Origin of the sequence: uncultured Lactobacillus sp., from assembly GCF_947367085.1 — a bacterium.
Lineage (GTDB): Bacteria > Bacillota > Bacilli > Lactobacillales > Lactobacillaceae > Lactobacillus.
This window is the reverse complement of the sequence record NZ_CANBCP010000004.1, coordinates 1-57,671: the sequence shown is the minus strand read 5'-3', so window position 1 is coordinate 57,671 and position 57,671 is coordinate 1. Positions and strand designations below refer to the sequence as shown.

Below are 57,671 nucleotides of genomic sequence, written 5' to 3'. Positions count from 1 at the left end.
AGTTGATCAAATTTTAAACTCACACCCTGAGGATCGACGCGGTATTTTTGAAGAAGCAGCTGGGGTTTTACATTTTAAACAGCAAAAAGAGATCGCCCTTCGTCAGCTGGATAAGACTAACGAAAATTTAATTCGAATTAACGACTTAGTAAAAGAATTAGAAGATCGCGTTGAACCACTTCATGAGCAAAGCTCATTAGCTAAAGAATATAAATTTGAAAAAGCTCAGCTTGATGAAAAGTTAAAAAAATTATTAGCCCTTCAAATTCAAGATCTTGATAGTAAAAAGCGCGAAGTTAAACAAAAAGCTGATCAAAATAAGGCTATTTTAAATAAGTTAGACCGTGAAGTTCAAAGTTCCCAAACTGATTTAGAAGCTAAAAAAGCAGCTTCACAAGCATTACATACTCAAAAAGATAACCAGCAAAAATCCTTGCTTTCATTTACTCAAAAATTAGCAAGTTTAAATACTGATTTACAAATGAGTCAGCAATCAAAAGAGTATGACCAAGCTACTCGAAAAGAATACTTGGCTCAAAAATCTGAACTCGAAGCTCAAAAGTCTGAGTTAAATGGTGAACTAGCAGAAATTCAAGCAAAGATTGATGAACAAAAGGCGATTTTAAAACAGCTTAGTGAAAAAAAGGATCAAATTTCTTCCAGCCTTAAGCAAGATCCGGCTTCATTAAACAAGCAACTTGAGCAAACTAGAAGCAAATATATTGATTTACTTCAGAGCCAAACGAGCACAAACAATCAGATTGTTTATCTAGAAAACGAAATTAAGCGTCTAAACGCACCAAAATCTGAGGATGCTCATTTGAATCAAGAATTAAGTGAAGCCAAGAGCTTACTTGATCAGTATAAAGAGCAAGGTGAAAAGTTAGTTAGTCAGCGCAAAGAATTAAAATCACAAATAGAAGCTTTAACTAACAAAGTTACTCAACAAAGCAAGCGTTTAGACGATTTAAATACTTTAATCCAGCAAACTCAAGCTAATATCGCCCGTCAAAACGCTCAATTAGATGGATTAAAACGTCTGCAAGACCGTCATGAAGGTTATTACTACGGCGTAAAATACGTCTTAAATCACTTGTCTGAATTTAATGGTATTGTTGGAGTAATTGGTGAACTTCTTTCATTTCCTGCAGATTTAGAAGCTGCCTTAACGACTGCATTAGGAGCTGGCGTTCAGAATTTGGTGGCAAGAGATCGCGAAAGTGCTAAGAATGCAATCAGTTTACTAAAACGCAGTCATGCTGGACGAGCAACCTTTTTACCATTAGATAGTCTTCGTTTGCATACAATTGCTCAATCAACTCTGACTACACTTGAGTCGATTGAAGGATTTATTGGAGTAGCTTCAAGATTAGTCTCTACTAAAGGTAATGTTGATATTACTAATGCAATTAATTATTTATTAGGAAATGTATTAGTTGCTAAAGATATGAATACTGCCTTGCGAATTCAAAATAGAACAGGTCATTACTATCGAATCGTAACTTTAGATGGGGATATCATCAGCCCAGGCGGAAGTATGACGGGGGGAGCTCGCAGCCAGCGTTCTAATTCACCACTGCAAATGAATGCTGAATTAGAGTCTTTAGGACAAAGTATTAGCAAGCAAAGAAAACAACTTGCTGATTATGAAAGACAACTAGCTGAATTTCAAAAAGATTCTGATAATGAAGCATTAAATGACAAAAAAGCTCAGCTTCAAGAGCTTAACCAAAAGATTGCTGAGCAAGCGATTCGTTTTCAAAATCAAGAAAAAGAAGTTAATCGCTATCAGCGTTTAGCTGATTTACAAAAACAGGCTAAAAAACAGCAAGCTGATGAATTGAATAAGTTGATAGATCAGCTAAAAGAGCAAAAAAACAAAAAGCTAACTATTAATAATCAAGCTAATGACCAAAAAGCTAAGATGGATGAACTTAAGCAAACATTAGCAGATGTAGATCAAGCTTATGCTAAATTACAAAATGACCTTGCTGAAATTAATTCACAAATTGCTGTGGCTAAAAATAAACAGGCAAATTTAAAAGAGCGATTTGATCAGGTTCAAAAGCAAATTAAAAATAATTCTAACCAATTGAATGATTTGGAAAACAAGTTAAGAGGACTGGATCAAGCTAATAGTTCTAATCAAAGCCAAGAAGATATTACTGAACAAATTGATAATCTGACCAAAGAAAAAGAGCTATTAACTCAAAAATTAGCTGAAACTAACCAAAACTTAGGTAAACTTGATGCTCAAATCAATCATTTAGAGTCTGTCGCTTCAAGAAACTATGACTTAAGAAAAGACGCTGCCGAAGATCAAGAAGCGTTATCAGTGGAACTATCACAATTTACGAGTCAGATTAATCAAAAGTTGCGTCATTTATCACAAGACTACTCTTTAACTTATGAAGCAGCAATTTCTTTAACTGATGGAAAAAATGATCTTGAAGTTCGACAGCAGCTTGAAAAAGAAGTTAAACTTCACAAGATGTCGATAGAAGATATTGGACCTGTTAACTTGCAGTCAATTGAAGAATATGAAGATGTTAAAACACGCTATGATTTCTTAAATGGACAACAAAATGATTTACTGAAAGCTCGCAGTGATATTCAAGAGTCAATGAGCAAGCTAGATAATGAGGTTAAAGATCGTTTTGGTAAGACATTTAATGAGGTTGAAAAGAGATTCGAAAAGATTTTCCCAGTAATGTTTGGTGGTGGACACGCCAAATTAGTTTTAACTCAGCCAGATGATTTATTGATGACTGGGGTTGAGATAATTGCTCAGCCACCTGGTAAAAAGCTCCAAAAATTGAGTCTGCTTTCTGGTGGAGAAAGAGCATTGACTGCGATCACCTTGTTATTTGCGATGCTAGAAGTTAATCCAGTACCGTTTTGTATTTTGGATGAGGTTGAAGCAGCACTTGATGAAGCCAATGTTGATCGTTTCGCGAAGTTTTTAAATCACTATGATCTACATACACAATTTATCGTAATCACTCATAGACGCGGAACAATGCAAAAAGCTGATAACTTATATGGAGTGGTAATGCAAGAATCTGGTGTTTCTCAAGTATTATCAGTATCATTGAAAGATATAAAGCAAGAGGTGAACTAAAATGGGCTTATTTGATAAAATCAAAAAATCGCTTTTTGGAAAAAAAGAAGATGAACAAGAAAAAGAAAATGATCAACAAGAAGTTGAAACTAAACAAGCTCCTGAAAATGAGCATCTTGAAGATGCAGCTTCTGAAGTTGAATTAGAAAATTCCGATCACAATCTTGAAAAAGAAACTAAGCAAACTGAACCAAATGATCGTGTCTGGGCAGATGCTGGTTCTAATTTAGAACAAAAAAATCTTGATCAAGAAAAAGAACACGAAGTTCAACATGATGATTCGGATAATGATGTAGACAATAGAAACTGGACAGATGCAGGATCTTTGCTTGAAAAGCAAAATCAGGTTCGTGAAGAAGAAAAGCAAGAAGCAAAAGAAAAAAATGAAGCTGAGGATTTGGAACAAGCACAAGAAACTGAAGAATCCGAAAGTGTTGAGCAAGAATTTGCTGATTCTCAAGATCAAGAAATAGCTCAAGAAGATCAAGAAAGTGATCAAGATCGTTATGATCGTGGCTTAGAAAAGACTAACCATTCTTTTGGGGCCAAGTTAAATGCTTTTTTTGCCAAGTTTAGATCGGTTGATGAAGACTTTTTTGATGATTTGGAAGATTTATTAATCGAATCGGATGTAGGTTTTGAAACAGCAGAACAATTGACTGATTCATTACGCGACGAAGCAAAATTAAAGAATGCGAAAAGTCATGATGAATTAAAACAGGTTGTTGTTGAAAAATTAGTCGATATTTATGACAAAGGTGGGCAAGGAAAAGATTCTTCCCTAGCTTATGATGAAAATGCTAAGCCAAATGTTTACCTGTTTGTTGGTGTTAATGGCGCTGGCAAAACAACGACTATTGGTAAATTAGCTAAAAGATTAAAAGACTCAGGCAAAAGCGTGATGATGGTTGCAGCTGATACATTTAGAGCTGGTGCGGTCGAACAATTAGTTGAATGGGGTCGACGTGACGGTGTAGAAGTTGTTACAGGAAAATCAAAAGCTGATCCTGCTTCTGTTGTTTTTGAAGGAGTTAGTCAAGCTAAGGAAAAGGGAATTGATTACCTATTGGTAGATACTGCCGGTCGTCTTCAAAATAAAGTTAATCTGATGAATGAGCTTGATAAGATTAAGCGGACTATTCAAAAGATCTTGCCTGATCAACCTAATGAAATTTTATTGGTTCTTGATGGCTCGACTGGTCAGAATGCTCTACTTCAAGCTAAGGACTTTGATAAAACTACAAAGTTAACTGGTCTTGTTTTAACCAAGCTTGATGGCTCTTCTAAAGGTGGAGTTGTATTAGCTATTAGAAATGAAATGGATTTGCCAGTTAAATTAGTTGGATTAGGTGAAAAAGTTGATGATTTAGCTGATTTTGATGCAGAAAAGTTTGCAATTGGACTTTTCCAAGGATTGATTTAAGATAAAGGTGAAGGTATTCAAAGCTACTTTTTAAAAGGAGATATCTATGAAGAAATTAAGCGCATGTACTAGTATTTTAGTAGGAAAAAATGCATCAATTGATGGTTCAGTGATGATTTCTCGTAACGACGATACTGCTAAGCCTATTTCACCTCACAGATTTATTATTGAACCTGCTCGTCATGGTCAAAAGGCTCATATTAAGTCTTGGCTTAACAAATTTGAGATGGATTTACCTGAAGATGCTCAAAGAGTTCCAGCCGTTCCAAATGTTGACTATAAAAAAGAAGGTTATTATGACGAAAGTGGTATTAACCAAAAGAATGTTGCAATGTCAGCTACTGAATCAACTTATGGTAATGAAAGAACTTTAGCATTTGACCCACTAGTTAAAGATGGTTTAGATGAAGATTGTATGCAAACAGTTGTCTTGCCATACATTGACTCAGCTCGTGATGGTGTTAAGCGTTTGGGTAAATTGATTGCCAAATATGGTAGTCCAGCCGGTAATTCTGTATTATTTGGTGACAAAGATGAAGCTTGGTATATGGAAATTGTCACCGGTCACCACTGGGTTGCTCAAAGAATTCCAGATGACTGTTATGCAGCAACTGGAAACCGTGTAGCAATTCAACAAGTTAATTTCGATGATCCAGATAACTTTATGTGGAGTGAAGGAATTAGAGAATTTGTTGAAAAGCACCACTTAAATCCTGACCATGAAGGTTGGAACTTCCGTCATATCTTCGGTACTTATACCGAACAAGATCGTCACTACAACACTAGTCGTCAGTGGTACATTCAAAAATTATTTAACCCAGAAATTGAGCAAGATCCACAAGATCCTGATATGCCATTTATTCGTAAGCCAGCTAAGAAGTTAGCTAAAGAAGATATTGAATTTGCTTTAGGTTCTCACTATCAAGATACTCCTTATGATCCATATGGTAAGGGTACAGAAGAGCAAAAGCATATGTATCGTCCAATTGGTTTGAATAGAACGCAAAATTCACATATTTTACAAATTAGAAGTGATGTACCAGATGAAATGGCTGGTATTATGTGGTTATGTATTGGTGGTCCAACATTTAGTCCATATATTCCATTCTTTGCAAATATGAATGAAACTGATCCTTCATTTAACAACACTTCTTTAACTTATAATAAAGAAGATGCTTGGTGGTATTACAAATCATTATCAGCAATGGTTGAAAGTCACTACCCACAATTTGTTCAATTAGATACTAAATACTTAGAAGAATTGAACCGTTACTATAGAGGTCGTGTTGAAGAAATTATCGAAAACGCCAAAGGATTGACTGGTGATGATTTGACCGACTATTTGACTAAGGCAAATCAAGAAACTGTTGCTCATACTAAGAAGAACAGTGAAGATTTGATGGGACAAATGTTTGTTGAATCCATTAAGATGTCGAAGTTAACATTTAACATGGACCCTAACTTATAATAATTACGCATACAAAAAGACGCTCAAGTATTAAACTTGAACGTCTTTTGTTGTAGTTGGTTATTTTGCTGTTTTAGTTTTTTTGGTAAAACCAAAGATGAATTGTAAAACAGTTAAAATAATAAAGAATAAGAATAAGTAAACAATGTTACCGATGTTAGCTTGTTTTGATGCAAACCAGAACCATTGGTAGTTAAGGGATGAGTAAATCCAATAGATTACTCCTAAAGCAATTGAACTTAAAGCATTAATAATTGCAAAGAACCATAAGTTTCCATTCTCTTTTTTTGCAAGATAGATGATAGACCAAACAAGTGACCAAGCACCCCAGCATAGGGCAGCTACTGTTACGATCCAATAAAATACTGTCGCAAACATGTTTTATAAACCTCCTCGTAATAGGTACAAATATATTTTAACATTAATGTGAAACTTTGAACGATATAAAAAGTCAGAATGTTAAATTGCCGTTATTTTTGCTATACTGGTTCAAGGTGAGACATATGAATGAACTTGAAAAAAATGAAAAATTAGGCGATTTGTATGCCTACTATGGTCCTTTGCTAACGAAGGGACAACAAAGCTATTTCGAAGATTATTATTATAATGATTTATCATTAGGTGAAATAGCTGATAATCATCATGTCTCTAGGCAAGCTGTTTATGATAATTTAAAAAGAAGCAGTAAAGCTTTGGAAAATTATGAAAAAAAACTGCATATGAGACGTGATTATAAAAATATCTCAGACAAGGTCTGGGAAATTGCGTGGGCTGTTGACCATCACAAACTAGATGAGGCTCATGATGAAATTGGTAAATTATTACAAGAATTAGGAGAGATGTAATCCATGGCTTTCGAAAATTTAAGTGAGAGATTACAAAAGGCGTTAAAAAATCTTACTGGTAAGGGTAAGATTAGTGAAGCAGATATTAATGAAGCTTCTAGAGAAATTAGATTAGCATTACTTGAAGCAGATGTTAACTTTAAGGTTGTTAAAGACTTCATCAAAAAGATTAAAAAGGAAGCTCTTGGTAAAGAAGTCCAAGAAAGCTTAAATCCTGGTCAACAAATCATTAAGATTGTTGATGAAGAATTGACTAAGATGATGGGTGAACAAGCAGTTAGTCTAAATAAGGCTCCTCATATTCCGACGATTATTATGATGGTTGGTCTTCAAGGTACTGGTAAGACGACAACTGTTGGAAAGTTAGCTAACTATTTAATCAAAAATCAAAAAGCTCGGCCATTACTTATCGCTGGCGATATCTACCGTCCAGCAGCTATTGATCAGTTGCGTCAAATTGGTCAACAACTAGATGTTCCGGTTTATAGCGAAGACAATAAAGATGTTGCTCAAATAGTGGAACATGGTTTAAATCAAGCAAAAGAAGATAAAAATGATTATGTTCTTATCGATACGGCTGGCCGTCTAGAAATCGACGAAGCTTTGATGGATGAATTAAAACGCATCACTCAAGTCGCTCATCCTGATAATACTTTGTTAGTAGTTGATGCTATGACTGGTCAAGCGGCTACTCAAGTTGCTGAAGGTTTTAATAAAGATCTTGATTTAACAGGTATTGTCTTAACTAAGCTTGATGGTGATACTCGTGGTGGTGCTGCATTATCAGTGCGTGCAGTTACTGGCTTGCCAATTATCTTTACTGGTCAAGGCGAAAAACTCGATGCCTTAGAGAGTTTTCATCCAGATCGAATGGCTTCAAGAATTCTAGGTATGGGTGATATGTTGACCTTAATTGAAAAGGCTCAACAAGATTACGATGCCAAAGAAGCTGAAAAAATGGCACAAAAGATGCGGGAAAATACATTTGATTTCAATGATTTTATTGATCAAATGGATCAAGTGCAAAAAATGGGGCCACTTGATCAAATCATCAAGATGATACCTGGCATGGCTAATAACCCAGCTTTAAAGAATATTCAAATACCCGAAAAGCAAATTGCGCATATGAAGGCCATTGTTTATTCAATGACGCCAGCTGAAAGACAAGATCCAGATTTGCTTAATCCTTCACGCAGACGCAGAATTGCGGCTGGTTCTGGCGTGGGCGTTGTTGAAGTTAACCGGATGATTAAGCAATTTAAGCAATCTAAAAAAATGATGCAAAAGATGACTAGCGGTAATATGAAGGGACTTGAGAACTTACCTGGTATGAATTCGCCAATGGGTAAGATGGCGATGCGTTCAATGTCTAAACGATTTAAGAAGAATAAACGCAAGCGTATGAAGAAGATCAAGAGATTTCATTCCTAAAAAATAAAGGTGTTAAGGAAAAACACTTTACACCTTTAAAAGTATGTGCTATATTATTTAAGTCAAGAAATTTAGGAGGAAAATTTAATGTCTGTTAAAATTCGTATGCGCCGCATGGGCTCAAAGAGAAAACCTTTTTACCGTATCGTTGTAGCTGACTCACGTATGCCACGTGATGGTCGTTTCATCGAGGAAGTTGGTTACTACAACCCACTTACTAACCCAGATGAAGTTAAGCTTGAAGAAGACAAGATCTTTGACTGGTTACAAAAGGGTGCTCAACCTTCAGATACTGTAAGAAGCTTACTTTCAAAAGCTGGTTTAATGAAGAGATACCACGACGCAAAGTACGGTAAGTAATTTACTATTGCAATTAAAAAGTTTGGGAAGTATTGCCCAAGCTTTTTTCTTTTATGAAGGATTTTTAAAATGACTGAATATTTTGAAGTGGGTAAAATTTTAACTACTCATGGACTTAAGGGCGAAGTTAAGGTTAATCCAATCACTGATTTTATTGATGAACGTTTTGAAGCTGGCAGTCGTCTTTTTATTGGCGCAGATAATGAAGATATTGAACGACAAGTTACTGTTGCCAGTGCTAGAATGCAAAAACAATTCGTTTTGGTTTATTTTGAAGAGATAACTGATATTGATCAGGCACAAAAGATTTTGAAAAAGAATCTCTTTGTAGCAGATAGTGATCGCGATGAATTGCCTGAAGGATCTTATTATTTTAAAGATATTTTGGACTTACCAGTTTATGATAATGAATCTGGTGAAAAAATTGGTACTTTAATTAATATTGAAACCCCTGGTGCAAATGATATTTGGGAGATTAAACCCGAGCAAGGGAAAAACTTTTGGATTCCAAATATTGCCTCAGTTGTAAAAAAAGTAGATTTGGAAAACAAACGTATTGAAGTAACTTTACTTGAAGGATTACGCAATGAAAATTAATGTCTTAACTCTTTTTCCTGATATGTTTACCCCGCTGCAAGTGTCAATGCTTGGACGCGGTTTAGAAGATGGTAAGTGGGACTTGAATTTAGTTAATTTCAGAGATTTCACTAGCGATATTCATCACCATGTTGACGATACGCCTTATGGTGGAGGTGCTGGCATGGTATTACAAATTATGCCAATCAAAAAGGCGTTAGATTCTTTAGAAAATAAGGGTAAGGTTATTATTACAGCGCCACAAGGAAAAACATTTAATGAGAAAATAGCTCAAGAATGGTCAAAAGAGGATAATTTAACCTTTATTTGTGGTCATTATGAAGGCTTTGATCAGCGAGTATATGATTTGGCTGATGAAACTGTTTCGATTGGCGATTACGTTTTAACTGGTGGAGAATTACCAACTATGAGTATGATTGATGCAACAGTCAGACTGCTGCCAGGGATTTTGGGTAATGAAGCCTCACCTGTAGAAGAGAGTTTTTCTCATGGTTTGCTCGAGTATCCACAATATACACGTCCGGCTGATTTTGAAGGACAAAAAGTACCGGAAGTACTGACTTCTGGTAACCATCAAAAAATCGCTCAGTGGAGACATTATCAAGCTTTAAAAACAACTTATCTCAATCGTCCTGATATGTTAGAAAATCGTAAGTTGACATCAGAAGAAAAGAAAATGTTAGCTGATATAAAGTCAGAATTAAATCAATAATATTATTTACAAGTCATACTATATTTGTTAGACTAGTTTTTGTGGCATAAGCCACTGATTTATGGGTATTCCGCTGGCGAATAACGTTGATGAATGCCGTAGAAGGAGAGAATTTAGATAATGAATCCATTAATTCAAGAACTTACTAAGGATCAAATCCGTACCGATTTACCAGACTTCCGTGCTGGTGATACTGTTCGTGTTCACGTACGTGTTGTTGAAGGTAGCCACGAACGTATCCAGATCTTCGAAGGTGTTGTAATTAAGAAGAAGGGTGCTGGCATCAGCGCTACTTACACTGTTCGTAAGATGTCATCTGGTATCGGTGTTGAACGTACTTTCCCAGTAAACGACCCACGTGTTGCTAAGGTTGAAGTTAAGCGTCAAGGTCGTGTACGTCGTGCTAAGCTTTACTACTTACGTGAACGTCACGGTAAGTCAGCAAGAATTGCTGAAAAGCGTCGCGGATAATAAGATATTTAATAATCCTGTCTCTTTTGAGGCAGGATTATTTTTTTGTCTATTTTCTTGAAAAATGACCACTTGGTCTAGTTTTTTGACTTCTTAGAAAAATCAGTTTGATAAATAAAATCGGGGGGGTATAATAAAAACAAATTAAACTTAATTAAATAAATATTAATTATGTTAAAATGTGTTTGGAGATGAATAAGAATGTCGCTTAAAGAGTTATTTAAAAATAATTACTGGCGAGGAAGTTTAATAATCTTGCTCTACGTCATTTATGCGATTTGTGGGACTTTTCGGGAATATTTATTCAAGTATGCTATTGACGATATTACTAAAGGTAACTTTAATGGCTTTGTTTTTTGGCAACTAATTACAACTATTTTGGCTATCTTAGCTGTAGTATTGCTGCCAATTGCAACAATTTCCTTTACCAGGCAAACTCAGAATTATATTCATGAAATCAGAAATGAGATTATGCATCATTATTATAATGGAAGTGATAAAAAAGTTTCTGAGATGCAAAATGACTTGACGGGAAACTTAAAGATGCTCGCAGATAATTACGCTACTCCTTGGGTTCAAATTTTAAGCGGTCTACTTCAAATAGTTTTATCAATCACAGTACTGCTTAGCTTGAACTGGATGTTGATTGTTGTGACTGCTGTTTTAGCAGCAATTACCTTGCTTTTACCAAAGATTATGGAGAAAAAGACCGCTAAAGCTACTGATCATGTCAACAAGATGAATGAAAAACTTCTTAATGCTGTTGAACATTGGTTGGGCGGTTTGCAGGAGCTACGAAGATATAGTGCATATTCACGCTTACAAAGAAAGTTGAATGAAGCAAGTGGCAATCTTGTGCAAGCAAGTAAGAAGAGTTTTGCTTATCGAGGAATTGCCTATCTTTTTAATGGTTTTGGTAATGCAATCGCTCAAATCGGAATGTCATTTGTAGCGGGAGTTTTATTTTTTAATCATTTAATCACTTTTGGAGATTTTACCATTGTAGGTAGTTTTGCCTTCTCTATCTTTTCTGCAATTTGGCAAATTACGATGTCAATTACGCAAGTTAAATCAACTAAAGAATTACGTAAGCAAACTTTTGCGCTCAGAGAAAATATTCCAGTTACAGATAAAAAAGCTGCTTACAGTCTTGAAGTTAAAGATTTAGTTGCGAGTTATAAAGAAGGGGAAACGATTTCTTACCCAGATTTCACCATTAAGAAGGGACAAAAAGTATTACTATCTGGTGATTCTGGCACTGGAAAGTCAACTTTGTTTAAGATCTTATTAGGAAAGCTAAATCCTGAGCAGGGACAAGTGATTTTCTATGATGAAAATGGGAATCAAATTGAATCTGGCAAAGCTAAGATCGGTTTTGTACCACAAGATCTAGTTGTTTTCCCAGTTTCAATAAAAGAGAATATCTTGATGTTTAACCAAAAATTGGCTGATAAATTAAATCTGGTTACAAATAAAGTTGAACTAGCTGCTGACTTAGACAAAATGCCAGCAGGAGCAAATACCCTAGTTGATTTTAAAAATGAAAACCTATCTGGTGGTCAGCGTCAAAAGGTAGTACTTGCACGTAGTGAGATTCATGACCAGCCTTTAGTATTAATGGACGAGGTAACAAGTGCGATTGATAGGCAAGCTACCGAGAAGATAATCGATAATTTGCTGCAGACAGATCAGACAATCTTGATGATAGCTCACAATTATAGTGATCAATTAAAAGCAAAATTTGATCAAGAGATTAAGTTGAAGTCAAAAGGTAAGGAGGAATAGGCATGAATTATAAGAATTTTATAAAAGTTAACCCAATTAGATTTTTCTTCTTTGTATTACTAGCTGTTTTTCAACCTATTCTTTCAGTTGTTGGAACCTATCTAGTCCAGCAAGAAACTAATAGTGCCTTATCTCGCAATTGGCAGCAATTTTTGGTAATTAACATTCTATCTCTTGTAGTCCTTGGCTTAAATTACACTTTTTCTAGTATTGCCCAGTATCTAGATGAAATACAACAGCAAGATTTAAATCAAGAAGTTCGTGCCAAAATTATTAAGCATTACTATTTTGATCAAAAAGATCATCCCGTTTCTGATGTTCAAAATAGACTAACCAATGATCTTACTTTAGTTGATGACGGATACTTTCTTGGACTCTTCGGGCTTATCTATGGGATTATTTTAATTATTGGTATATTGGTCTACTTAGTTGCACTTAACTGGGCACTATTGCTCGCTAATGTCTTACTAGTAGCTGTTTCATTAGCTTTACCTAAATTAATTGAAAAGCCAATCAGTCGGGCAACCAATCTTATTTCTGAAAAGAATGAGAAGTACATCGATACTTTAAATGAATGGCTTAGTGGTTTAGATCAGCTTCGTCAGTTTATGGCGGGTGCAAAACTGTTTTCAGTAACTCAAGATGCATCCAAAAAATTAGAAGATGCGACGGTTAAACAAACTACTTATCAAAAATTATTGAATGCGATCAGTGGAATTGTAACGCAAGTATTCTTATTAATCGTTTATTTATTAACTGGATATTTGATTAAAAATGGTATTGTAACAATTGGTGTTTTGCTAATTGTTGGTAACTTCAGTTTTTACTTAAGTAATGGGATTGAAAACATCACTGGTAGTCTTACAGCCATGAAGGCAGCTAAGAAGGTTAAGGATAAAGTTAATAGTGATCTTACTCCCGTTTCTGACAACTTTAAACATAATGGTGAAATTCCAGCTGCGATTGCTACTCATAATTTAAGTCTGCAATTTCCAAATGGGGAAAAACTCACTTATCCTGATTTGACAATTAAACAAGGTGAGAAGATTTTACTGACAGGTGATTCAGGTGCAGGAAAATCGACCCTCTTTAAGATGATTTTAGGTCAAATCAAGCCATCTACAGGTGAGATTAGTTTTAAAGACAAAAATGGTAACACGATCAAGCCGGATATGTCACATATTGGATATATTCCTCAAGATCCGGTTGTTTTTCCAGCCAGCATTGAGGATAATATTACAATGTTTAATGATAAATTAAACAAAGGTGTCGAAAATGTTGTTAACGAAGTAAACTTAGAGGCGGACATCTCAAAATTTAAAGAGGGTATCAACAAAGAAATTGATTTAGATAAACTCAATATCTCAGGTGGACAGCGGCAAAAGATTGTGTTAGCTAGGGCTAAGATCCACAATAGTGAAGTTATTTTAATTGATGAAGGAACTAGTGCTATTGATCAAAAAGGAACTTTGGATATATTAGCTAACTTGGTTAAGACTAAGGCGACGATTGTTTTTATTGCTCATAACTTTAATGACGATATGCGGGCACTATTCGACCGTGAAATTCATCTAGCTAAATAAACTTGCATCCCAAAATTTTGGGATGCTTTTTGTTTGGGAGTGATTTATTTAATTAAGTACTCTAAAAGGGTAAAATTGAAGTAAAGCATTGAGAAGAAAGGGTGATTGGATGATTGAAATAACTGGTAAAGTTGAATTTTTATACGAGCTAAATAATTTGCATCATGTAGTTGTCCAAGCTTCTTTTGTGACACAAAATCAAGTCTTGGCACTGCAGCTGCTCAATAAACAGACTAATACAGCTGTCTTTCGAGCTCCAAAACAAGCAAGTGAAGTATATTTTGATGAAGATCAGCCTGCTCTTTTTCTTAGAGGAGCACTTAAACCACTTTTAGCTGGCGGTCATACCCAGACTTTGCTCTTTTCAGGTAAAGCTGATCAATACTTTATCGGCACTAAACCCAAAAAATATGGTTCAATATTTTGGGATACACAGATTGCACGAGTGACGATTCCACAATCAGGAAGAGCTACCTATGATTCGAATACACAAATGGTTCGACTTTCTTATATGAATCGTGCCGGTAGTGGTGCAAATTCCAATGTTCCTTATCCTGGTAAAGATTTAGAAAGACTTGAAGCAGCCATATCGCCAAACTATCAGTATTTTTTAGTAGCCAGCATTGATTTTAATCATGTGGGACATTTTGCTTTGTATAATTTAGCAGATATTAATCAAGCCCTTGATAAGGCGCAAGAAGATACTAGCGATGTTAATATTCAAAATATCAATTGTCTAGCTGCTTTCAATATACCTAACTTCAACACAAATCCACTGCAATCGATTCAAGGTTATGCAATTGATAATCAAAAGAATATTTATATTTCAAGTCAGCCAAGTCCAAGTAAGGACTGGTTCGGATTATCCAGACAAGGTAAGAATCGGGAGATTGTGAAAATTCCCTGGGGTGAGACTAACCCGGACAATTGGCTAGTTCTTGGCTTGGATCAGAATCGAACTTTAGATTGTATCGGCTATTTGACTGAATTTGAAGGAATCCAAATTTTGGGAGAAAATGATTTATATTTGACAGTAGCATATCATCGAGATAGTGACCTGACTACTTTAAAAAATAGAATTTATCATGTTAAGTTACAGGCTTAATTCAAAGTAGGTAAAAATTTGAAAAAGAGTGTATTTTTAGAATTATTAGAAACACAGAATGCCATTTCGCCAATTGCCAGAGAAGAACTTAGTCAAGATTTAACGTTGCATCCTGAACATGCTCAGTATTATTTTAATCAAGCCAAAAAGGTTGGTAATAGTAAGGAGTATAGTTTAGAAAATGTTGAATTTAGTCAGAACATATTGACTGATAAGACTGCCTTATTTTTAGGTAGCAATACTACATTTGGTCTAAGTAGCTTAGGAGAAAGCTTTGTCGATTATTTATGGCAAAAAGATGGTCTTATTGGCCTTAAGGATGTCGAAGTTGATACTTTTTTGACTCATCAAGATAGTTTTCAAAAAGATGATTCTTATATCAGCCGCTTTCAAAACGATCTAAAACTTTATCAACCGGATGCATTAGTTATCGAACTTCCTGAGCTAGATTTAAATAAAAATGTTAAAATAGGCGATTTGGCAGATAAGCACTATGATACGAAAACAATTATTGGAGCAGTCGAATATATGATTTCACAAACTAGCTTGCTTTGGGGATGTCCAATAATTTTATTCATGAATTACAAAAATGATTATAAAAAATATGTCTACTTGTTTGAAAAAGTCTTACAATTAAAACAAAAGTGGCAAATCGAATTGATTGATTTATCTACCGATAAAGAAATTGATATCCAGCCAACACGACAGCAATATCGAGATGTTTGGCTGCCGATTTTTGAAGATAAGTTGAGGCAAGTGCTTTAAAATGGGGAAAGAATATTCGGCTGGGGCTATTATTTACCGCCAGCAAAATAATAAACGTGAATTTTTAATTGTCCAAAGTATTGTTAATAATAATTGGGGATTTTCAAAAGGACACATTGAAGCTGGCGAATCCAGTCAGCAAGCTGCTCAAAGAGAAGTCTTTGAAGAAGTCCATTTGAAGCCAAAATTTGATTTTGATTTTTCTACAACAACACACTATTTCATCCCTAACGGCAACGAAAAAGAAGTGACTCTGTATTTGGCATTCAATAGCAATGGACAGGTAAAAATTCAAAAAGAAGAAATCAAGGCTTTCAAGTGGGTTGATTTTAACCAGGCAAAAAAATATTTACTTGGTCATGGCAAAATGAGAATGCTCAAACAGGCAAATGATTATATTGATAAACTATGAAATATCCAAAAATATTAATTGATAAAGTAAATCAACGCTCCAAAGGCTTTAATTTGGAAGGAATCAATGAAGGGGCTGGTCCTAATGAGCCAGCTTTGATGATCGTAGGTGAAGCTCCTGGGCGAGAAGAAATTGAATCACATATTCCTTTTCATGGTGCTAGTGGAAAAGAATTGATGAAGTCTTTAGCTTCAATCGGTTTGAAGAGAGAAGAAGTCTATATAACCTCTGCTGTTAGAAGTCGGCCTTTTGGTGTTAAGAAAGTTTTTTCTAAAAGAGAAAATAAAGAGGTAACAAAGTATCCTAATCGAAAACCTACACAAAAAGAAGTCTTGGCACATGCTCCATTTTTAGATTATGAAATAAAAAATGTTAAACCCAAAGTTATAGTTGCTGTCGGCACTACTGCTTTGAGGCGCTTATTAGGAAAAGACTATTCTATTTCTGAGTATCATGGAAAGGCAATCAAAAACACACCTATTTTGCAATTAAATGAGAAAGAAAATGGTTTTGTCTGGTCAAAACAAAAATACACAGTAATTGCGATGTATCATCCAGCTGCAGTTTTTTATAATCGTAAGTTAAGTAAAATAATCGAAAATGATTGGCTAAATGTTAAGGCTTACATAAAAAAGCCTAAATAATATTGAACTCACCAAAATTATGATAATCTAGTGTTAGATAAATATGATGGAGGTAGAATCATGAAAAAGAAATATAGTGTGGCTGCGCTAGCTATTGCAACTGCTTTATTTACGGTTGCTTGTCAAAATAACGCTAGTTCAAATACTTCTACAAGCTCTCAAAGTAGTAAAAGAAGCCAAGTTAAAAAGAACAAAGTGGCTACTAAGTCTACTGAAAAGACCAACAATGAGTCTGAGTCAAATCACAGTCAAAGTCAGGCTCCTCAAACCAGCCGTTTATTACAAATGAACCGTCAACTGAAAAAAGTTTTTCCAGAGATGATTCTGCCACAATCTGATGGTCTAACATCCGGTTCAGATAAATTGAATGTTCGCTATACAAAAGCAAATGGTGAAAATGATATTTATTATAGTGTCGGTAAGACTGCTTTAAAATTTAATAATCCAGCAATAAAGAAAGAGCGTCCGTTTGCTGTTTTATCTGAAGAAAACAATTTGAATGATAGTCAAACAGCTGATGTAATTAACTTTCAAGCTGATGATAAGAGCTTGCCACAAGTCAAGGTTACTGACGACGTTGTAGCAACTCAGCAAAGCGGAGCTGGTCAAACTTATTTAAGTTGGACTCAAGGAAAATGGTCATTTAGCATTCATGCCTCGACTGTTGCTGACCAAGAGCCGCTTACAACAGCTAAAAAAGTTGCGGCTTTGGCTAAGAAATACAAGTTACCTGAACCACAGACACATGGTTCAATGAGAATTCAAGTTGCTGAATCTTATGGATCATTAGGGAATGTAATATCTTGGAAGCAAAATAATCGGGTTTACCAAATTAGAGCTCACAGTTTAGATACTGCATTTAAGATGATCGCAAGTATGAAATAAATCTCGGCTCAAACAAAAAAGTGGATCAAACGATCCACTTTTTTTAATCAATATTATTTCGATAAAGCCCAACAACTTTTCCTAAAATTTGTACTTCATTTAAAATAATTGGAGCCATAGTATCATTTTCAGGTTGCAAGCGATAATGATCTTTTTCTTTGTAAAATCTTTTAACTGTGGCTTCATTTTCTTCAGTCATTGCGACAACAATCTCACCGTTGTTGGCACTTGATTGCTTACGAACGATTACATTGTCCCCATCTAAAATTCCGGCATTAATCATTGAGGTTCCGTGAACCTTTAACATGAATAAGTCACCAGCATCACTTTCAAGGTCTGGTGGAAGTGGGAAATAATCTTCGATATCTTCAACTGCTAAAATTGGTTGTCCCGCTGTAACGACACCAACGACCGGAATATCAGTTGGCTTAATGTCAAGTGCGTCTAAGCCGGCATGAGTTACTTCGATTGCGCGAGGTTTAGTAGCATCTTTTACAATATAGCCTTTACGTTCAAGACGGGATAAATGTCCATGAACAGTTGAAGTAGAGGATAAATTAACAGCAGTACATATCTCTCGTACTGTAGGTGGAAATCCCCGATCTTCAACAGTATCATAAATATATCTTAAAATTTCTAATTGCTTGCTCTCATGTGTTTCAGTCATAATTTATCTCCATTAATTTCTTATTCTTATTTTAGCAAATTTATTTGCAATTAACAAACAAACGTTCTAAGAAATTTTAAAACTTTGCGCTTTTTTTCTTTAAATAACTAGGGTAGACTAGGTGTTGAATAGTGAGGTGTTTAATTATGGATAAAAAAGAAGAAGAAAAGGTTATCAAGAGAATCAATGAACTTTATCACACTAGTCAAGAAAGAGAACTTACTCCTGAAGAACTAGAAGAAAGAAAAAAGCTTAGAGCAGCATTTTTGGAAAACTTTAGAGCCGGATTCAGACAGCAGCTTGAAGATACTGTCGTGATTGATAAAGATGGTAAAGAAGTGACTTCTGAGAAGGCTAAAGAAGCTCAACGAAGAAAAGGTTTAAGAAAAGATTAGAAATAGTCTTTAAAAAGAAGTGGTTTTTTAGTAGAATTTACTTGATACGAAATTGGAGGTTTTTACATAATGAACTTAGGATTAGCAATATTTTTGATTGTCATCGCACTACTTATTGGTCTTATTGGAGGCTTTTATGGTGCACGTGCTTATATGAAGAAGTATTTCAAAGACAATCCTCCAATTAGTGAAGATATGATTGCTGCTATGATGTCACAAATGGGACAAAAACCATCTGCTAAGAAGTTGAATCAAGTAATGAACATGATGAAGCACCAACAAAATAAGTAAGTTCTATCTGATCACTAATTTTGAGATAAAGGAGGGCAAGGATTATCACTGCCTTCCTTTCTTTTGTTTTTAAGCTTAGAGGTAATACATGGGAATATTTAAAAAGTTAGGTTGGTTTTTCAAGAAGGAGAAAAAACGCTATATCATTGGAATCACTTTTTTAGCTTTAACTTCTTTTGCCAACTTAGTACCACCTAGGGTTTTAGGTTTGATGGCTGATCAACTTGATAAAGGTCATATCAGCTGGGGCCAATATGGGATGCTAATTTTAGCTGTTATTGCGACAGCGGTTGTTTTGTATATTTTACGATTTTTTTGGCGAAAACAGATTTGGGGTGGAGCAGCTCAATTGGAACGCCAGATGAGATCAAAATTATACAATCACTTTATGGATATGGACCGCACTTTTTATCAACGTCATCGAACAGGTGATTTGATGGCTCATGCTACAAATGATGTTTCGGCTATCCAAAATGTTGCAGGTGATGGTGTTTTGACATTAGTGGATTCATTGGTAATGGGTTTATCAACGATGATTGCGATGATTGTCTTTGTAGATTTTCGTTTAACAATCATTGCATTGTTACCACTTCCTTTTTTAGCATGGGGAGCAAAAAATCTAGGTGATCGTTTACACGATGCTTTTGATAAATCGCAAGCGGCTTTTTCTAGATTGAATAATAAAACTCAAGAATCAGTTTCTGGGATCAAAGTTTTAAAAACTTTTGGTCAGGGTCAACAAGATACAGCTTCTTTTGATAAGATGGTTGATCAAACAATCAAAATTAACAAGCGCGTCTTTGTGTGGAATTGTTTGTTTGATCCTTTAGGTACTGTCATTATCGGTTTAACTTATACAATAACTATTATCTATGGAAGTTTACTTGTCACTAATAAAGTCTTATCAGTTGGCCAGTTAGTTTCTTTTGTCGCTTATATTGGTAATATGGTTTGGCCAATGTTTGCAATTGGTTATTTATTTAATATTCTAGAACGCGGAAGTGCTAGTTATGATCGTGTCGAAAAAATATTAAATGAAAAATCATTAATCACTGATGAACACGCTGACGATTCATTGACTGCTCAGGATCTTCAAGGAGATCTAAATTTTGATATTCAGCGATTTGCTTATCCTGACGAAAAAAATGTAACGGTTTTAAAGAATGTTCATTTTTTGTTAAAGCCTGGTCAAACGTTAGGCTTAGTTGGACGAGTAGGCTCAGGTAAAACTACCATCATCCAGTTGTTATTGCGTGAATTTGATGACTACGATGGTGAAATTTCATTAAATGGTCACGATATTAGAAATATTCCGTTGAATTTACTTTTAAGACAAATTTCTTATGTACCTCAAAATAATTATCTATTTTCTACAAGTATTCAGAGAAATATTTCTTTTTCTAATGCCGATGCTGAAAGCAATCAGATTATTGATGTTGCTAAAAAAAGTGATTTGCATAATGATATTTTGCAGATGCCAAGATCTTACAACACTTTAGTTGGAGAAAATGGGGTTTCGCTTTCTGGAGGACAAAGGCAACGTATTTCAATTGCTCGCGCTTTGCTTAAACAAAGTCAGATTTTAATTTTAGATGATGCATTGTCAGCCGTGGACGCAAAAACTGAATCGGAAATATTGTCTTCTCTTCGTGAGGAACGAAAAGACAAAACTACTATTATTGCTACTCACCGACTAACTTCTGTTAAAAATGCTGATATCATCTTAGTATTGAAAAATGGACAGGTAATCGAACGGGGAACTCATCAAGAATTACTTGATGAAAATGGATGGTACGCAGATATGTGGCAGCGGCAAGAATTAGAAGATAAGGTAGGTGAAAACGATAATGGATAATGAAGAAAAAAGCCAATCAGTGTGGTCACAAGCAATTCCGATTAAAGAGCAAGTTCAAATTTTTAAACGATTGCTAACTTTTTTCATGTCCTATAAGTATCAAATTTTAGTTGCAATTTTAGGGGCATTCTTGGTTAGTGTGATCAATATGCTTTTGCCATATGGTCTTCAATACTTTTTAGATCATTTTTTATTAAAGCAAAGTATTACTGTTCAAATTATCCTCTATGCAGGACTTTTATATGCAGTCGGATCATTATTGAAGGCAATCTTACAATTTGTTTATGAATACTTTTTTGCAGTGGGTGCAGAAAACACTTTAGAAGAGGTGAGAAAAACTCTCTATCGTAAACTACACAAATTAGGGATGCGTTATTTTGATCAAACACCAGCTGGATCGATTGTTTCAAGAGTTACTAATGATACGATGACTTTGAGTAATTTTTTAACAGTCTTAAATAGTACGATTATGGCGATCTTTTCGGTGCTTTCAGCTACAGTAGCAATGTTTGTTACTAATTCTACTGCTGGGTGGTTGATGTTGATCTTTATACCGATTATGTTTGTGATTATGGCAGTTTACTCAAGAATGAGTTCAAAGTTATATCGTAATTATCGTGAACAACTCAGTAGAATTAATACTAACTTGAATGAATCAATTGAAGGTGTTTCAGTCATCCAACAATTTAGCCAGCAAGATCGTATGACTGACCGTTTTGAAGGTGAAAATGGTGGTTTAATGCAGACGCGTTTTAATATGATTAAAATGAACTCATTGCTGCTTTCACCTTTGACCAGTATGTTGTATTCACTTGCTTTAGCAGTTGCATTGATGTATTTTGGCTTTCCACTACAAGAAACATTTGTCCCAGCTGGAGTTGTTTATGCATTTTCACAATACATTTCTCAATTATTTAATCCAATAGCGACTTTAATGGATCAGATGACATTGTTTCAGGATGGAATAGTAGCGGGTAAAAGAATTTTCGCAATTTTAGATAATACTGAATATGAGCCTAAGCAAGACGCCGAAGCTGGTTTAACAATTTCTAAAGGTAAGATTGAATTTAAGCATGTTAGCTTTTCTTACGATGGAAAGCATGAGATTTTACATGATATAAGCTTTACAGTAAATCCTGGAGAAACTTTAGGGATTGTTGGACATACTGGATCTGGTAAAAGTTCGATTATCAACGTCATGATGCGTTTTTATGAATTTCATAAGGGACAAATCTTAATAGACGGTGTTGATATTAAAAAGTATCCTAAAGAGCAGCTGCGTAAAAAATTAGGTTTGGTCTTACAAGAGCCATTCATGTTTTATGGTGACATTGCATCTAATATCAGACTATATAATGATAAAATTTCTGATCAACAAATTAAGCAAGCTGCTAAGGCCGTTCAAGCTGATGAGTTTATTGAAAAAATGCCTGGTAAATACCATGCTAAGGTTATCGAAGGCGGTAGTGAGTTAAGTCAAGGGGAGCGACAATTAATATCTTTTGCTCGAACTTTAGTTACTGATCCTAAAATATTAGTTTTGGATGAAGCCACAGCCAATGTTGATACTGAAACCGAAACTTTAATTCAGGACGGTCTAAAAAAGCTAAGACAGGGGAGAACAACTTTGGCTATCGCTCACCGTCTTTCAACAATTGTTGATGCAGATCAAATTATTGTCTTAGATAAGGGTCGCATAATTGAAAAGGGAACGCACAATGAGTTATTAGCTAAAAAAGGTTATTACTATAATCTTTATACCCTGCAAAATCATAAATCAGAATAGACAAAAGTATATGAGAATGACAGAAATGTCATTCTTTTTTTGAACTTCTTTGACAGCGCTTACATATATAGGATAAACTAATTATGTATAGAAAAATGATTAAAGAATGAGGTACTATTATGCATTACCATAAAATTAATTCTAATGATTTACAAAATCTGAGTTCTTTTATCACTGATAAAGAACGTTTTATAACTAATCCAACTAGTCATTGGGATCATGATCAGTTTAAAACTGTTAAAGCGATGCCTGATTTAGTTATACAACCGATTACTAATGAAGAGGTTCAAAAAGTTGTTAAGTACGCAAGTGATAATCATATTCCACTTGTAGCGCGTGGTAATTCGACAGGTCTTATGGGAGCTAATTTAACTGTCAAAGGTGGCATTAGCTTAGATATGATTAAGATGAATAAGGTGATTGAATATGAACCAGAAAGTTTAACAATGACGGTTCAAGCCGGAATTCGTCTAAAAGATATTGAGGAATTTTTAGCTGATAAGCCATTTACTTATATGCCGGCTCCTGCTATGCACTGGGCAGCTATTGGTGGGAACGTTGATACTAATGCTGGTGGATTAAAAGCAATTAAATATGGCGTTACAAGAGAGCATATTAGAAAGTTATCTGTAGTTTTAACTGATGGGAGATTATACAAGTTTGGTACTAAGGCAGTTAAATCTGCCTCGGGATACTCATTAAAAGATTTAATTATTGGCTCTGAAGGAACTTTGGGTGTAGTCACTGAAGTAACTTTAAGACTTTATCCACGCCCAAAGAAATCAATCAATGCAATAATTCCGTTTCCAAATTTAGATAGTGCTATTAAATCCGTCCCTGCAATTTTAGCTTCTGGAGTTGTACCTACGACAGTTGAGTTTATGGGACGCAAAGTAATAAACCTTTGGGAAAAGTATTATAATGAAAAATTCCCTATTGAAACTGGTAATGGCTTTATCATATTAGGCCTTGACGCATTTACAGATGACGAGCTAAAGGCCGAATTACAGCAAGCTTTAGCAGTAACAAAGCCATTTAATGCTGAAAAAGCAGTTATTTTAGATGCTGACTCTGCAAAAGCTAAGAAGATTTGGGAATGTCGTGAAGCACTCTTATTAGCAATTCAAAAATCAACACCAAAAATGGATGAAATAGATATTTGCGTACCAATTAACAAAATTCCTGAAGTATTACATCGTGTAGATGAGCTTGAAGAAGATACTGGCATGCGAATTCCTAATTTTGGTCATGCAGGAGATGGTAATTTACATATCTATCTGTGTTCAGATAATTTGTCTGATGAAGAATATAAAGAAAAAAGTAAGTATATAATTAGTGAATTGTATAAGACAGCTAAAGCTTTAGACGGTAATATGTCTGGTGAACATGGAATAGGTTACGCTAGAAAAGACTGGTTTGAAGATTATTATGGTCAAGACTATACAGATTTATTGAGAAAGTTAAAAAAGGTCTTTGATCCAAATAGTGTTATTAATCCCGATAAAATTTTCCCACTTGAATAGAAACAAAAAACTGCGGAACACAATCCGCAGTTTTTGTTTGTCATTATTTGTCATTTAACATGTATTGACGAGTCATAGGTAGGTTTTTGCCTGATGGACCCTTAGTTAATAGATATTGAATAACATCAATATTTCCTGATTGGAAACTTGCCGCACATGCTTGCAGGTACATATCCCACATTCTAGCAAATCTTTCTCCCATCATACCTTCAACTTTTGGACGAGCTTCATTAAAGTTCTTATCCCAAAGTTCGAGAGTTCTTTGGTAGTGACGACGAAGCATTTCCATATCAGTAATTTGTAAGTTAGCTTCTTCAATTCGAGAAACAATCTCAACTAAACCAGGGATGTAGCCGCCTGGGAAAATGTATTTGTTAATCCAGGCATTAGTTGCACCACCTTGCTGGCGAGTAATTCCGTGAATTAAAGCAACTCCGTCAATTTTAAGATATTTAGCAACATCTTTGAAATATTCACCTAAGTTTTCGCTTCCAACGTGTTCAAACATCCCGACTGAGGTTACATAATCAAATTGACGATCACCTAACTCGCGATAATCCTCAAGTAAGACCTCAGCTTGGTCTTGTAGACCCATATCTTTAATTTTCTTAGTTACTAATTCATATTGTTCTCTACTTAAAGTAACTCCAGTAACCTTTAAATTGTATTCTTTAGCAGCTGTTAACATTAAAGTTCCCCAGCCACAGCCGATATCAAGTAAAGTTTTGCCTTTTTCAGGATTTAACTTTTGCAAGATGTGATGAACTTTGGCAATTTGTGCGGCTTCTAGGTCGTCGTTATTTCCATTGGTAAAATAGGCACAGGAATAAGTCATGGTTGGATCTAACCATAAACGATAAAAGTCATTACCAATATCGTAGTGGCTTTGAACGTCTTCTTGACTTTGCTTTTCAGTATGTTTTTGTTTAGGTAAAAACTTTCTGAATTTTGAGGCTCTCATGAAAGAGCCCGCGTTTTCGTAAGCCGATTCAATTAACTTTTGAATACTTCCTCTGATTTCAAGATCTTTATTCATATAAGCTTCCCCTAAAGCAAGAGAAGCGTTATTAGTGATGTCTGAGAAAGGAATCTTTTTGTTAAAAATAACCTCGACTTCTGGTGTCCCATTGCCGTAAACTTCAGATTTACCATCCCAATAGGTAACTTTTACGGGGATATTGAATGAATGGCTCAGCATCATTTTGTATAAAGGTTTTTCTAACATTATTTTCTACTCCTTAAATATGTTTTGACACTTAATTTTAACACTATTAATTCAAATAACTAAAAAAGATTGTTTGAAAATAAACAATCTTTTATCTAGGAATGTATTTAAATGTCGGATCTTGTTCTTTGTCGATTTTGTCCCATGCTTTTTCTAATTCCTTGTAAAGACCTGCTACAGTATCTTTGTCAACTTTAGTTGATCGAGCAATAGTGATTGGGTCACCGAAACAGACATTTAAAGGTTTTCTTTTTAATAGCCCTTTAAAGGTTAAGGGGCCTTGATAAACAACTGGGACTAATGGCTTATTTGCCATTTTTGCGATTACAAAGGCGCCGCTTTTTAATTCTTCAGAATGTCTTGTTCCAGAAGGAAAGATAATTAATGATAAATCTGTTTTTCTTAATCCTTTGACTGGAATTTTGATAGCTGAAGGACCAGGATTATCACGATCTACTGCAAAAGCATGCGCATGATTTAAAATAAAACGTAAAATTGGATTTTTAAAAAGCTCTTTTTTGGCCATGAACATAAATTCCATTGGACTAGCTGCTAGTGCAAATAAAATAGGTTCCCACCAAGTTCTGTGAGGAGCTACTAAAACGTAATTCCCCTTAGGTAAACGATCTTTATGGTGGACATGCAGGTGTCCATTTAAAACCCAGACAACAAAACGAGCAATCGGACGTATTATTTTATAAAACATAAAATTCCTCCACTAATAATGTACAATATTATACAGCATTAAAAATATAAAGGGGAGCTGTTTTTAAATGGCAGTCTTAAAAGATAACGAACGAATTGACTACATTTATAGTAATGATCGGCAAATAATCCAGGCTAAAGATTCTTTTAGTGTGACTTTGGACAGTATATTTTTAGCTTATTTTGCTCAAAAAAAGGCACATGATAATTATAAAATAGTGGATCTATGTAGTGGTAATGGGGCAGTGAGTTTATATATGTCTTATTTTAATCGTGCCCATTATGATTGTGTTGAAATTCAAAAAGATATTGCACATCAAGCGATTCGCAGTGTGGAATTGAATCATTTAGAAAACCGTATTGACGTGCATAATTTTAATGCTTTAAAAGCTCCTCAAAAATTAGGTAAAGATAAATATGATATGGTAGTTGTCAATCCACCTTATTTTAAAGTGCCAGAAGGGCATGTGATTAATCCAGACGAGAAAAAAGCAATCGCCCGTCATGAAATCGCAATTAATTTGGAACAAATAATTGATGTCTCCAGTCAAATGCTAAAAATGAAAGGCAAGATGTTTATGATCCACCGCCCGCAAAGGCTAGCAGAAATCATTTATTATTGTCAAAAACATGAACTAAGCCCCAAATTTATTCAACCCTTTATTTCTAAAAAAGGGCAAGATGCTAATCTGGTTCTCATTGAAGCAGTTAAAAATACTGGAAGTGATGGGTTAGTTTTAGCAAATGATATTGTGGTTCATAATGTAGATGGCAGTTTTAAAAAAAATATTAGTGAGATCATCAAAGAAACTCCTGAAAATCGAGAAAAACATTTGAATGAGGGGAAATATTATTTTTATTGTTTGAAATGTGCAGATGGTAGTTTTTATGGAGGTTTTACAAATGATCTAAAACACCGTTTGCAAATGCATAATGCTGGCAAAGGAGCTAAATACACTAAGACTCGTCGTCCGGTGAAAATGATTTATCATGAAGAATTTGATGATAAAAGATTAGCCTTAAAAAGAGAGTATTGGTTCAAACATCATAATCGTGCGTGGAAAGAGAAATTTTTAAAAGAACATAATGTGAAGTTTTGATTGCATAAAGAAATAAATATTGCTACAATATCAAAGTGTGCGTTTTGCACATATAATATAAATCACATCAAGAGCGATTAAAGTTTCGGTGCCTACATGGTCTAACTTTAATTTGACCTCTTGAGAGGAATTAACCATTAGGAGGAATTTATTTATGTCAGTTGTTACTATGAAGCAATTGCTTGAAGCAGGTGTCCACTTCGGTCACCAAACTAGAAGATGGGATCCAAAGATGGCTCCTTACATCTTTACTCAAAGAAACGGAATCTACATCATTGATTTACAAAAGACTATCAAGATGTTAGATGATGCTTACAACTACACTAAGGCAGTTGCTGCTGACGGTGGCGTATTCTTGTTTGTTGGTACTAAGAAACAAGCTCAAGACGCTATTAAAGAAGAAGCTACACGTGCAGGCCAATACTTCGTTAACGAACGTTGGTTGGGTGGTACTCTTACTAACTGGAGCACTATTCAAAGTCGTGTTAAAAGATTAAAGCAATTAAAGCAAATGTCAGAAGATGGTACTTTTGACGTATTGCCAAAGAAAGAAGTTGCAGTCTTAACTAAGGAAATGGACAAACTTGAAAGATTCTTAGGTGGTATTGAAGATATGCCAAGAATCCCAGATGTTATGTTTGTTGTTGATCCTAAGAAGGAAAAGATTGCTGTTCACGAAGCAAACATTTTAGGTATTCCAGTTGTCGCAATGGTTGACACTAATACTGATCCAGATCCTATTGATGTTATTATCCCTTCAAATGATGATGCTATCCGTGCTATCCGCTTGATCGCAGGTGCCATGGCTGACGCTATCATCGAAGGTAAGCAAGGTCAAGACGATGAAAAGTCAGTAGAAAAGGAAATGGCTGATAAGGCTGCTGAAAATGAAGATGGCGAAAAGTCAATGGAAGAAGTAGCTGAAGAAGCAGAAGATCAAGACTAATTTGTTAAAAACTGGTAGTTCTGTAGGAGGACATATTAATGGCACAAATTACTGCTAAATTAGTTAAGGAATTACGTGAACGCACTGGTGCTGGCGTTATGGACGCTAAAAAGGCATTGGTAGAAGTTGACGGTGATATGGACAAGGCAGTTCAATTCCTTCGCGATAAAGGTATGGCAAAGGCAGCTAAGAAAGCTGACCGTGTTGCAGCCGAAGGTTTAACTGGTGTTTATGTTGATGGCAATACCGCTGCTATTACTGAAGTTAACTCAGAAACTGACTTCGTTTCTTCAAACGAAAAGTTTGTTAACTTAGTAAAGAAAGCTACTGAAACTATTGCAGAAGGTAAGCCAGCTGACATGGAAGCAGCTGAAGCATTAAAGACTGATGACGGTTCAACTTTAGGCCAAGAATTTGTTGATGCAACTGCTACTATCGGTGAAAAGATCGTTTTACGTCGTTTCGCTTTAGAAGAAAAGACTGATGATCAAGAATTTGGTGCTTACCAACATAATGGTGGTCAAATCGGTGTTATCACTGTTTTAGAAGGTGCAGATGCAGCTACTGCTAAGCACTTAGCTATGCATATCGCTGCAATGGCACCAAAAGTAATCTCACCAGACGAATTAGATGACGAATTCATTACTGAACAATTAGCTGTAATGAATCATAAGATTGATCAAGATAACGAAAGTCGTGCATTGGTTAACAAGAAGCCTTTACCACATCTTGTTTATGGTTCTGCAAAGCAATTAACTGATGATATTTTGGCTAAAGCTGAAGAAGATATCAAGGCAGAACTTAAAGAAGAAGGTAAGCCTGAAAAGATTTGGGACAAGATCATCCCAGGTAAGATGCAACGCTTTATTGATGATAACACTCAAGTTGATAAGAACTTTGCAGTTTTATCACAAAACTACATCATGGACGACAGCAAGACTGTTGGCGAATTTTTAAAGGAAAACGGTGCAAAGCTTGTTGCCTTTAAACGTTACGAAGTCGGCGAAGGAATCGAAAAGAAAGAAGAAGATTTCGCAGCTGAAGTTCGTGAACAAATGAAATAATCTTTTAAAGATTTAGAAAAGGAGGAGTATTTTTTTAATGCTACTCCTTTTCTTTTTCCCTTATTTACTATTGTTTATGGTAAAATGATAAAAGCTATAGAGGAGGACAATCATGAGTCAAGTTAAGTACAAACGCATAATTTTAAAAGTATCCGGCGAAGCACTTGCCGGCTCACAAGGAACTGGTATTGATCCTAAAGTTATTAGCCATTTAGCTGCCGAAATCAAGAGTGTCCATGATATGGGCGTTGAGATTGGTATCGTCTGTGGTGGTGGTAACATGTGGCGCGGTGAAACTGGTGCCAAATTAGGTATGGAAAGAGCACAAGCAGACTATATGGGGATGCTTGCTACAATTATGAATGGTTTAGCTCTTCAAGATGGATTAGAAAACTTAGGTGTACCAACCAGAGTTCAAACATCTATCGAAATGAGACAAATTGCTGAACCTTATATCCGTCGTAAGGCTATGCGTCACCTTGAAAAAGGTCGTGTGGTTATTTTCGGCGGAGGAACTGGTAATCCTTACTTTTCAACTGATACCACTGCTGCATTAAGAGCTGCTGAAATTGGCGCAGATGTGATCTTAATGGCTAAAAATGGAGTAGATGGTGTATATTCAGCTGACCCTAAAGTTGATCCAGAAGCAACTAAATTCTCCGAATTAACTCAATTAGACTTAATCGCTAAAAACCTCAAAGTTATGGATCGAACTGCTAGTTCACTTTCTATGGACAATAACATTCCTTTGGTTGTCTTTAATGTTAATAAGCCTGGCAACATCAAGAAGGTTGTTGAAGGTGAAAATATTGGTACTGTGATAAAGGGTGGTAAATAATGGCTAACGAAGTTATTGATAAAGCAAAAAGCAACATGGATAAATCTATCGCTGTTTTTCAAAAAGATTTAGGCGGTATTCGTGCAGGTGTTGCAAATGCTAGTTTATTAGATGGTATTAATGTGAATTATTATGGAGCGCCAACTCCATTGAATCAAATGGCAAGTATTTCAATTCCAGAAGCAAGAGTATTAATGATTACTCCTTACGACAAATCTAGTTTGGATGATATTGAGCATGCAATCTTAGCTTCAGACTTGGGAATTACTCCTGCAAATGATGGTACAGTTGTCAGAATTGTAATTCCACAATTGACTGGTGAACGTCGTCAAGAAATTGCTAAACAAGTTGGAAAATTAGCTGAACAAGCTAAAATTGCTATCAGAAATGTTCGTCGTGATGCAATGGATACTTTAAAGCGTCAAGAAAAAGACGGCGATATTACTGAAGATGAACAAAGAAGCTTGGAAAAGCAAGTTCAAAAAGTAACTGATGATTCTACAAAGAAAGTAGATCAATTAGCTGACGAAAAGAGCAAAGAAATTACTCAAGGCTAGGGAAGATAGAAATGGGTAATGATAATAAGCCTTTAAATCATCTAGCAATAATTATGGACGGTAATGGTCGATGGGCTAAAAAACGACATTTGCCACGTTTTATGGGACATCGACAGGGTATGGACAACATCAGAAAAATAGCTTTGGAAGCTAATCGATTAGGCATCAAGGTTTTAACTTTGTATGCCTTTTCAACTGAAAATTGGGCTCGTCCAAGTGATGAGGTTAATTATCTTATGAGACTTCCAATAGATTTTTTTGATAAATTTATGCCCGAATTACAAGAAAACAACGTCCGAGTTAACATCATGGGCTTTAGTGATAACTTGCCGGAAAAAACTTATGAAGTCACTCAAAAAGCAATAAAACAAACTGCTTCAAACACAGGTATGGTTCTTAATTTTGCTTTTAACTATGGATCTAGAGCTGAAATTGTCAATGCTGTTCAAAAGATAGCAAAAAAAGTTCAAGATGGTGAAATTAATGCAAGTCAAATTGATGAACAAATGGTTTCAGATAATTTATTAACTGAAAATTTGAAGCCATATACTGATCCTGACTTATTAATTAGAACCTCTGGAGAAGAACGCCTTTCCAATTTTATGTTATGGCAATTAGCTTATAGTGAATTCGAGTTTACAGACAAATTCTGGCCTGATTTTACTGTAGATGATTTAGATAAAATGATAGCAGATTATCAAAAACGTGAAAGACGTTTTGGTAAAGTTTAGTTTAGATTTATAAAAAGAATTTATTTGATAATTATATGAAACAACGTGTTATAACTGCGATAGTAGCATTAATTTTATTCATTCCTATTGTTTTAGCAGGCGGAATTTGGATTGACCTTCTTACATGTTTATTTACAGCAGTAGGTATTAGCGAAATTTTTATTATGAAGAAGCAGATAATCGTTTCTTGGGACTTTATTTTTACGCTCTTGGCAGCATTAACAATTACAGTTCCAAATGCTTTCTTCAATTTCTTACCTAAATTTTTGAATAGGTATGATATATTCTACATTTTTGTAATGTTACTACTTGTGAGAACGGTTTTATCCAAAAATAGAGTTACATTTGATGATGCAGGTGTTTACACTATAGCCGCTTTATATATTGGAACTGGTTTTCACTATATGTCAGCGATCAGAAATGTCCATGATGGCTACGGATTAGCAATCTTGTGCTATGTATTTGTAGTTGTTTGGGCAACTGATATTGGAGCTTATATGATTGGTAGAAAAATTGGTAAACATAAATTATGGCCTGTAATTAGTCCCAATAAGACATGGGAAGGTTCAATCGGTGCAGTAATTTGTGCTTTAGTATTTTCTGCGATTTATGTTTTCTTAGTTCCAACTGGAAGAAACAATGGAATGATGATTTTACTTGCCTTCTTCTTGTCAATTGTTGGTCAAATGGGAGACTTAGTAGAGTCAGCTTATAAGCGTTTCTACGGAGTAAAAGATTCTGGTAAAATTTTGCCAGGTCATGGCGGGATCTTAGATCGCTTTGATAGTATGCTCTTAGTCTTACCAGTAGTAGCATTTATGGGAATTTTATAGGGAGCCAGTAGATGAAAGGAATCTTAATTTTTCTTGTCGTCTTTGGAATTTTAGTATTTGTCCATGAATTTGGACACTTTATTGTCGCTAAAAAAAGTGGAATTCTTGTTAGAGAATTCTCCATTGGTATGGGGCCTAAACTTTTTCAGACAATGAGAAAGCAGACGACTTATACTATTCGTTGGCTGCCTTTAGGTGGTTATGTTCGTTTGGCTGGGCCTGATGATAGTGCCGTTATCGAGCCAGGTACAACAGTTGTTGTACAATTAGATGATCAAGATAAAGTTAAACGAATTGATGCATCAGGTTCTCAGATGCCAATTGAAGGTATCCCTGTTCAAGTAAGTAAAAGTGATTTAGTCGATGATTTAATCATTGAAGGTTTTAAAAATGGGGAAGAAGATCAGCCGGTTACTTATCATGTAGAGCATGATGCAACAATTATTGAAAAAAATGGTACTGAACTGCTAATTGCTCCACGTGATACGCAATTTCAAGAAGCCAGCGTTGGTAAAAAGTTAGCTACTAACTTTGCTGGACCTTTTATGAATATTTTACTTGGTTTTGTAGTCTTCTTTATCTGGTCTTTAGCAAGTGTTGGACCTGCTACAACTACAGTAGGATCAACCATTCATAATGATCCAGCTCAAGTTGCGGGTATCAAAGCCGGTGATAAGATTGTCGCGATTGATAATCACAAGATTACCAATTTTGAACAAATCGCAAGTGAATTAGCTCAATCAAAAGGTAGAGAAGTTAAAGTTACTGTTGAAAGAGATCACCATGAAAAGAACTTTTTGATAAAACCCAAAACAAGAAAAATAGAAGGACAAAAAGTATACCAACTTGGTTTTTATGGCAAACCCGATAATTCCATTGGAGTCAAACTTTCTCGCGGCTGGAATACTAGTGTTCAAACTACTGGTATGATCTTTACTGCAGTAGGTAATTTATTTAGACATTTTAGTTTGAATAAACTTTCTGGGCCAGTTGGAATTTATTCACAAACTGTACAAGTTTCTAACATGGGCTTTACTTATCTTTTAGCCTTCTTAGCAATGATTTCAATCAACTTGGGTATTGTTAACTTGATTCCAATTCCCGGTTTAGATGGTGGTAAATTGTTATTGAATCTGATCCAACTAATCATTGGAAGACCAATTCCAGAAGATAAAGAAGCTATGGTAGATGTTGCAGGATTTGTAATTTTGTTACTTCTAATTATTGCAGTTACTGGAAATGATATTTATAGATATTTTATTAAATAGTTAATATTAATTTGGAGGAAAAATGCGTCAATCAAAATTTTTTATGCCAACCTTGAAAGAAGCACCTGCAGATGCAGTTGCTGAAAGTCATAAGTTGATGATTCGTGGAGGATATATTCGTCAGGTTACGGCTGGTGTTTATGCATATTTACCGTTAGGTTATCGTGTTTTACGAAAAGCCGAAAACATTATTGAACAAGAAATGGAAAACATTAATGTTCCTGAAATGATTATGCCTCACTTATTGCCTGCAACTTTATGGCAAGAGTCTGGTCGTTATAAGAAATATGGCGCTGAAATGTTCAAATTAAACGATCGTCATGGACGTGAAAGTTTACTTGGACCAACTCATGAAGAAACCTTTACCGAAATCGTAGCCAAGAACCTCAAGAGTTACAAGCAAATGCCGCTTGCTTTGTATCAAATTCAGACTAAGTTCCGTGATGAAAACCGTCCTCGCTTCGGACTTCTACGTGGTCGTGAATTTGTAATGCTTGATGGTTACAGTTTTGCTGCAACGCGTGAACAATTAGACCAACAATTCGATGATCAAAAGAGTGCATACTTCAAGATTTTTAGTCGAGCAGGTGTGACTGTTCACCCAGTTATCGCTGATTCAGGTACAATGGGTGGGAAAAACTCGACAGAATTTCAAGCTCCAGCTGCAATCGGTGAAGATACTATTGCTACTAATGAAAAAGGTACCTATGCAGCTAACCTTGAAATGGCCAAAAGTATTGATACTTTCAAACAAGATCCAGAAGATCCAAAAGAATTACATAAAGTTGCTACTCCAGGCTGTGATAGCATTGAAAAACTTACAAAGTTTTTAGATGTCCCGGCAACTCGAATTGTAAAAAGTATTCTTTACATCGCAGATGATCAAAAAGTATTGGTCTTAATCCGTGCTGATAAACAAATTAACGAAGTTAAATTAGGCCACCTTTTAGATGCCGATGAAGTTCGTGAAGCAAATACCGATGATTTAGAAAAAATTACAGGTAGCGCTAAAGGCGGAGTGGGTCCGGTTAATGCAGATTGGGCAGATAAGATTGTCGCTGATGAGACTGTAAAGAATTTATACAATGTAGTTGTTGGTGCTGGTGAAACTGATTATCAATATGAAAATGCCAACTTAGATCGTGATTTCAAGGTAGATGAATTTGCTGATCTGCGTACTGCTAATGAAGGCGAACCAGACCCTGTAGATCATTTGCCATTGAAGTTTACAACTTCTATTGAAGTAGGACATATTTTCAAACTTGGAACTTACTATACAAAAACAATGGGAGCTGATTTCCTAGATCAAAATGGAAAAGCTCAACCTGTTATTATGGGATCATATGGTATTGGTGTTACTAGAATGCTTTCTGCAGCTGTTGAACAACACTTAACAGAAAATGGTGTTGCTTGGCCAAAAGAAATTGCACCATTTACTATTCATTTAATTCAAATGAAAATGAAAGATGAAGTACAAACAGAGCTTGCCGAAAAACTTGAAAAAGAACTTTCAGCTAAGTATGATGTTTTGTATGACGACAGAAATGAACGTCCAGGAGTTAAGTTCAATGATGCCGACTTAGTTGGTGCACCAATTAGAATCACAATTGGACGTGATGCAAAAGAAAATATTGTGGAAGTTAAGCAGCCAACTGATGAAAAGGCAGAAAAGATTTCTGTAGATCAATTGGCAGCTTATATTAGTGAGAAGTTAGGATAATTTTTCGTGACTAAGAAGAACGATCTTTTCTTACAATTACTCGAACAAGTTAAATTTCCTGATAGTTTTGCAGATAATGATAATTTGCAAAAAGGTGAAATTGAAAACGTGGACGTATATGCTCGTGAGCGTAGATGGAAAATCCACGTTTTTTTTGACACACCATTAGATTTTGCAACTTATCAAGCGTTAGCAGAAGCTATTGATAAAAATTTCAATCCTTTTGTAGACGTAGAGCTGGAAGTTAAAACAGCTGACGGCAATGCAAAGCATTTGCCGGATTATTGGAAGTTTGTTGTTCAGAATTCTAAGAAATTACAACCCGTAGTTAGAGAATTTTTACAAGGTCAAACCCCTTATTTTGAAAAAGATATGTGGTTGATTCCTGCTCAAAATAAGGTAGTTGACGGTTTGATTAATGAACAAGTTTTAGCAAATTTGAACGAAGAGTTCAGAAAATATGGATTTTTTAATATCAAATTCACTACTAAGCTTGATGAAAGTAATATCGATGAAAACTTCAAGAGTCTACAGCAGCAACAAGCTGAACATGAATCTGCTATGCAGGCTTTTTATGAGCAAAACCCTCCTGAACCTAAGCCTAAAAAGAGTAATAATACTCGCACAAGCAGGTTTGGAAACGGTAAGATAAATGAAAAAGCTCAGTTTATCCAAATGAAAGATATTGAAGATGGAACTAGCAATGTTGTAATTGAAGGGCAGATTTTTGCGACTGAATTGAAAGAGCTCAAATCAGGAAAAGCAATCTGGACAGGTGAAATTACTGACTACACTGATTCAATTGGATTTAAGAAGTTTGTTTCGGATAAAGATGAAATTGACTACTTAAAATCCATTAAACCTGGTGTTTGGGCGCGAATGCAGGGATTTGCTGCAGATGATCAATGGCAACATGATGTAGTATTTAATATCCGTAATATGGAATTAGTTGAACATAAGGGACGACAAGAAACTTATGAAGGTGAGAAAAAACGTGTAGAGTTACATCTTCATACTAATATGTCTCAACTTGATGCAACCAATCCACCTACAGATTTTATAAAAGCAGCTAAAAAGTTTGGTCAAAAAGCAATTGCAATTACTGACCATGCTGATGTTCAATCATTTCCGGAAGCATATCATACCGGTAAAAGCCAAGAGATGAAGATCTTATATGGTTATGAAGCTAATACCATTGATGACCACGCTTTACTTGTATTAAATCCTACTGAGATGGATTATCGTGATCGAGAATATGTCATTTTTGATGTGGAAACTACCGGACTTTCATCGGTTTATGACACAATAATCGAAATCGGAGCAGTTAAAATGAAAAATGGGGAGGTAATTGAACGTTTTGATAAGTTCATTAATCCTCATCATCCTTTAAGTGATACTACGATTAATTTAACTTCAATTACCGATGAGATGGTTAGCAAAGCTGATGATGAAGCGGTCGTTATTAAGCAATTCAAAGATTTTTATGGTGACCGTCCATTATGTGGTCACAATGTTCAATTTGATGTTGGTTTTGTAAATGCAGCCTTACGTCGTGCTGACTTAGATGAAATTACTCAACCAGTCGTAGATACACTGGAGGTTTCACGTCTGCTTCATCCAGAACAAACTCGTCACACTTTGGATTCGTTGGCTAAAAAATATAATGTTGTTTTAGAGCACCACCATAGAGCTAATCAAGATGCCGAAGCAACTGGATACCTAATGTTTAAGTTGCTCGATGCATTTTATGATCGCTTTGGCGAAGCTGATCTTGGAAAAATGAATGATTATGCAAAATATGGTCAAGTGTATAAACGTGCACGTCCTCATCATATGACTGTCTTAGCTTTGAACCAAGAAGGTTTGAAGAATATGTATAAGTTGGTCTCTCTTGCATCGACCAAATATTTTTATCGCGTACCAAGAACGCCGCTATCTGAGTTAAGAAAATATCATAAAGGACTTTTGTTTGGTTCAGGCTGTTGGCAGGGTGAAGTCTTTATTTCTATGATGCAAAAAGGATATGATGAAGCTCGCGAAAAAGCAAAATTCTATGACTTTTTAGAAGTTCAACCTCCGGCAAATTATCAAACTTTAATTGATGATCATTTAATTAGTGATGAAGATGAATTGCATGAAATTATTTCCAATATTTATAAATTGGGTAAAGAACTTGGAAAGCCCGTCGTAGCAACGGGTGATAGTCATTATGTGGAACCACATGAAGCAATTTATCGTAAGATCTTGTTGGCTGCTCAAAAGGCAAATCCAGATCGTAATAAGGCTCTTCCTGATCTTCATTTTTATACCACACAAGAGATGCTCGATGCTTTTGATTTTTTAGGCGAAGATATTGCAAAAGAGATTGTAATAGATAATACTAATAAGATTGCTGATCAAATAGATGAAATTGCTCCAATTAAGTCCGGTCTATATCCACCTCATATTGCGGATGCTGATCAAGAAATGAAGGATTTGACTTACAACAAGGCCTATGAACTATATGGTAAGCCACTTCCGAAAATCGTAAAAGATCGTATTGATCTTGAATTAAATTCAATCATCTCCAATGGATATGCTGTTATTTATTTGATTTCTCAAAGACTAGTGGCTAAATCTAATAAAGATGGTTATCTGGTAGGTTCACGTGGATCTGTGGGTTCAAGTTTAGTTGCGACAATGTCCGGAATTACCGAGGTTAATCCGCTTGCGCCGCATTATCGCTGTCCAAAATGTAAATATTCCCATTTTTATGAAAATGGGGAATATGGATCTGGTTTTGACTTGCCAGACAAAGAATGTCCAAAATGTGGTGCGCAGCTTGTTAAAGATGGTCAAGATATTCCATTTGCCACTTTCTTAGGATTTCACGGCGACAAGGTTCCTGATATCGATTTGAACTTCTCTGGAGATTATCAACCAGTTGCCCATAACTATATTCGAGTAATGTTTGGACCAGATAATTCTTATCGTGCTGGAACAATTGCCACAGTTGCGGATAAAACTGCTTTTGGATATGTTAAACATTATGAAGAAGAAAAAGAACTTCATTTAAGAAATGCCGAACTAGATCGTTTAGCTGCAGGTGCTAGTGGAGTTAAGAGAACTACAGGCCAACACCCGGCCGGAATCGTTGTGGTTCCAGATGATATGGATATTTATGATTTTACTCCTGTACAATATCCAGCGGATGATTTAAATGCCGCCTGGCTGACGACCCACTTTGATTTCCATTCAATCCACGATAACATTCTGAAGTTTGATATCTTAGGCCATGATGATCCGACGATGATCAGAATGCTTCAAGATCTATCAGGAATTGATCCTTTGACTATTCCTCCAGATGATCCGGGGGTTATGTCTTTATTTGCAAGTCCTGATATTTTAGGAGTTACTCCAGATCAAATCCAGTCTCAAACTGGAACTTTAGGAGTTCCGGAATTTGGTACTCGTTTTGTTCGTGGTATGCTTGAAGAAACCAAGCCAAATACTTTTTCTGAATTACTTCAAATTTCAGGCCTATCCCATGGTACTGACGTATGGTTGGGGAATGCTGAAGATTTAGTTAATAATGGCACTTGTAAGTTAAAGGACGTTATCGGATGTCGTGATAACATCATGATGGACTTGATTCACTGGGGTGTAAAGCCAGAAGTTGCCTTTTCTACGATGGAATCAGTACGTCATGGTCGTGGAATCAGCGACGATGATATGGCAGTTTTGAAGAAAAATGATAATATACCTGATTGGTATATTCCTTCATGTCTCAAGATTAAATACATGTTCCCGAAAGCCCACGCTACGGCCTATATCTTAATGGCTTTACGAATTGCCTGGTTCAAGGTATATTATCCAGTGATTTATTACACTGCTTACTTTTCTGTACGTGCTGATTTATTTGACTTAGTTGCTATGAGTCATGGTAAAAACACAGTTAAAGCAGCAATGAAAGAAATCCAAGATAAAGGGATGGATGTCAGTGCAAAAGATAAATCATTGCTTACTGTTTTAGAAATTGCTAATGAATGTTTAGAACGCGGCATAAAGATCAAAATGGTCGATGTTAACGAATCTGAAGCAATGGACTTTAAGATTTTGGATGAACACACAATCTTAGCTCCATTTAATGCTGTTCCGGGTTTAGGTGATAACGCTGCAAAACAAATAGTAGCAGCTCGGGCTGAACAGCAATTTTTATCAAAAGAAGATTTAGCAAAACGTGGTAAGGTATCCCAGACGATTATGGAATATTTCGAAAACAATGGTGTTTTGGAAGGAATGCCCGATCAAAATCAATTGTCTTTGTTTTAAGATATATTTTACAAAAGTCAATAAATATGCTATTCTAGAGACGAAGTTCGAATAGCAAATTCGAGTGAGCAGTAATGCTCACTCTTTTTATTACGGAGGAAGAAGTTTGTCAAAAGTTACTGAAATGGTTACTAAGTTAGTTGAACCTTTAGCACAAGAACGCGGCGATGAGGTTGTCGACGTTGAATATGTTAAAGAAAAAGCTCAATACTACTTGCGTATTTACGTAGATCGTCGCCCAAGTGGTATTGATATTGAAGAAATTGCTGAATTAAGTGACATCGTTTCTGAAAAACTAGATGAATTGGATCCCGATCCATTTCCAGATCCTTATGTTCTTGAATTGTCATCTCCTGGACTTGAGAGACCAATTAAGAAAGAAAAGGATTGGAAAAATGCGGTTGATTCTTATATCCATGTTGGACTTTATAAAAATCTTGATGGTAGTAAAATCTACGAAGGTTTTTTAAGACAACTAGATGAGGATGAAATAACTTTAGAAATTAAAGTTAAAACTCGCACTAAAGAAGTCAAGATCCCTCGTAATGTGATTGCTAATGCTCGATTTGCAGTCGAGTTTTAGAAAGGATGATCAAAAACTTATGACTAAAGAAATGGTAGAAGCCTTTGCTACTTTAGAAAAAGAAAAAGGCATTAAGCAAGATGTCATTGTTGATGCAATAAAGGCCGCTTTGGTTGCAGCATACAAGAAAAATTATAATCAAGCACAAAATGTGGAAGTTGTTTTTGATGAAAAGAAAGGCAATTTCAAAGTTAACGCTATTAAGACTGTGGTTGATGAAGTTCAAGATAGTCGCTTGGAAGTTAGCTTAAAAGATGCTCTTGAAATCAATAAAGCTTATGAAGTAGGCGATGAAATCAAATTTGAAGTTACTCCAAAAAACTTTGGTCGTCTTGCCGCTCAAACTGCAAAACAAGTAATTATGCAACGTCTTCGTGAAGCAGAAAGAAATCACATTATTGACGAATATTCTCAATATCAAGACGAAATTGTTACTGGTACTGTTGAAAGACAGGATAATCGTTTTGTTTATGTCACTATTGGTAATGTTGAAGCCGTTATGCCTCACAATGATCAATTACCTGGGGAAGTTTACAATCCTCAAGATAAGATCCGCGTTTTAGTAACACGTGTAGGTTCTGATGCTAAAGGTGCTCAAATCACAGTTTCACGTACTGCTCCAGGCCTTGTTAAACGCTTATTTGAGCAGGAAGTTCCTGAAGTTTATGATGGAACTGTAGAAATTGTTTCTATTGCACGTGAAGCCGGCGATCGTACCAAGATTGCAGTGAAAAGCAACGATCCTGATGTCGATCCAGTCGGCACTTTAGTTGGACCAAAAGGTTCAAGAGTTCAAAATATCGTTAATGAACTTGGTGGAGAAAATATTGATATCGTTAAATATGAAGATGATCCATCTGATTATATTGCTAATGCTTTGAATCCTGCAGAAGTTATTGCAGTTCAATTCGGCGATAATGAAGAAGACAGTAAAGATGCTTTAGTTATTGTGCCCGATTATCAATTGTCACTTGCAATCGGTAAGAAGGGGCAGAATGTACGTTTAGCTGCTCGTTTAACTGGGTATAAGATCGATATTAAACCTGAATCACAAGTTGAATTCGTTGATGAATCTGATGAGGACTCAGAACCTGAAGCCGAAAACACTGAAAGTCAAGTTTCTGATAATAATGAAACGCAAACAGCTGATGATGCTACTTTAGAAGATAGCCACGATTTTAACAATGGCGAAGATGTTGATTCTCAATTAGATGATGATGCAGACAAGAATGAAGAATAAGGATTAGGTGATTTTCTTTGAAAAAAAGAAAAATTCCAATGCGTAAGGATCTTTTAACAAACACAATGATGCCCAAAAAAGAATTAGTGCGGATTGTGATTGATAAAGATAAAAACGTCAGCGTTGATCCGACTGGAAAAAAGTCAGGTCGAGGCGCTTATGTTTCTTTAATTCCTGAAAAAATTGAAGAAGCACAAAAAAATCGTGTTTTAGAAAAAAGCCTCAGTGCTAAGATTTCCGAGGATTTTTATAAAGATCTTTATGCTTATGTTGACCACCAAAAAGCAAGAAAAGAATTGTTTGGTGATAAGTAATTTTGAATAACAAATTAAAAATTTTGAATTTTTTAGGTTTAATTCAAAGAGCTGGTAAGTTAGTGAGCGGTGCTGATGCTGTTAGTTTAGCAATTAAGGCACATCAAGCTAAAGTAGTTATTTTAACCAGTGATGCCAGTGAAAATACTGTAGATAAAGTTCAATCTTTAGTAAAACACGATAGTAAACTAATACTAGTTCGTGATTTTACGAGTGCTGAATTAAGCCATGCTTTAGGAAAAAAACGTAAGTTGGTGGCAGTAACTGACTCAGGTTTTAGTCAAGCGTTAATTAACAAAATAGAAAAAGGAGAGTGATTTGATGGCGAAAAAACGAATCTATGAAGTAGCCAAAGAATTAGACATCGATAATAAGACCGTTGTAGATAAAGCAAAGGAATTAGGATTTGATGTTAAAAGCCACATGTCCTCCTTAGATGATGCTCAAGCCGACAAACTAGTTGAGGCATTTAAATCTAATAAGAATGCTGGTAAAGCAACTAAGAAAAAGACTAAGATTAAGATTTCTGTAGGTGCTATTAGAAGACCTAGTCATAGTGAGAAAAAGAAAGATTTCTCAAAAAATAAGAAACGATCTGATAATCACCGCAATAATCAAGATCAAAAGCGCAATAATAATCGAAATAATGAGCGTAATCGTCAAAATAATGACGCAAATAATTCAAGACCTGCAGCTAGAGACCTATTAAAACAGCTGCAACATAAACAAAGAAAAGAGTCTTCTGAATTAGATGCTCAAGCAGAACGCTCACGCCGTCAATGGAATGAGCAACAAAATTCTAATAAGGATACTAAGAAAGTAGAACAAGTGAAAAAAGCTGAAAAGAAATCCATCCCATCAGTAGGTGCCGAAGCTGTTAAAGCTCGTGTACAAGCAAGTCAAAAACCAGCTGGTCCAAAGATTATTAAGCCATCACCTGCTAGAAATAAACCAAAAGTTAAAAAAGTAGAACCTGTTATTCCTGAAGCCCAACCAGCTCCTGAAAATGCTAAACCATCCCGTAAGAAGGATTTTGGAAAGCCTGGTCGTAAAAAGCGTGAAGTTCCAGATTACGAACGTGAACGTAATGAACATTCCGATAAAGCGCGTAGACGTCGTAATAAGAAGAATAAGCGTAATAATCAATCTCAGGAAGTTAAAAAGCAACCTACTCAAAGAAAAGAACGTCCATTACCAGAAACTCTTGTTTTTGAAGAGGGTATGAATGCTCAAGATTTAGGAAAGCTTTTACACCGTGAACCAGCAGAAATCGTTAAAAAGTTATTCATGCTTGGTGTTATGACTAACCAAAACCAATCATTGGATAAGGATACGATTGAATTATTAGCAGCTGAATATGGTATTGATGCTCAAGAAAAGGTACATGAAGATATTTCTGATATCGATACTTTATATACTAAAGAAGTTGAAGCTTCTAAGAAATCTAAGCACCAAGTTAAGCGTCCACCAGTAGTTACAATTATGGGACATGTTGATCATGGTAAAACTACTTTACTTGATCGTTTGCGTCATACTAATGTTTCTGAACATGAAGCAGGTGGTATTACTCAAAAGATCGGTGCTTATCAAGTTCGTCTTGATGATCGATTGATTACCTTCTTGGATACTCCGGGACATGCTGCCTTTTCAAATATGCGTGCTCGTGGTGCAGAAATTACTGATATCGTTGTTTTAGTTGTTGCTGCAGATGACGGAGTTATGCCTCAGACTATCGAAGCTATTGATCATGCCAAAAGTGCTAAGGTGCCAATTATTGTTGCAGTTAACAAGATTGATAAACCTGGTGCAAATCCAGACCACGTTATGGAACAACTGATGAAATATGGTCTAGTTCCGGAAGACTGGGGTGGAGATACTATTTTTGTAAAGATCTCTGCTAAGACTGGTAAAAATGTTGATGACTTGCTTCAAATGATCTTGCTTCAATCTGATGTGATGGAATTGAAGGCTGACCCAGATCAAAAAGCTATCGGTACTGTTATCGAAGCCCGCTTAGATAAGGGACGTGGTACTGTAGCAGATGTTTTGGTACAACAAGGTACACTTAAAGTAGGTGATCCAATTGTTGTTGGGGATACTTTTGGTCGTGTACGTGTTATGACTAACGACAAGGGTCGCCGTGTAAAGAAGGCAACTCCATCCACTCCTGTTGAAATTACTGGTTTAAATGATGTTCCTTCTTCAGCTGATAAGTTAGTTGTTTTTGATGATGAAAAGACTGCACGTAGTGTTGGTGAACAACGTGCCAAAAATGCGCTTGAAAAACAACGTGAAAATGTTCAACATGTTACTCTTGATAACTTATTTGATACAATGAAGAAGGAGAACATGAAGGAAGTTGACATTGTCTTAAAAGCAGATGTTCAAGGTTCCGTAGAAGCATTACAACAATCTCTTGAAAAGATTGATGTTGAAGGTGTTAGAGTTAATATTATTCACGCTGGTGTTGGTGCCATTAATGAATCTGATGTAACTTTGGCAGGTGCTTCAAACGCATTTATCATCGGATTTAATGTTCGTCCTACTGCAACGGCTAAGAGTCAAGCTGAAGGTGAAGGCGTTGATATTCGTCTTTACAACATTATTTACAAAGCAATGGATGATGTTGAAGCAGCCATGAAGGGTATGCTTGAACCAACTTACGAAGAAAAAGTTACTGGTAACTTAACTATTCGTGAAACTTGGAAAGTTTCCAAAGTTGGTACAATTGCTGGTGCTTTTGTGGATAGTGGCTATATCACTCGTGATTCTGGCGTTCGTGTAATTCGTGACGGAATTGTTAAATATGATGGTAAAGTTGCATCCTTGAAGAGATTTAAAGATGATGTCAAGGAAGTTAAACAAGGATTTGATTGTGGTTTAACAATCGAAAACTTCAATGATATTAAGATTGATGACCAGTTAGAAGCTTACGAAATGCAAGAAGTTAAGCCTCAATAATTGATCTTTGATCTTCGGAGGTTTTGACATGAAACATAGAATTGGTCGTGTTGAGGGTGAAATTTTACGTGAACTGACTAAGATTTTACGTAAAGATATTCGTGATCCTCGTCTTAGCGATGTTACAATCACTGCTGTTGAATGTACGAATGATTTATCATATGCAACAATTTATTACAGTTTATTGACTGATGACGCAAAATCAGAAAAAGACGTTGCTGAAGGTTTAGAAAAAGCTAAAGGCATGATGCGTCACTTATTAGGACAAACTTTAACAGTGTATAAAGTTCCTGAATTGATCTTTAAACGTGATACTTCAGTTGCTTATGGTAGCAAGATCGATAACTTGATTAGACAAGTGAAAAAAGCTGATCAAGAAAGAGAAAATAAATAAACTAAAAAAGACGCCACAACCTGGCGTCTTTTAGTGTAGGGAGCGGAATTTTTATGCTTAATGGAATTGTAGTTTTAAACAAGCCTCGTGGAATGACTTCGAGCGATTGTGTTTATAAGTTAAGAAAAATTTTGCAGATACGAAAAATTGGTCATGCTGGAACGCTAGATCCCGAGGTTAACGGAGTGCTTCCAATTGCTATTGGTCAGGCGACCAAATTAATCGAATTGATGCATACAAAACCTAAATCTTATATTGGTTCAGGGATGTTTGGCAAAAGAACTGATAGTTATGATTTGGATGGTGAAGTACTAGAAACTCAAGCTGTTACTTCTCCTTTTACAAGTGATGAGATTATTGAAGGGATGAAGAAGTTAACAGGTCATCTTGAGCAGCTACCTCCAATTTATTCTGCTGTTCGAGTTAATGGAAAGAGACTATATGAATATGCTCGACAGCATATCGAGGTTCAAAGACCTAAGCGCGCAGTCGAAGTTTATGATTATAGTTTAACTAGCGATCCAGTTTATGATGAAGAACAAAAAACTGAAAGTTTTAACTTTGCAATACGTTGCTCGAAAGGGACTTATGTTCGATCTTTAGTGAATGATTTAGGGACGCAATTGAATTGTCCAGCTGTAATGACGAGTTTGACTCGAACCGCAAGTTCTGGATACGATCTATCTCAAGCTGTGAGTTTGGAAGATTTGGAACAAGAAATTGCCCATCCAGAAAAGTGGCTTCAACCAATTGATAGCTTTTTTAACGATTTAAAAGTAGTCGACTTGAGCGTTCAGCAATTTGATCGAGTTAAAAACGGTGCAAAAATCAAGTTAAATCAGAATGATAAAAAAATAGCTTTGCGATATAATAAAAAAATCAAGGCTATTTATCAAAGAAGTGATGATGTTTATTGTCCAGATTTGATGTTATTGAAAAATGAGTAATGGGGATTATTTAGATGAAGGTTTTAACCTTAAAGTATCCATTTAATACAAAAATATGTGATTCTAAAATTGTTTTGGCATTGGGATTTTTTGATGGTGTTCATATTGGCCATCAAGCTCTGATCAAAGATGCAAAAAAAGTGGCTAATCAAAAAAAACTACCATTAGTTGTAATGACTTTTGATCGTCATCCAAAAGAGATCTATAAAAAAGACAAAAAATTTGTTTATTTAGATACTAATTTTGAAAAAGAAAATAAAATGGAAGCTTTAGGTGTTGACTATCTTCTCGTAGTTCATTTTGATGAGCAATTTAGTCATCTCACTCCGCAGCAATTTGTGGATGATCTAATTGTTAGATTAAATACAGACACTGTTGTTGCTGGTTTTGATTATACTTATGGTCCAAAAGATGTCGCAAATATTAAGAATTTACCCAAATTTGCTCAAGGACGTTTTGAAATTGTAGTTGAACCAGAACAAAAATTTGCTGGTATAAAGGTTGGTTCTACTGAAATCAGAAATGCTATCCAAGATGGAAATGTATCTTTAGCTATGGGCTTACTCAACCAACCTTACCAAACTTCTGGTACAATTGTCCGCGGCTTTAGAAGAGGGCATAAGATTGGCTTTCCAACAGCTAATTTAAAAGTAAGTGGAAATAAAGTTTTACCAAAAGTTGGAGTCTATGCGACCAAGACCAAGATTGATGGTAAGTGGTATGATTCGATGACCAACGTCGGTTATAATGAAACTTTTGCCAATCAAGATTTGAGTATTGAAACGCATTTATTTGGTTTTAACCAAGAAGCATATGGCAAACCGATGACTATTAAGTGGTATAAATTTATTCGCGGAGATCAAAAATTCTCCGGGATCAAGGCTTTATCAGACCAACTTCAAAGAGATCAAAAGTTAGTTCAACAATATTTTTACGAATTAAAACAAAATTAAACTAGATTTCAAAGAAGATTTGTGATAAATTATCTTTATCAATTGAAATTCGAATATAGAAAGAAGGAGCGCCCTTGCGTAACTAATTTTGTTTAAAGCATATTATTAATAGACTTTTTATTACATTTAGAGTCTTTTTGTGTGCTTTGACGAATTAGTGCAAGGGATTGCTTTTTTTTTGATTTAAAAATCATTTTAAGTTAAAAGAGCCAGTCTTTTTGCATATCGTCAAAGGACTGGCTCTTTTTTCATGGGGTGATTTCTAATGAGCATTATAAAAATTACAAATCTTTCTTTTCATTATGACGACAGTAGTGAGAACATTTTTAATAATCTAAATTTAAATCTTGATAGTAGCTGGAAGCTTGGCTTAGTTGGAAGAAATGGTCGTGGAAAAACGACTTTTCTTAACTTGTTGAGAAATAGGCTTCATGGCATGGGACAAATTCAAACTAAGTTGACCTTTTCATATTTTCCCTTAGAAATTGAGAATCCTGAAAATATAACTCTCTACGAACTTCAAGATAAGGCAAACTTTGAACAGTGGGAATTAGAACGAGAATTGAATTTGATGAATACGGATCTTGATTTGCTTTGGCAACCGTTTAATACTTTGAGCGGAGGAGAGCAGACCAAGGTATTATTAGCTTTTTCCTTTACTGATAAAAATTCATTTCCGTTAATTGATGAGCCAACCAATCATTTGGATGAAGATAGCAGAAAGCAAGTGGCTGATTATTTGAAAAAGCATGATCAAGGTTATATTGTGGTTAGTCATGATCGAGACTTTTTAAATCAGGTAACAGATCATATTTTAGCGATTGAAAATACCGAAATCCATTTATATCAAGGCAATTATGCTAGTTACGAGGATACAAAGAATAAGCGGGATGAATTCAATCGAGAAAAGAATGAAAAACTAAGAGGTCAAGTAAAGACTTTGAATGAAAGTCGTTTGCGTCTTAAAGGGTATTCAAGCAAATCTGAAAATAATAAAAATGCCAAAGCTCACGATAATGAATTGCATGCTGATATTAATAAAGGATTTTATAGTCATAAAGCTGCGAAAATCATGAAACGCTCAAAAAACGTTGAACATCGAATGGATAAAGCTATTGAAGATAAAAAAGGATTGATGACAAATATCGAGGATATACCTGAATTAACAATGAACTTCGATCCTAATTACCATCAGACGTTGCTTGAAATTCAGCACCTTGATTTAACCATTCAAGGTAAACAATTATTTAATGATCTAAATTTGACAGTTAAAAACCATGGTGTCGTTTCTTTAGAAGGACCAAATGGAACTGGAAAATCAACATTTTTGAAATTTATTTTGGACAAAGTAAAAGATGTTACTCATACGGGTAAAATTGAATTAACAAATGGTCTCCAAATTTCATACTTGCCGCAAGATTTTACTGAGTATACTGGTACTTTAAAAGAATTCTCTGTGAGTCAAAAACTATCTTATCAAGAGTTGCTTAACAATCTAAAGAAGATGGGCTTTCCAAGAGAGAGTTTTTCAACCAGGATTGAAGAAATGAGCATGGGGCAACAAAAACGTGTAGCGATTGCCAAATCTTTAGTCGAACAAGCAGATTTGTATTTTTGGGATGAGCCGGCTAATTACTTAGATGTTTTTAATCAAGACCAATTGATCAAATTGCTTAAAGAGGTAAAACCAGCCATGCTTTTAGTAGAACATGATCACTACTTCATTGAACAAGTGGCGCAGGAGCGTATATTTTTAAAGAAATAGAAAAAATCTAAAAATAATTAGCACTCAGCTTGAACAATTGCTAATGTATGGTATTATATATGGTGTTAGCACATAGTGAACTTGAGTGCTAATAAAGGGGGCGATAAAAATGTTGACACAGCGGCAAGAGTTAATTTTGAAGACTATCATTAAGGATTTTACACAAACACATGAACCCGTTGGCTCTAAGACCGTGATGAATCAACTGCCAATTAAAGTTTCAAGCGCTACTATTCGTAATGAAATGGCTGCCTTAGAAGATCAAGGTTTACTTGAAAAAACTCACTCTTCAAGTGGCCGAATTCCTTCCACCAAGGGTTATCGGTATTATCTAGACCATCTGGTTGACCCAGTTGAAATTCCAGCTTCGGTCTACAACCAAATAGTTTGTCAGCTTGATCAACCATTTCATCAGGTTAATGAAATTGTGCAAGAAGCAGCTAAAATTTTGTCAGATTTGACAAACTATACTGCTTTTGCGGCAGGTCCTGAAACTCATGATGTGACAATTACGGGTTTTAGAGCTGTTCCTTTATCTAGTTATCAGGTAATGGCGATTTTAGTTACTGATGATGGTAATGTTAAGAATCAGGTTTACACGATTCCCCATGGCACGAGTGGAGAAGAGATAGAAAAGGCAGTCCGGTTAATTAATGATCAATTAGTAGGTAAGCACCTTAGTGAATTAAATGATGCTTTATTTAAAAAGATAGCTCATCATTTGGTTTCTAGAGGATCGGCTCCAATCATTTTAGATTTGCTTCAAGATGTAGTTAAAGATGCTGCTAGTGAGCAAATGTATGTTGATGGTCAATTGAACTTACTTAACAATTACGAAAGTGATGATGTTTCTCAAATTAAGTCACTTTATGAGCTAATTGATCAAAATGATATAATTTCTAACTTGATGGGGTTTAATCCTCATGATGCTGTAACTCAAAATAAGAAGTCACAGATTCAAGTTAAGCTTGGCTCTGAACTTCCATCTGATTTACTGAAGAATTATAGCTTACTTACTGCAGAATATAGTGTTGGAAAATATGGCAAAGGAACGCTCGCTCTATTAGGTCCTACTAACATGCCGTACTCGCAGATGATCGGTTTACTCGAGTACTTTAGAAATGAACTAGCTAAAAAGTTGCTAGATTACTATGGTAGGTTTAAGTAAAGGAGGTTAACTGTGAGTAAAGAAGAATTTCCGCATGAGAAAGATTTAGATCAAAAAGAAAAGATTACTCCAGATAAGGCAAAAAAAGCTGCTAAGGATTCTAAGAAAGAAGCTAAAGCAAAAGAAAATAAAAAAGCTCAAGATCCTCAATTAGAAGCCTTAAAAGCAAAAGTTACTGAATTGGCTGAAGGTGCTAAGCAGTTAGAAGATAAATATTTAAGAAGTGAAGCAGAAATTCAAAATATGCAAGCTCGTTATGCAAAAGAAAGAGCGCAACTTATTAAGTATGAATCTCAAAGCTTAGCAAAAGATGTTTTGCCAGCAATGGATAATCTTGAAAGAGCCTTAGCTGTCAAAGCTGATGATGAAGCTTCTAAACAACTTAAAAAAGGTGTGCAGATGACTTTAGATTCATTAATTAAGGCAATGAAGGATCACGGAATTGTCGAAATTGAAGCTGAGGGTAAAAAATTTGATCCAAATGTTCATCAGGCTGTTCAAACTGTTGCAGCTGAAGATGATAAGCAAAAGGACCAGGTTGTTCAAGTTTTACAAAAAGGATATCAATATAAAGATCGAACTTTAAGACCAGCAATGGTTGTCGTGGCTCAATAAAGAAAGGAAGCTAACTTATATGTCAAAAGTTATCGGTATTGACTTAGGTACTACTAACTCAGCAGTTGCAGTGCTTGAAGGAAAAGAACCAAAAATTATTACTAACCCAGAAGGTAACCGTACTACTCCATCTGTAGTTGCATTTAAAGACGGTGAAATTCAAGTCGGTGAAGTTGCAAAACGTCAAGCTATCACTAACCCTAATACTATTACTTCAATTAAACGTCATATGGGTGAAGCAGGATACAAGGTTAAGGTTGGCGATAAGGAATATACTCCTCAAGAAATTTCAGCTATGATCTTGCAATACATCAAGAAGTTTTCAGAAGATTACTTAGGCGAAAAAGTTACTGATGCAGTTATTACTGTTCCTGCTTACTTCAATGATGCACAACGTCAGGCGACTAAAGATGCTGGTAAGATTGCTGGACTTAATGTTCAAAGAATTGTTAACGAACCAACCGCTTCTGCTTTAGCTTATGGTCTTGATAAAGATCAAGAAGATGAAAAGATCTTAGTTTATGACCTTGGTGGTGGTACTTTTGATGTTTCTGTCCTTGAATTAGGTGACGGAGTCTTCCAAGTATTGTCAACTAATGGTGATACTCACCTTGGTGGTGACGACTTTGACAACCGTATTATGGACTGGTTAATCAAGAACTTTAAAGATGAAAATGGTGTTGACTTATCTAAAGATAAGATGGCACTTCAACGTTTAAAGGATGCTGCTGAAAAAGCTAAGAAGGATTTGTCAGGTGTATCTCAAACCCACATTTCTCTTCCATTTATCTCAGCAGGCGAAAGTGGTCCACTTCACTTAGAAGCAGATTTAACTCGTGCTAAGTTTGATGAATTAACTAATGACTTGGTTGAAAAGACTAAGATTCCATTTGATAACGCATTAAAAGACGCTGGTTTAACTGTTAACGATATCAGCAAGGTTATCTTAAACGGTGGTTCAACTCGTATTCCTGCAGTTCAAGAAGCTGTTAAGAAGTGGGCTGGAAAAGAACCTGACCACTCAATTAACCCTGATGAAGCTGTAGCCTTAGGTGCCGCAATTCAAGGTGGTGTTATTAGTGGGGATGTTAAGGATATCGTATTACTTGATGTTACTCCATTGTCACTTGGTATTGAAACCATGGGTGGTGTCTTCACTAAGTTAATTGACAGAAACACTACTATCCCAACTTCAAAGAGTCAAATTTTCTCAACTGCTGCCGATAACCAACCAGCTGTAGATGTTCACGTTCTTCAAGGTGAACGTCCAATGGCAGCTGATGACAAGACTTTAGGTCGCTTTGAATTGACTGATATTCCACCTGCACCACGTGGTGTTCCTCAAATTCAAGTTACCTTTGATATTGATAAAAACGGTATCGTAAACGTATCTGCTAAGGATATGGGAACTGGTAAGGAACAAAAGATTACCATTAAGAGTTCATCTGGTTTATCTGATGAAGAAATCAAGCGTATGCAAAAAGAAGCTGAAGAACACGCTGATGAAGATAAGAAGAAGAAGGAAGAAGTTGATTTACGCAACGAAGTAGATCAATTGATCTTCACCACTGAGAAGACTTTGAAAGAAGTTAAGGGTAAGGTTAGTGACGACGAAGTCAAGAAAGTACAAGATGCTTTAGATGATTTGAAGAAAGCTCAAAAAGACAACAGCTTAGAGGAAATGAAGTCTAAGAAGGATGCTTTATCTAAGGTTGCTCAAGATTTAGCTGTAAAACTTTACCAACAAAATGGTGCTCAAAATGCAGGCCAAGCTGGTCCTCAAGGTCCACAACCTAATGGTAACCAAAACGGCGGCTCAACTAATGATGGCGGTCCAACAGTTGACGGCGACTTTCATAAAGTAGACCCAGATAAGTAAAATCGGTATAATATACTGGATCAAAAAAGAAAAGAACTGCGACTTGTAGTTCTTTTCTTTTGTAAATTAAAGGAGCTTTTAAATGGCACAACGTGATTATTATGAAGTCTTAGGCGTTGATAAAAATGCTAGCGATGCCGATATCAATAAGGCATATCGTAAACTAGCTAAAAAATATCACCCAGACTTGAACCATGAACCTGGTGCTGAAGAAAAATATAAAGAAGTAAATGAAGCTTATGAAGTGCTCCATGACAAACAAAAAAGAGCTCAATACGATCAATTTGGTCAAGCCGGCGTAAATGGCCAAGGCGGTTTTGGCGGCTCTGGCTTTGGTGGTGGCGGTCAATATTCTAACTTTGGCGGCTTTAGTGATTTTGGTGACATTTTTAGTGACTTATTTGGCGGAGGACGCAGAAGAACTGATCCAACTGCTCCACAAAAAGGTCAAGACTTGGACTACACTTTAGAAATTGATTTTATGGATGCTATCAAAGGTAAAAAGACCCAAGTTAGCTATGATCGTAGTGAAGTTTGTGAAACTTGTCATGGAAGCGGCGCTGAAAAAGGCACACACCCAATTACCTGTGATAAATGTCATGGCACAGGTGTCATGACTGTTACTCGTCAAACACCATTTGGCGTAATGCAGCAGCAAACTACCTGTGATAAATGTCACGGCAAAGGTCAAATTATAGAACATCCATGTCCAACTTGTCATGGAGTAGGTACTGTCAATAAGCGTCACAGCGTTGAAATTGACGTTCCAGCTGGTATTGATAATGGACAACAATTACGCAAAGCTGGTGATGGTGAAGCCGGTAAAAATGGTGGACCTTACGGTGATTTGTACATTGTCTTTAAGATTAAGCCAAGTAAGAAATTTACTAGACGAGGAACGACAATTTATACTGAAGTACCAATTTCCTTTGCTCAAGCAGCTCTTGGGGACCAAATCCAAGTTGATACTGTCGATGGCAAAGTCACTCTTAAGATTCCAGCAGGTACACAGCCAAACACACACTTTAAACTCCGTGGACAAGGTGTGCCTCATCTAAATAGCACAGGTCGCGGCGATCAAGAAACTACTGTTAATGTGGTAATTCCTAAGAAGATGAATGATAAGCAAAAAGAAGCTTTGGTCGATTATGTCAAAGCTGGTGGTGGCAATATTACTCCACAAGAAAAGAGCTTTTTCGAACGTTTAAAGGATAAACTTAACGGTGAATAATTAAACAAAAATACGCATATCTAGTGTTGAGTCTAGGTATGCGTTTTTGTTAGTTATGGCGTAAAAATAAATCAATAAGAATTTTAACTTACTGCAAGCCTTTGATATAATTAATAAAGCGAAAAAGGTGAGTATATGGATATTAAAAAATTACAAGATTATCAAAAACACATCCGAAATTTTTCAATCGTAGCCCATATCGATCATGGTAAGTCTACGATTGCTGACCGTATCTTAGAGTTAACTGATACGGTGTCAGAAAGACAAATGAAAAATCAATTGCTTGATGATATGCCATTAGAGCGTCAACGTGGAATTACTATCAAGCTTAACTCTGTTGAAGTTAAATATCATGCCAAAGATGGTGAAACTTATATTTTTCACTTGATCGACACTCCAGGACACGTCGACTTTTCTTATGAAGTTTCGCGTTCGCTGGCAGCATGTGAAGGGGCATTGTTAGTTGTTGATTCCACTCAAGGTGTGCAGGCTCAGACTTTGGCCAATACTTATTTAGCAATTGACGACGATCTAGAGATTTTTCCAGTCATCAATAAGATTGATTTACCTTCAGCTGACCCTGAAATGTGCAAGAGCGAAATCGAAGAAATGATTGGCCTCGATGCTTCAGATGCTGTTGAAGTATCTGGAAAAACTGGACAAGGCATCCCTGAATTACTGGAAAAAATCGTCCAAGATATCCCAGCTCCAAGTGGCGATTTAACAGCGCCATTAAAGGCATTGATCTTTGATTCAAAATATGATGATTATCGCGGGGTAGTCCTAGCAGTCCGTATTGAAGAAGGTACTGTTAAGCCTGGTGACAAGATTAAGATTATGAATACCGGTAAAGAGTTTGAAGTAACTGAAGTCGGTGTTTCTAGTCCTCATCCTGTTAAAAAGGATATGCTTATTGCGGGTGATGTTGGTTATCTGACGGCTAATATTAAGTCAGTCCGTGAAACTCGTGTTGGTGATACGATCACCAGCGCTGAAGATCCAACTGAAAAGCCACTTCCAGGTTATCGTCAAATTCCGCCAATGGTATATTCTGGTATGTATCCTGTTGATAACCAAAAATACGATGACTTAAAAGAAGCTTTGCAAAAACTCCAATTAAATGATGCAGCCTTGGAATTTGAACCAGAAACTTCTCAAGCTTTAGGATTTGGTTTTCGCTGCGGCTTTTTAGGACTGCTCCACATGGATGTTGTCCAAGAACGTCTTGAGCAAGAATTTGGTATGGATTTGATCATGACAGCTCCAAGTGTGGACTATCATGCAATCATGAATGATGGTTCTACCAAGTTAATTGAAAACCCAGCAGAATTACCTGACGCTGGCGAATACCAAGAAGTGCAAGAACCTTACGTAAAGGCAGAGATCATGGTGCCAAATGATTATGTGGGCCCAGTGATGGAGTTATGTCAAAGAAAACGTGGCGAGTTTCAAACAATGGATTATCTTGATAAGTACCGTGTCAACGTTATTTACAAGATGCCACTTGCTGAAATCATCTTTGACTTCTTTGATGATTTAAAGTCCTCAACTAAGGGTTATGCATCGCTAGACTACGAAATCATCGGCTATCGTGCAACTGACTTAGTCAAGATCGATATGCTTTTGAATAAAGAGCCAATTGATGCCCTGAGTTTTATTGCCCATCGTGATGAAGCACAAGTGCGTGCTCGTCAGATGACTTCAATGCTGAAGAAGTTGATCCCACGTCAAAACTTTGAAGTGGACATTCAAGGTGCAATTGGGGCCAAGATCATTTCTCGTGTAACAATTAAGCCATACCGCAAAGATGTTACTTGGAAGATCCACACAGGGGATCCAGACCGTCGTGCAAAACTACTTGAAAAGCAAAAACGTGGTAAAAAGCGAATGAAAGCAGTTGGCCGTGTGGATGTGCCACAAGATGCGTTTATGGCAGTTCTTAAGATGAACGATGATGATATTAAGGGTAAGTAATTTGTAGAGTCATCATGAGTTAATATAAAGGCAAAGGAATATTACGATGCCAGAAAATAAAGACAAAAAGAAAAAGACACCAGCTAAAGTTATTTGGCTGAGAGTTGCAGCAGTTGTTTTGTTGATCATCGGTTTAGGGATGATCTTCAACAGCCAGATTCGTGACTATATGGTCCGTCAAAACCAAACTTCTGCTCTTAAAAAGCTTGATAAAAGTACTATCGAAAAAAACGAAAAGAAAAAAGGAATGTTTGATTTTTCTAAGGTCCAAGAGATTGACTTTAGTCAAGTCACTAAATCACGTGTAAAAAATACTGCTGATGCGATTGGTGCACTTGCAATCCCTGGCGTAAAAATGTATCTACCAATCATGAAAGGCCTTAGCAACGATGCAATGTCCACTGGTGGGGGCACGATGCGCGCCGATCAAGTAATGGGCAAAGGCAATTATCCATTGGCAGGTCACTATATGACCGCTAAAGGTGTGCTCTTTTCACCATTAGAAAACGCCCAAGTAGGACAAAAAGTTTACATAACTAATCTTAAAAAAATCTACGTCTATAAGATCTACATGAAGAAAAAAGTTGATCCAACTGCAGTATGGCTAGTTAATAACACTAAGCAAAATATCGTGACTTTGATTACGTGTGCAGATGGTGGAGTTAACCGCTGGGCAGTACGTGGAAATTTAATTAAGACAGAAAAAGCTACAGACAAGAACTTGCAGGTATTTAAATTAAAATAATGGACTGGATACAAAGACAAGCAAAACCCTTATCACAAGATTTAATTGATCAATTTCAACTTAGCCCACTTGCGGCTAAGTTGTTTTCGTTACGCGGAATTAACACAGCTAAAGATTTATCATTTTGGTTTGATGCAACTGAAGAGGATTTAGCTGATCCTTTTTTGATGCATGATATGGATAAGGCAATCGACCGCATCAACCAAGCAATCGATAATGGTGAAAAGATTACAATCTACGGTGATTACGATGCTGATGGAATTACTGCAACTACAATAATGGTCGAAACTCTGCAAATTTTAGGTGCAGATGTTCATTTCTTTATTCCTAATCGTTTTAAGGACGGCTATGGTCCAAGTTTGAAACGTTATCAGCAAATTGTTGAAGACGGCACTAAATTAATTATCACAGTTGATAATGGCGTCACTGGAATAGATGAAGTTGCTTATGCTAAAAGTCACGGGGTAGATACTATTGTAACTGATCACCACACATTCCAAGATCAAAAGCCAGATAGCTACGCGATTGTACACTGCAATTACCCTGGGCAAAAGTATCCTTTCGATGATTATTGCGGAGCAGGCGTCGCATATACAATCGCTCGAGCTTTAATGCAAGATCCAATGTCTGATATGTTAGAACTTGCGATGATCGGAACGATTGGAGACATGGTTAAGGTTTCTGGGGAAGGACATATTATCGTTAAACGCGGCCTTGAGATGCTTAACCAAACTCAGCGTCCTGGACTTAGGGCTTTGATTAAGCTGGCCGGTCTTGACTTAGGCTCAATTAATGAAACTGATGTGGGCTTTAATATTGCACCGCGTCTGAATGCCGTAGGAAGATTAGATAATGCATCATTAGCTGTAGATTTATTGCTGAGGGATGAAGAAGATCAGGCTGATGAACTAGCTCAAAAAATCGAAAACTTAAATGAAGAACGAAAAGAATTAACTGCGAGTGTTTATCAAGATTGTTTAAAAAGTATCAAGACTAACGGCTGGGGCCAAAGAAATACTCTTGTCATCTATAATCCTGATTTTCATGAGGGAGTCTTAGGTTTAGTAGCTAATAAAGTCGTCGAACGTACACACAAGCCGACTATTGTTTTAACTAAAAGTGAAACAGGCGAGCTCAAAGGGTCTGGTAGATCAGTGGAAGGTTTCAATTTATTTAATGCATTGGAGCCGATGAAAGATGATTTGCTTACCCAATTCGGAGGTCATGACTACGCTTGTGGCTTATCTTTACAAGAAGATAAGTTAGCTGATTTACGTCAAGCTTTCGAAAAAAGCTTTAAAGTTGATACTAATTTAAAATCGAAGTCTTATGATTTGGAGCTTGATTTTAATGAAGTAGGATCTGGAATCTTAGACGAAATAAATGCTGTTGGACCTTTTGGAACAGATAATGATCAACCAGTTTTTTCGATCTCTGAACCTAATATCGAGCATTTTTATAAGATTGGCAAAGATAAGAC

General features: G+C 35.9%; 51 protein-coding genes (1 of these 51 running past the window's edge). 47 read left to right on the top strand and 4 right to left on the bottom strand.

Annotated elements, in window-relative coordinates; all coding sequences use genetic code 11:
- The 3 genes in view from smc to Q0Y70_RS01465 are tightly spaced (at most 46 nt apart) and all read left to right on the top strand, a layout consistent with a single transcriptional unit that may run on beyond the window.
- Positions 1-3,121 carry the 3' portion of a chromosome segregation protein SMC gene (smc, locus tag Q0Y70_RS01475; protein WP_297815638.1) on the top strand. It extends 434 nt beyond the left edge of the window, so the window shows 3,121 of its 3,555 coding nt (coding positions 435-3,555); its start codon lies off the left edge, out of view; it ends in the stop codon at positions 3,119-3,121.
- Position 3,122: 1 nt separating this feature from the next.
- A complete protein-coding gene (ftsY, locus tag Q0Y70_RS01470) occupies positions 3,123-4,544 on the top strand; it encodes a signal recognition particle-docking protein FtsY (RefSeq protein WP_297815636.1) in 1,422 nt (473 codons plus the stop codon).
- A 46-nt stretch (positions 4,545-4,590) separates the two neighbouring features.
- Positions 4,591-6,012, top strand: a complete 1,422-nt coding sequence (locus Q0Y70_RS01465; RefSeq protein ID WP_297815634.1) for a C69 family dipeptidase — start codon at positions 4,591-4,593, stop codon at positions 6,010-6,012.
- A 60-nt stretch (positions 6,013-6,072) separates the two neighbouring features.
- On the opposite strand, the gene Q0Y70_RS01460 is transcribed toward Q0Y70_RS01465, so the two are convergent.
- Positions 6,073-6,390, bottom strand: coding sequence for a hypothetical protein (locus tag Q0Y70_RS01460; protein WP_297815632.1), 318 nt, complete (start codon positions 6,388-6,390; stop codon positions 6,073-6,075).
- Positions 6,391-6,515: 125 nt separating this feature from the next.
- On the opposite strand from Q0Y70_RS01460, the gene ylxM reads away from it, so the two are divergent.
- The 13 genes from ylxM (at position 6,516) to Q0Y70_RS01395 (ending at position 17,607) form a co-directional block, all read left to right on the top strand.
- Entirely contained in the window at positions 6,516-6,857 is a 342-nt protein-coding gene (gene ylxM, locus Q0Y70_RS01455) for a YlxM family DNA-binding protein (RefSeq protein ID WP_297815630.1), read from the top strand.
- Between the two features lie 3 nt (positions 6,858-6,860).
- The gene (ffh, locus tag Q0Y70_RS01450) at positions 6,861-8,288 is read left to right on the top strand and encodes a signal recognition particle protein (protein ID WP_297815628.1); all 1,428 of its coding nucleotides are present in this window, start codon (positions 6,861-6,863) and stop codon (positions 8,286-8,288) included.
- Between the two features lie 87 nt (positions 8,289-8,375).
- Positions 8,376-8,648 (top strand): 30S ribosomal protein S16, encoded by a 273-nt coding sequence (rpsP, locus tag Q0Y70_RS01445; protein WP_297815626.1) that lies wholly within the window; start codon positions 8,376-8,378, stop codon positions 8,646-8,648.
- A 69-nt stretch (positions 8,649-8,717) separates the two neighbouring features.
- A complete protein-coding gene (rimM, locus tag Q0Y70_RS01440; protein WP_297815624.1) occupies positions 8,718-9,245 on the top strand; it encodes a ribosome maturation factor RimM in 528 nt (175 codons plus the stop codon).
- Complete coding sequence (gene trmD, locus Q0Y70_RS01435) at positions 9,235-9,957, top strand: tRNA (guanosine(37)-N1)-methyltransferase TrmD (RefSeq protein ID WP_297815622.1); 723 nt, start codon at positions 9,235-9,237, stop codon at positions 9,955-9,957. The genes rimM and trmD overlap by 11 nt, the downstream gene beginning before the upstream one ends.
- 120 nt (positions 9,958-10,077) lie before the next feature.
- The gene (rplS, locus tag Q0Y70_RS01430) at positions 10,078-10,428 is read left to right on the top strand and encodes a 50S ribosomal protein L19 (protein WP_297815620.1); all 351 of its coding nucleotides are present in this window, start codon (positions 10,078-10,080) and stop codon (positions 10,426-10,428) included.
- A gap of 201 nt (positions 10,429-10,629) precedes the next feature.
- Positions 10,630-12,213 (top strand): ABC transporter ATP-binding protein, encoded by a 1,584-nt coding sequence (locus tag Q0Y70_RS01425; RefSeq protein WP_297815618.1) that lies wholly within the window; start codon positions 10,630-10,632, stop codon positions 12,211-12,213.
- A 2-nt stretch (positions 12,214-12,215) separates the two neighbouring features.
- The gene (locus tag Q0Y70_RS01420) at positions 12,216-13,796 is read left to right on the top strand and encodes an ABC transporter ATP-binding protein (protein WP_297815616.1); all 1,581 of its coding nucleotides are present in this window, start codon (positions 12,216-12,218) and stop codon (positions 13,794-13,796) included.
- 109 nt (positions 13,797-13,905) lie between these two features.
- Positions 13,906-14,901 carry a class III bacteriocin gene (locus Q0Y70_RS01415; RefSeq protein ID WP_297815614.1) on the top strand — a complete coding sequence of 332 codons (996 nt, stop codon included), beginning with the start codon at positions 13,906-13,908 and terminating at the stop codon, positions 14,899-14,901.
- A gap of 18 nt (positions 14,902-14,919) precedes the next feature.
- Complete coding sequence (locus tag Q0Y70_RS01410) at positions 14,920-15,666, top strand: SGNH/GDSL hydrolase family protein (RefSeq protein WP_297815612.1); 747 nt, start codon at positions 14,920-14,922, stop codon at positions 15,664-15,666.
- Between the two features lies 1 nt (position 15,667).
- Complete coding sequence (locus Q0Y70_RS01405) at positions 15,668-16,078, top strand: bis(5'-nucleosyl)-tetraphosphatase (protein WP_297815610.1); 411 nt, start codon at positions 15,668-15,670, stop codon at positions 16,076-16,078.
- Positions 16,075-16,722, top strand: a complete 648-nt coding sequence (locus Q0Y70_RS01400; RefSeq protein WP_297815608.1) for a uracil-DNA glycosylase — start codon at positions 16,075-16,077, stop codon at positions 16,720-16,722. The genes Q0Y70_RS01405 and Q0Y70_RS01400 overlap by 4 nt, the downstream gene beginning before the upstream one ends.
- 60 nt (positions 16,723-16,782) lie before the next feature.
- Complete coding sequence (locus Q0Y70_RS01395) at positions 16,783-17,607, top strand: hypothetical protein (protein WP_297815606.1); 825 nt, start codon at positions 16,783-16,785, stop codon at positions 17,605-17,607.
- A gap of 43 nt (positions 17,608-17,650) precedes the next feature.
- On the opposite strand, the gene lexA is transcribed toward Q0Y70_RS01395, so the two are convergent.
- Positions 17,651-18,274, bottom strand: coding sequence for a transcriptional repressor LexA (lexA, locus tag Q0Y70_RS01390; protein WP_297815604.1), 624 nt, complete (start codon positions 18,272-18,274; stop codon positions 17,651-17,653).
- Between the two features lie 146 nt (positions 18,275-18,420).
- Here lexA and Q0Y70_RS01385 point away from each other — a divergent pair, with 146 nt between their 5' ends.
- The 5 genes from Q0Y70_RS01385 (at position 18,421) to Q0Y70_RS01365 (ending at position 24,124) form a co-directional block, all read left to right on the top strand.
- Positions 18,421-18,669, top strand: coding sequence for a DUF896 domain-containing protein (locus Q0Y70_RS01385; RefSeq protein ID WP_297815602.1), 249 nt, complete (start codon positions 18,421-18,423; stop codon positions 18,667-18,669).
- Positions 18,670-18,738: 69 nt separating this feature from the next.
- Complete coding sequence (locus Q0Y70_RS01380; protein WP_008469622.1) at positions 18,739-18,960, top strand: YneF family protein; 222 nt, start codon at positions 18,739-18,741, stop codon at positions 18,958-18,960.
- A gap of 88 nt (positions 18,961-19,048) precedes the next feature.
- Positions 19,049-20,815 carry an ABC transporter ATP-binding protein gene (locus tag Q0Y70_RS01375; protein ID WP_297815599.1) on the top strand — a complete coding sequence of 589 codons (1,767 nt, stop codon included), beginning with the start codon at positions 19,049-19,051 and terminating at the stop codon, positions 20,813-20,815.
- Positions 20,808-22,601 carry an ABC transporter ATP-binding protein gene (locus Q0Y70_RS01370; RefSeq protein WP_297815654.1) on the top strand — a complete coding sequence of 598 codons (1,794 nt, stop codon included), beginning with the start codon at positions 20,808-20,810 and terminating at the stop codon, positions 22,599-22,601. The genes Q0Y70_RS01375 and Q0Y70_RS01370 overlap by 8 nt, the downstream gene beginning before the upstream one ends.
- A gap of 119 nt (positions 22,602-22,720) precedes the next feature.
- Entirely contained in the window at positions 22,721-24,124 is a 1,404-nt protein-coding gene (locus tag Q0Y70_RS01365; RefSeq protein ID WP_297815598.1) for an FAD-binding oxidoreductase, read from the top strand.
- A gap of 43 nt (positions 24,125-24,167) precedes the next feature.
- Here the strand turns inward: Q0Y70_RS01365 and Q0Y70_RS01360 are convergent, their stop codons facing one another.
- Both Q0Y70_RS01360 and Q0Y70_RS01355 read right to left on the bottom strand, forming a co-directional pair.
- On the bottom strand, positions 24,168-25,349 hold the full coding sequence (locus Q0Y70_RS01360) for a cyclopropane-fatty-acyl-phospholipid synthase family protein (protein ID WP_297815597.1): 1,182 nt from the start codon (positions 25,347-25,349) through the stop codon (positions 24,168-24,170).
- Positions 25,350-25,440: 91 nt separating this feature from the next.
- Positions 25,441-26,055 carry a 1-acyl-sn-glycerol-3-phosphate acyltransferase gene (locus tag Q0Y70_RS01355; RefSeq protein ID WP_297815595.1) on the bottom strand — a complete coding sequence of 205 codons (615 nt, stop codon included), beginning with the start codon at positions 26,053-26,055 and terminating at the stop codon, positions 25,441-25,443.
- 67 nt (positions 26,056-26,122) lie between these two features.
- On the opposite strand from Q0Y70_RS01355, the gene Q0Y70_RS01350 reads away from it, so the two are divergent.
- The 26 genes from Q0Y70_RS01350 to recJ form a co-directional block, all read left to right on the top strand.
- Complete coding sequence (locus Q0Y70_RS01350) at positions 26,123-27,154, top strand: GIY-YIG nuclease family protein (RefSeq protein ID WP_297815593.1); 1,032 nt, start codon at positions 26,123-26,125, stop codon at positions 27,152-27,154.
- A gap of 154 nt (positions 27,155-27,308) precedes the next feature.
- On the top strand, positions 27,309-28,100 hold the full coding sequence (gene rpsB, locus Q0Y70_RS01345) for a 30S ribosomal protein S2 (protein ID WP_297815591.1): 792 nt from the start codon (positions 27,309-27,311) through the stop codon (positions 28,098-28,100).
- Positions 28,101-28,138: 38 nt separating this feature from the next.
- Positions 28,139-29,164, top strand: coding sequence for a translation elongation factor Ts (gene tsf, locus Q0Y70_RS01340; protein WP_297815590.1), 1,026 nt, complete (start codon positions 28,139-28,141; stop codon positions 29,162-29,164).
- 112 nt (positions 29,165-29,276) lie between these two features.
- Positions 29,277-30,002, top strand: a complete 726-nt coding sequence (pyrH, locus tag Q0Y70_RS01335; RefSeq protein ID WP_297815588.1) for a UMP kinase — start codon at positions 29,277-29,279, stop codon at positions 30,000-30,002.
- Complete coding sequence (frr, locus tag Q0Y70_RS01330) at positions 30,002-30,559, top strand: ribosome recycling factor (protein ID WP_297815586.1); 558 nt, start codon at positions 30,002-30,004, stop codon at positions 30,557-30,559. Before pyrH ends, frr begins: the two co-directional genes overlap by 1 nt.
- Positions 30,560-30,570: 11 nt before the next feature.
- Positions 30,571-31,290 (top strand): isoprenyl transferase, encoded by a 720-nt coding sequence (locus tag Q0Y70_RS01325; RefSeq protein ID WP_297815584.1) that lies wholly within the window; start codon positions 30,571-30,573, stop codon positions 31,288-31,290.
- 35 nt (positions 31,291-31,325) lie between these two features.
- Positions 31,326-32,123: a phosphatidate cytidylyltransferase gene (locus tag Q0Y70_RS01320; RefSeq protein WP_297815582.1), complete on the top strand. Its 798-nt coding sequence runs from the start codon at positions 31,326-31,328 to the stop codon at positions 32,121-32,123.
- Positions 32,124-32,134: 11 nt separating this feature from the next.
- Complete coding sequence (rseP, locus tag Q0Y70_RS01315; RefSeq protein WP_297815580.1) at positions 32,135-33,391, top strand: RIP metalloprotease RseP; 1,257 nt, start codon at positions 32,135-32,137, stop codon at positions 33,389-33,391.
- Between the two features lie 22 nt (positions 33,392-33,413).
- On the top strand, positions 33,414-35,111 hold the full coding sequence (locus tag Q0Y70_RS01310; RefSeq protein WP_297815578.1) for a proline--tRNA ligase: 1,698 nt from the start codon (positions 33,414-33,416) through the stop codon (positions 35,109-35,111).
- Between the two features lie 6 nt (positions 35,112-35,117).
- On the top strand, positions 35,118-39,422 hold the full coding sequence (locus Q0Y70_RS01305) for a PolC-type DNA polymerase III (RefSeq protein ID WP_297815576.1): 4,305 nt from the start codon (positions 35,118-35,120) through the stop codon (positions 39,420-39,422).
- A 106-nt stretch (positions 39,423-39,528) separates the two neighbouring features.
- Positions 39,529-40,005: a ribosome maturation factor RimP gene (gene rimP, locus Q0Y70_RS01300; RefSeq protein ID WP_297815574.1), complete on the top strand. Its 477-nt coding sequence runs from the start codon at positions 39,529-39,531 to the stop codon at positions 40,003-40,005.
- 19 nt (positions 40,006-40,024) lie between these two features.
- Complete coding sequence (gene nusA / locus Q0Y70_RS01295) at positions 40,025-41,245, top strand: transcription termination factor NusA (protein WP_297815572.1); 1,221 nt, start codon at positions 40,025-40,027, stop codon at positions 41,243-41,245.
- Between the two features lie 17 nt (positions 41,246-41,262).
- Positions 41,263-41,559, top strand: a complete 297-nt coding sequence (locus Q0Y70_RS01290; protein ID WP_297815570.1) for an RNase P modulator RnpM — start codon at positions 41,263-41,265, stop codon at positions 41,557-41,559.
- 2 nt (positions 41,560-41,561) lie between these two features.
- Positions 41,562-41,876: a ribosomal L7Ae/L30e/S12e/Gadd45 family protein gene (locus Q0Y70_RS01285; RefSeq protein WP_297815568.1), complete on the top strand. Its 315-nt coding sequence runs from the start codon at positions 41,562-41,564 to the stop codon at positions 41,874-41,876.
- Between the two features lie 4 nt (positions 41,877-41,880).
- The gene (infB, locus tag Q0Y70_RS01280) at positions 41,881-44,520 is read left to right on the top strand and encodes a translation initiation factor IF-2 (RefSeq protein WP_297815566.1); all 2,640 of its coding nucleotides are present in this window, start codon (positions 41,881-41,883) and stop codon (positions 44,518-44,520) included.
- Between the two features lie 28 nt (positions 44,521-44,548).
- Positions 44,549-44,914, top strand: a complete 366-nt coding sequence (locus tag Q0Y70_RS01275; protein ID WP_297815564.1) for a ribosome-binding factor A — start codon at positions 44,549-44,551, stop codon at positions 44,912-44,914.
- A gap of 53 nt (positions 44,915-44,967) precedes the next feature.
- Positions 44,968-45,861 (top strand): tRNA pseudouridine(55) synthase TruB, encoded by an 894-nt coding sequence (truB, locus tag Q0Y70_RS01270; RefSeq protein WP_297815562.1) that lies wholly within the window; start codon positions 44,968-44,970, stop codon positions 45,859-45,861.
- A 14-nt stretch (positions 45,862-45,875) separates the two neighbouring features.
- Positions 45,876-46,814: a riboflavin biosynthesis protein RibF gene (ribF, locus tag Q0Y70_RS01265; protein ID WP_297815560.1), complete on the top strand. Its 939-nt coding sequence runs from the start codon at positions 45,876-45,878 to the stop codon at positions 46,812-46,814.
- A gap of 265 nt (positions 46,815-47,079) precedes the next feature.
- Positions 47,080-48,579 (top strand): ribosomal protection-like ABC-F family protein, encoded by a 1,500-nt coding sequence (gene abc-f / locus Q0Y70_RS01260; RefSeq protein ID WP_297815558.1) that lies wholly within the window; start codon positions 47,080-47,082, stop codon positions 48,577-48,579.
- Positions 48,580-48,688: 109 nt separating this feature from the next.
- Positions 48,689-49,747, top strand: a complete 1,059-nt coding sequence (hrcA, locus tag Q0Y70_RS01255) for a heat-inducible transcriptional repressor HrcA (protein WP_297815556.1) — start codon at positions 48,689-48,691, stop codon at positions 49,745-49,747.
- Between the two features lie 12 nt (positions 49,748-49,759).
- A complete protein-coding gene (gene grpE, locus Q0Y70_RS01250; protein WP_297815554.1) occupies positions 49,760-50,362 on the top strand; it encodes a nucleotide exchange factor GrpE in 603 nt (200 codons plus the stop codon).
- Between the two features lie 19 nt (positions 50,363-50,381).
- Positions 50,382-52,241 carry a molecular chaperone DnaK gene (dnaK, locus tag Q0Y70_RS01245; RefSeq protein ID WP_297815552.1) on the top strand — a complete coding sequence of 620 codons (1,860 nt, stop codon included), beginning with the start codon at positions 50,382-50,384 and terminating at the stop codon, positions 52,239-52,241.
- Positions 52,242-52,323: 82 nt separating this feature from the next.
- Entirely contained in the window at positions 52,324-53,472 is a 1,149-nt protein-coding gene (gene dnaJ, locus Q0Y70_RS01240; protein WP_297815550.1) for a molecular chaperone DnaJ, read from the top strand.
- Between the two features lie 135 nt (positions 53,473-53,607).
- On the top strand, positions 53,608-55,446 hold the full coding sequence (lepA, locus tag Q0Y70_RS01235) for a translation elongation factor 4 (RefSeq protein ID WP_297815547.1): 1,839 nt from the start codon (positions 53,608-53,610) through the stop codon (positions 55,444-55,446).
- Positions 55,447-55,492: 46 nt separating this feature from the next.
- Positions 55,493-56,191: a class A sortase gene (locus Q0Y70_RS01230; protein WP_297815545.1), complete on the top strand. Its 699-nt coding sequence runs from the start codon at positions 55,493-55,495 to the stop codon at positions 56,189-56,191.
- On the top strand, positions 56,191-57,671 hold a 1,481-nt coding region (gene recJ, locus Q0Y70_RS01225), incomplete at its 3' end, for a single-stranded-DNA-specific exonuclease RecJ (RefSeq protein ID WP_297815542.1). The genes Q0Y70_RS01230 and recJ, both read left to right, overlap by 1 nt.

What these genes read in the sequence shown, in the direction of transcription:
- Q0Y70_RS01370 (WP_297815654.1), top strand. Translation starts at nt 20,808, where the DNA reads ATGGATAATGAAGAAAAAAGCCAATCAGTGTGGTCACAAGCAATTCCG.
- Q0Y70_RS01355 (WP_297815595.1), bottom strand. Translation starts at nt 26,055, where the DNA reads ATGTTTTATAAAATAATACGTCCGATTGCTCGTTTTGTTGTCTGGGTT.
- Q0Y70_RS01425 (WP_297815618.1), top strand. Translation starts at nt 10,630, where the DNA reads ATGTCGCTTAAAGAGTTATTTAAAAATAATTACTGGCGAGGAAGTTTA.
- trmD (WP_297815622.1), top strand. Translation starts at nt 9,235, where the DNA reads ATGAAAATTAATGTCTTAACTCTTTTTCCTGATATGTTTACCCCGCTG.
- Q0Y70_RS01375 (WP_297815599.1), top strand. Translation starts at nt 19,049, where the DNA reads ATGGGAATATTTAAAAAGTTAGGTTGGTTTTTCAAGAAGGAGAAAAAA.
- rpsB (WP_297815591.1), top strand. Translation starts at nt 27,309, where the DNA reads ATGTCAGTTGTTACTATGAAGCAATTGCTTGAAGCAGGTGTCCACTTC.
- rseP (WP_297815580.1), top strand. Translation starts at nt 32,135, where the DNA reads ATGAAAGGAATCTTAATTTTTCTTGTCGTCTTTGGAATTTTAGTATTT.
- Q0Y70_RS01395 (WP_297815606.1), top strand. Translation starts at nt 16,783, where the DNA reads ATGAAAAAGAAATATAGTGTGGCTGCGCTAGCTATTGCAACTGCTTTA.
- ribF (WP_297815560.1), top strand. Translation starts at nt 45,876, where the DNA reads ATGAAGGTTTTAACCTTAAAGTATCCATTTAATACAAAAATATGTGAT.
- infB (WP_297815566.1), top strand. Translation starts at nt 41,881, where the DNA reads ATGGCGAAAAAACGAATCTATGAAGTAGCCAAAGAATTAGACATCGAT.
- tsf (WP_297815590.1), top strand. Translation starts at nt 28,139, where the DNA reads ATGGCACAAATTACTGCTAAATTAGTTAAGGAATTACGTGAACGCACT.
- Q0Y70_RS01360 (WP_297815597.1), bottom strand. Translation starts at nt 25,349, where the DNA reads ATGTTAGAAAAACCTTTATACAAAATGATGCTGAGCCATTCATTCAAT.
- nusA (WP_297815572.1), top strand. Translation starts at nt 40,025, where the DNA reads ATGACTAAAGAAATGGTAGAAGCCTTTGCTACTTTAGAAAAAGAAAAA.
- Q0Y70_RS01415 (WP_297815614.1), top strand. Translation starts at nt 13,906, where the DNA reads ATGATTGAAATAACTGGTAAAGTTGAATTTTTATACGAGCTAAATAAT.
- pyrH (WP_297815588.1), top strand. Translation starts at nt 29,277, where the DNA reads ATGAGTCAAGTTAAGTACAAACGCATAATTTTAAAAGTATCCGGCGAA.
- abc-f (WP_297815558.1), top strand. Translation starts at nt 47,080, where the DNA reads ATGAGCATTATAAAAATTACAAATCTTTCTTTTCATTATGACGACAGT.
- rimM (WP_297815624.1), top strand. Translation starts at nt 8,718, where the DNA reads ATGACTGAATATTTTGAAGTGGGTAAAATTTTAACTACTCATGGACTT.
- Q0Y70_RS01465 (WP_297815634.1), top strand. Translation starts at nt 4,591, where the DNA reads ATGAAGAAATTAAGCGCATGTACTAGTATTTTAGTAGGAAAAAATGCA.
- Q0Y70_RS01460 (WP_297815632.1), bottom strand. Translation starts at nt 6,390, where the DNA reads ATGTTTGCGACAGTATTTTATTGGATCGTAACAGTAGCTGCCCTATGC.
- hrcA (WP_297815556.1), top strand. Translation starts at nt 48,689, where the DNA reads ATGTTGACACAGCGGCAAGAGTTAATTTTGAAGACTATCATTAAGGAT.
- Q0Y70_RS01385 (WP_297815602.1), top strand. Translation starts at nt 18,421, where the DNA reads ATGGATAAAAAAGAAGAAGAAAAGGTTATCAAGAGAATCAATGAACTT.
- Q0Y70_RS01350 (WP_297815593.1), top strand. Translation starts at nt 26,123, where the DNA reads ATGGCAGTCTTAAAAGATAACGAACGAATTGACTACATTTATAGTAAT.
- ftsY (WP_297815636.1), top strand. Translation starts at nt 3,123, where the DNA reads ATGGGCTTATTTGATAAAATCAAAAAATCGCTTTTTGGAAAAAAAGAA.
- rplS (WP_297815620.1), top strand. Translation starts at nt 10,078, where the DNA reads ATGAATCCATTAATTCAAGAACTTACTAAGGATCAAATCCGTACCGAT.
- ffh (WP_297815628.1), top strand. Translation starts at nt 6,861, where the DNA reads ATGGCTTTCGAAAATTTAAGTGAGAGATTACAAAAGGCGTTAAAAAAT.
- Q0Y70_RS01400 (WP_297815608.1), top strand. Translation starts at nt 16,075, where the DNA reads ATGAAATATCCAAAAATATTAATTGATAAAGTAAATCAACGCTCCAAA.
- Q0Y70_RS01380 (WP_008469622.1), top strand. Translation starts at nt 18,739, where the DNA reads ATGAACTTAGGATTAGCAATATTTTTGATTGTCATCGCACTACTTATT.
- Q0Y70_RS01325 (WP_297815584.1), top strand. Translation starts at nt 30,571, where the DNA reads ATGGGTAATGATAATAAGCCTTTAAATCATCTAGCAATAATTATGGAC.
- Q0Y70_RS01420 (WP_297815616.1), top strand. Translation starts at nt 12,216, where the DNA reads ATGAATTATAAGAATTTTATAAAAGTTAACCCAATTAGATTTTTCTTC.
- rpsP (WP_297815626.1), top strand. Translation starts at nt 8,376, where the DNA reads ATGTCTGTTAAAATTCGTATGCGCCGCATGGGCTCAAAGAGAAAACCT.
- lepA (WP_297815547.1), top strand. Translation starts at nt 53,608, where the DNA reads ATGGATATTAAAAAATTACAAGATTATCAAAAACACATCCGAAATTTT.
- lexA (WP_297815604.1), bottom strand. Translation starts at nt 18,274, where the DNA reads ATGACTGAAACACATGAGAGCAAGCAATTAGAAATTTTAAGATATATT.
- Q0Y70_RS01405 (WP_297815610.1), top strand. Translation starts at nt 15,668, where the DNA reads ATGGGGAAAGAATATTCGGCTGGGGCTATTATTTACCGCCAGCAAAAT.
- Q0Y70_RS01365 (WP_297815598.1), top strand. Translation starts at nt 22,721, where the DNA reads ATGCATTACCATAAAATTAATTCTAATGATTTACAAAATCTGAGTTCT.
- dnaJ (WP_297815550.1), top strand. Translation starts at nt 52,324, where the DNA reads ATGGCACAACGTGATTATTATGAAGTCTTAGGCGTTGATAAAAATGCT.
- Q0Y70_RS01230 (WP_297815545.1), top strand. Translation starts at nt 55,493, where the DNA reads ATGCCAGAAAATAAAGACAAAAAGAAAAAGACACCAGCTAAAGTTATT.
- dnaK (WP_297815552.1), top strand. Translation starts at nt 50,382, where the DNA reads ATGTCAAAAGTTATCGGTATTGACTTAGGTACTACTAACTCAGCAGTT.
- Q0Y70_RS01320 (WP_297815582.1), top strand. Translation starts at nt 31,326, where the DNA reads ATGAAACAACGTGTTATAACTGCGATAGTAGCATTAATTTTATTCATT.
- truB (WP_297815562.1), top strand. Translation starts at nt 44,968, where the DNA reads ATGCTTAATGGAATTGTAGTTTTAAACAAGCCTCGTGGAATGACTTCG.
- ylxM (WP_297815630.1), top strand. Translation starts at nt 6,516, where the DNA reads ATGAATGAACTTGAAAAAAATGAAAAATTAGGCGATTTGTATGCCTAC.
- Q0Y70_RS01310 (WP_297815578.1), top strand. Translation starts at nt 33,414, where the DNA reads ATGCGTCAATCAAAATTTTTTATGCCAACCTTGAAAGAAGCACCTGCA.
- Q0Y70_RS01275 (WP_297815564.1), top strand. Translation starts at nt 44,549, where the DNA reads ATGAAACATAGAATTGGTCGTGTTGAGGGTGAAATTTTACGTGAACTG.
- frr (WP_297815586.1), top strand. Translation starts at nt 30,002, where the DNA reads ATGGCTAACGAAGTTATTGATAAAGCAAAAAGCAACATGGATAAATCT.